The organism is Amycolatopsis sp. NPDC051716 (assembly GCF_040681595.1).
In the GTDB taxonomy this organism is placed as follows: domain Bacteria; phylum Actinomycetota; class Actinomycetes; order Mycobacteriales; family Pseudonocardiaceae; genus Amycolatopsis.
The window spans coordinates 1-55,742 of the sequence record NZ_JBFAZA010000014.1 but is presented as its reverse complement, the minus strand read 5'-3'; the positions used below and the strand labels follow the sequence as shown (position 1 = coordinate 55,742).

General features: G+C 71.5%; 52 protein-coding genes. 23 read left to right on the top strand and 29 right to left on the bottom strand.

The genetic code is table 11. The annotated features are described in order from the left end of the window. Window positions 1-18: 18 nt before the first annotated feature. Window positions 19-1,080, top strand: coding sequence for an MBL fold metallo-hydrolase (locus tag AB0M30_RS20625; RefSeq protein ID WP_364585756.1), 1,062 nt, complete (start codon window positions 19-21; stop codon window positions 1,078-1,080). Between the two features lie 172 nt (window positions 1,081-1,252). Next, window positions 1,253-1,507, top strand: a complete 255-nt coding sequence (locus tag AB0M30_RS20620) for a Smr/MutS family protein (protein ID WP_013224398.1) — start codon at window positions 1,253-1,255, stop codon at window positions 1,505-1,507. 2 nt (window positions 1,508-1,509) lie between these two features. Here the strand turns inward: AB0M30_RS20620 and AB0M30_RS20615 are convergent, their stop codons facing one another. From AB0M30_RS20615 to AB0M30_RS20590, 6 genes are all read right to left on the bottom strand, one after another. Beyond that, the gene (locus tag AB0M30_RS20615) at window positions 1,510-2,109 is read right to left on the bottom strand and encodes a hypothetical protein (RefSeq protein WP_364585754.1); all 600 of its coding nucleotides are present in this window, start codon (window positions 2,107-2,109) and stop codon (window positions 1,510-1,512) included. 142 nt (window positions 2,110-2,251) lie between these two features. Next, window positions 2,252-2,791, bottom strand: a complete 540-nt coding sequence (gene hsaB / locus AB0M30_RS20610) for a 3-hydroxy-9,10-secoandrosta-1,3,5(10)-triene-9,17-dione monooxygenase reductase subunit (RefSeq protein WP_364585753.1) — start codon at window positions 2,789-2,791, stop codon at window positions 2,252-2,254. Then, window positions 2,788-3,699 (bottom strand): iron-dependent extradiol dioxygenase HsaC, encoded by a 912-nt coding sequence (gene hsaC, locus AB0M30_RS20605; RefSeq protein ID WP_364585751.1) that lies wholly within the window; start codon window positions 3,697-3,699, stop codon window positions 2,788-2,790. The genes hsaB and hsaC overlap by 4 nt, the downstream gene beginning before the upstream one ends. Further along, window positions 3,699-4,544, bottom strand: a complete 846-nt coding sequence (gene hsaD / locus AB0M30_RS20600; protein ID WP_364585749.1) for a 4,5:9,10-diseco-3-hydroxy-5,9,17-trioxoandrosta-1(10),2-diene-4-oate hydrolase — start codon at window positions 4,542-4,544, stop codon at window positions 3,699-3,701. Before hsaD ends, hsaC begins: the two co-directional genes overlap by 1 nt. Then, window positions 4,544-5,707: a 3-hydroxy-9,10-secoandrosta-1,3,5(10)-triene-9,17-dione monooxygenase oxygenase subunit gene (gene hsaA / locus AB0M30_RS20595; RefSeq protein ID WP_364585747.1), complete on the bottom strand. Its 1,164-nt coding sequence runs from the start codon at window positions 5,705-5,707 to the stop codon at window positions 4,544-4,546. The genes hsaD and hsaA overlap by 1 nt, the downstream gene beginning before the upstream one ends. 36 nt (window positions 5,708-5,743) lie before the next feature. Then, window positions 5,744-7,345 carry an FAD-binding protein gene (locus AB0M30_RS20590; protein ID WP_364585745.1) on the bottom strand — a complete coding sequence of 534 codons (1,602 nt, stop codon included), beginning with the start codon at window positions 7,343-7,345 and terminating at the stop codon, window positions 5,744-5,746. Window positions 7,346-7,468: 123 nt separating this feature from the next. Between AB0M30_RS20590 and kstD the strand changes: the two genes are divergently transcribed. The 6 genes from kstD to AB0M30_RS20560 are packed head-to-tail and all read left to right on the top strand — an operon-like array spanning window position 7,469 to window position 12,926. Then, window positions 7,469-9,133, top strand: coding sequence for a 3-oxosteroid 1-dehydrogenase (gene kstD, locus AB0M30_RS20585; RefSeq protein ID WP_364585743.1), 1,665 nt, complete (start codon window positions 7,469-7,471; stop codon window positions 9,131-9,133). After that, the gene (locus AB0M30_RS20580) at window positions 9,130-10,266 is read left to right on the top strand and encodes a Rieske 2Fe-2S domain-containing protein (RefSeq protein ID WP_103342932.1); all 1,137 of its coding nucleotides are present in this window, start codon (window positions 9,130-9,132) and stop codon (window positions 10,264-10,266) included. The genes kstD and AB0M30_RS20580 overlap by 4 nt, the downstream gene beginning before the upstream one ends. Then, window positions 10,263-10,520: a hypothetical protein gene (locus tag AB0M30_RS20575; RefSeq protein WP_364585741.1), complete on the top strand. Its 258-nt coding sequence runs from the start codon at window positions 10,263-10,265 to the stop codon at window positions 10,518-10,520. Before AB0M30_RS20580 ends, AB0M30_RS20575 begins: the two co-directional genes overlap by 4 nt. Beyond that, a complete protein-coding gene (locus AB0M30_RS20570) occupies window positions 10,513-11,556 on the top strand; it encodes a ferredoxin--NADP reductase (RefSeq protein WP_364585739.1) in 1,044 nt (347 codons plus the stop codon). Before AB0M30_RS20575 ends, AB0M30_RS20570 begins: the two co-directional genes overlap by 8 nt. Before the next feature lie 10 nt (window positions 11,557-11,566). After that, window positions 11,567-12,418, top strand: a complete 852-nt coding sequence (locus AB0M30_RS20565; protein WP_364585737.1) for a MaoC/PaaZ C-terminal domain-containing protein — start codon at window positions 11,567-11,569, stop codon at window positions 12,416-12,418. 49 nt (window positions 12,419-12,467) lie between these two features. After that, window positions 12,468-12,926, top strand: a complete 459-nt coding sequence (locus AB0M30_RS20560) for a riboflavin kinase (RefSeq protein ID WP_364585735.1) — start codon at window positions 12,468-12,470, stop codon at window positions 12,924-12,926. A gap of 55 nt (window positions 12,927-12,981) precedes the next feature. Here the strand turns inward: AB0M30_RS20560 and AB0M30_RS20555 are convergent, their stop codons facing one another. The 6 genes from AB0M30_RS20555 to AB0M30_RS20530 form a co-directional block, all read right to left on the bottom strand. After that, window positions 12,982-13,530, bottom strand: a complete 549-nt coding sequence (locus AB0M30_RS20555) for a DUF5134 domain-containing protein (protein ID WP_364586006.1) — start codon at window positions 13,528-13,530, stop codon at window positions 12,982-12,984. 87 nt (window positions 13,531-13,617) lie between these two features. Further along, on the bottom strand, window positions 13,618-14,787 hold the full coding sequence (locus AB0M30_RS20550; protein WP_364585733.1) for a lipid-transfer protein: 1,170 nt from the start codon (window positions 14,785-14,787) through the stop codon (window positions 13,618-13,620). Next, window positions 14,784-15,173 carry a MaoC family dehydratase gene (locus AB0M30_RS20545; protein WP_364585731.1) on the bottom strand — a complete coding sequence of 130 codons (390 nt, stop codon included), beginning with the start codon at window positions 15,171-15,173 and terminating at the stop codon, window positions 14,784-14,786. Before AB0M30_RS20545 ends, AB0M30_RS20550 begins: the two co-directional genes overlap by 4 nt. After that, window positions 15,170-16,078 carry an OB-fold domain-containing protein gene (locus AB0M30_RS20540; protein ID WP_364585729.1) on the bottom strand — a complete coding sequence of 303 codons (909 nt, stop codon included), beginning with the start codon at window positions 16,076-16,078 and terminating at the stop codon, window positions 15,170-15,172. Before AB0M30_RS20540 ends, AB0M30_RS20545 begins: the two co-directional genes overlap by 4 nt. Continuing rightward, window positions 16,075-17,229, bottom strand: coding sequence for an acyl-CoA dehydrogenase family protein (locus tag AB0M30_RS20535; protein ID WP_364585727.1), 1,155 nt, complete (start codon window positions 17,227-17,229; stop codon window positions 16,075-16,077). Before AB0M30_RS20535 ends, AB0M30_RS20540 begins: the two co-directional genes overlap by 4 nt. A gap of 4 nt (window positions 17,230-17,233) precedes the next feature. After that, on the bottom strand, window positions 17,234-18,322 hold the full coding sequence (locus AB0M30_RS20530; RefSeq protein ID WP_364585725.1) for an acyl-CoA dehydrogenase family protein: 1,089 nt from the start codon (window positions 18,320-18,322) through the stop codon (window positions 17,234-17,236). Window positions 18,323-18,410: 88 nt separating this feature from the next. Here AB0M30_RS20530 and AB0M30_RS20525 point away from each other — a divergent pair, with 88 nt between their 5' ends. Together AB0M30_RS20525 and AB0M30_RS20520 are read left to right on the top strand one after the other, a co-directional pair. Next, complete coding sequence (locus AB0M30_RS20525) at window positions 18,411-19,262, top strand: alpha/beta hydrolase (RefSeq protein WP_364585723.1); 852 nt, start codon at window positions 18,411-18,413, stop codon at window positions 19,260-19,262. After that, entirely contained in the window at window positions 19,262-19,759 is a 498-nt protein-coding gene (locus AB0M30_RS20520; protein WP_364585721.1) for a nitroreductase family deazaflavin-dependent oxidoreductase, read from the top strand. The genes AB0M30_RS20525 and AB0M30_RS20520 overlap by 1 nt, the downstream gene beginning before the upstream one ends. Here AB0M30_RS20520 and AB0M30_RS20515 read toward each other — a convergent pair. Continuing rightward, window positions 19,743-21,128, bottom strand: coding sequence for a wax ester/triacylglycerol synthase family O-acyltransferase (locus tag AB0M30_RS20515; RefSeq protein WP_364585719.1), 1,386 nt, complete (start codon window positions 21,126-21,128; stop codon window positions 19,743-19,745). The two genes, AB0M30_RS20520 and AB0M30_RS20515, sit on opposite strands and share 17 nt — an antisense overlap. 64 nt (window positions 21,129-21,192) lie before the next feature. Here AB0M30_RS20515 and AB0M30_RS20510 point away from each other — a divergent pair, with 64 nt between their 5' ends. From AB0M30_RS20510 to AB0M30_RS20500, 3 genes are all read left to right on the top strand, one after another. Further along, window positions 21,193-22,428 (top strand): alpha/beta hydrolase, encoded by a 1,236-nt coding sequence (locus AB0M30_RS20510; protein WP_364585717.1) that lies wholly within the window; start codon window positions 21,193-21,195, stop codon window positions 22,426-22,428. Window positions 22,429-22,701: 273 nt separating this feature from the next. Continuing rightward, window positions 22,702-23,400 carry a hypothetical protein gene (locus tag AB0M30_RS20505; protein ID WP_364585715.1) on the top strand — a complete coding sequence of 233 codons (699 nt, stop codon included), beginning with the start codon at window positions 22,702-22,704 and terminating at the stop codon, window positions 23,398-23,400. After that, entirely contained in the window at window positions 23,400-24,479 is a 1,080-nt protein-coding gene (locus tag AB0M30_RS20500; RefSeq protein WP_364585713.1) for a radical SAM protein, read from the top strand. Before AB0M30_RS20505 ends, AB0M30_RS20500 begins: the two co-directional genes overlap by 1 nt. Window positions 24,480-24,496: 17 nt before the next feature. On the opposite strand, the gene AB0M30_RS20495 is transcribed toward AB0M30_RS20500, so the two are convergent. The 3 genes from AB0M30_RS20495 to AB0M30_RS20485 all read right to left on the bottom strand — a co-directional run bounded on the left by AB0M30_RS20495 (window position 24,497) and on the right by AB0M30_RS20485 (window position 31,131). Then, a complete protein-coding gene (locus AB0M30_RS20495; protein WP_364585711.1) occupies window positions 24,497-25,657 on the bottom strand; it encodes an SWIM zinc finger family protein in 1,161 nt (386 codons plus the stop codon). Beyond that, entirely contained in the window at window positions 25,657-28,890 is a 3,234-nt protein-coding gene (locus AB0M30_RS20490; protein ID WP_364585710.1) for an SNF2-related protein, read from the bottom strand. The genes AB0M30_RS20495 and AB0M30_RS20490 overlap by 1 nt, the downstream gene beginning before the upstream one ends. 186 nt (window positions 28,891-29,076) lie before the next feature. Beyond that, a complete protein-coding gene (locus AB0M30_RS20485) occupies window positions 29,077-31,131 on the bottom strand; it encodes an acyl-CoA dehydrogenase family protein (RefSeq protein WP_364585708.1) in 2,055 nt (684 codons plus the stop codon). Between the two features lie 142 nt (window positions 31,132-31,273). On the opposite strand from AB0M30_RS20485, the gene kstR reads away from it, so the two are divergent. Continuing rightward, window positions 31,274-31,900, top strand: coding sequence for a cholesterol catabolism transcriptional regulator KstR (gene kstR, locus AB0M30_RS20480; protein ID WP_308670047.1), 627 nt, complete (start codon window positions 31,274-31,276; stop codon window positions 31,898-31,900). 8 nt (window positions 31,901-31,908) lie between these two features. Here the strand turns inward: kstR and AB0M30_RS20475 are convergent, their stop codons facing one another. Further along, entirely contained in the window at window positions 31,909-32,739 is an 831-nt protein-coding gene (locus AB0M30_RS20475; protein ID WP_364585706.1) for an LLM class F420-dependent oxidoreductase, read from the bottom strand. A 77-nt stretch (window positions 32,740-32,816) separates the two neighbouring features. On the opposite strand from AB0M30_RS20475, the gene AB0M30_RS20470 reads away from it, so the two are divergent. Next, window positions 32,817-33,506 (top strand): class I SAM-dependent methyltransferase, encoded by a 690-nt coding sequence (locus AB0M30_RS20470; RefSeq protein WP_364585704.1) that lies wholly within the window; start codon window positions 32,817-32,819, stop codon window positions 33,504-33,506. Beyond that, window positions 33,503-34,297 carry a hypothetical protein gene (locus AB0M30_RS20465; RefSeq protein WP_364585702.1) on the top strand — a complete coding sequence of 265 codons (795 nt, stop codon included), beginning with the start codon at window positions 33,503-33,505 and terminating at the stop codon, window positions 34,295-34,297. The genes AB0M30_RS20470 and AB0M30_RS20465 overlap by 4 nt, the downstream gene beginning before the upstream one ends. Here the strand turns inward: AB0M30_RS20465 and AB0M30_RS20460 are convergent. Together AB0M30_RS20460 and icmF are read right to left on the bottom strand one after the other, a co-directional pair. Beyond that, on the bottom strand, window positions 34,284-35,516 hold the full coding sequence (locus AB0M30_RS20460) for a hypothetical protein (RefSeq protein WP_364585700.1): 1,233 nt from the start codon (window positions 35,514-35,516) through the stop codon (window positions 34,284-34,286). The genes AB0M30_RS20465 and AB0M30_RS20460 overlap by 14 nt on opposite strands. Before the next feature lie 81 nt (window positions 35,517-35,597). Next, a complete protein-coding gene (icmF, locus tag AB0M30_RS20455; RefSeq protein ID WP_364585698.1) occupies window positions 35,598-38,861 on the bottom strand; it encodes a fused isobutyryl-CoA mutase/GTPase IcmF in 3,264 nt (1,087 codons plus the stop codon). Between the two features lie 138 nt (window positions 38,862-38,999). Here icmF and AB0M30_RS20450 point away from each other — a divergent pair, with 138 nt between their 5' ends. The 3 genes from AB0M30_RS20450 to AB0M30_RS20440 are packed head-to-tail and all read left to right on the top strand — an operon-like array spanning window position 39,000 to window position 40,418. Then, window positions 39,000-39,335, top strand: a complete 336-nt coding sequence (locus tag AB0M30_RS20450; protein WP_103342913.1) for a metalloregulator ArsR/SmtB family transcription factor — start codon at window positions 39,000-39,002, stop codon at window positions 39,333-39,335. Next, complete coding sequence (locus tag AB0M30_RS20445; RefSeq protein WP_364585696.1) at window positions 39,328-39,771, top strand: SRPBCC domain-containing protein; 444 nt, start codon at window positions 39,328-39,330, stop codon at window positions 39,769-39,771. The genes AB0M30_RS20450 and AB0M30_RS20445 overlap by 8 nt, the downstream gene beginning before the upstream one ends. Continuing rightward, window positions 39,768-40,418 carry a DUF899 domain-containing protein gene (locus tag AB0M30_RS20440; protein ID WP_364585694.1) on the top strand — a complete coding sequence of 217 codons (651 nt, stop codon included), beginning with the start codon at window positions 39,768-39,770 and terminating at the stop codon, window positions 40,416-40,418. Before AB0M30_RS20445 ends, AB0M30_RS20440 begins: the two co-directional genes overlap by 4 nt. A gap of 275 nt (window positions 40,419-40,693) precedes the next feature. On the opposite strand, the gene AB0M30_RS20435 is transcribed toward AB0M30_RS20440, so the two are convergent. Genes AB0M30_RS20435 through AB0M30_RS20420 form a run of 4 tightly spaced genes read right to left on the bottom strand, consistent with a single transcriptional unit; the run spans window position 40,694 to window position 46,652 of the window. Next, complete coding sequence (locus tag AB0M30_RS20435; protein WP_013224365.1) at window positions 40,694-41,257, bottom strand: ATP/GTP-binding protein; 564 nt, start codon at window positions 41,255-41,257, stop codon at window positions 40,694-40,696. Between the two features lie 28 nt (window positions 41,258-41,285). Continuing rightward, the gene (locus AB0M30_RS20430) at window positions 41,286-42,002 is read right to left on the bottom strand and encodes a DUF742 domain-containing protein (RefSeq protein ID WP_233226201.1); all 717 of its coding nucleotides are present in this window, start codon (window positions 42,000-42,002) and stop codon (window positions 41,286-41,288) included. 7 nt (window positions 42,003-42,009) lie between these two features. Continuing rightward, a complete protein-coding gene (locus AB0M30_RS20425) occupies window positions 42,010-42,462 on the bottom strand; it encodes a roadblock/LC7 domain-containing protein (RefSeq protein ID WP_004561253.1) in 453 nt (150 codons plus the stop codon). Beyond that, on the bottom strand, window positions 42,459-46,652 hold the full coding sequence (locus AB0M30_RS20420) for a nitrate- and nitrite sensing domain-containing protein (RefSeq protein WP_364586005.1): 4,194 nt from the start codon (window positions 46,650-46,652) through the stop codon (window positions 42,459-42,461). Before AB0M30_RS20420 ends, AB0M30_RS20425 begins: the two co-directional genes overlap by 4 nt. A 1,036-nt stretch (window positions 46,653-47,688) precedes the next feature. On the opposite strand from AB0M30_RS20420, the gene AB0M30_RS20415 reads away from it, so the two are divergent. Continuing rightward, the gene (locus AB0M30_RS20415) at window positions 47,689-48,126 is read left to right on the top strand and encodes a DUF485 domain-containing protein (protein WP_364585692.1); all 438 of its coding nucleotides are present in this window, start codon (window positions 47,689-47,691) and stop codon (window positions 48,124-48,126) included. Continuing rightward, the gene (locus tag AB0M30_RS20410; RefSeq protein ID WP_364585690.1) at window positions 48,123-49,715 is read left to right on the top strand and encodes a cation acetate symporter; all 1,593 of its coding nucleotides are present in this window, start codon (window positions 48,123-48,125) and stop codon (window positions 49,713-49,715) included. The genes AB0M30_RS20415 and AB0M30_RS20410 overlap by 4 nt, the downstream gene beginning before the upstream one ends. An 18-nt stretch (window positions 49,716-49,733) precedes the next feature. Here AB0M30_RS20410 and AB0M30_RS20405 read toward each other — a convergent pair whose 3' ends face one another. Next, window positions 49,734-50,297 (bottom strand): TetR/AcrR family transcriptional regulator, encoded by a 564-nt coding sequence (locus AB0M30_RS20405; RefSeq protein ID WP_364585688.1) that lies wholly within the window; start codon window positions 50,295-50,297, stop codon window positions 49,734-49,736. A gap of 135 nt (window positions 50,298-50,432) precedes the next feature. On the opposite strand from AB0M30_RS20405, the gene AB0M30_RS20400 reads away from it, so the two are divergent. Further along, complete coding sequence (locus AB0M30_RS20400) at window positions 50,433-51,866, top strand: MFS transporter (protein ID WP_364585686.1); 1,434 nt, start codon at window positions 50,433-50,435, stop codon at window positions 51,864-51,866. Here AB0M30_RS20400 and AB0M30_RS20395 read toward each other — a convergent pair. The 5 genes from AB0M30_RS20395 to AB0M30_RS20375 all read right to left on the bottom strand — a co-directional run bounded on the left by AB0M30_RS20395 (window position 51,844) and on the right by AB0M30_RS20375 (window position 54,722). After that, a complete protein-coding gene (locus AB0M30_RS20395) occupies window positions 51,844-52,185 on the bottom strand; it encodes a DUF3817 domain-containing protein (RefSeq protein WP_013224358.1) in 342 nt (113 codons plus the stop codon). The genes AB0M30_RS20400 and AB0M30_RS20395 overlap by 23 nt on opposite strands. Window positions 52,186-52,195: 10 nt before the next feature. Continuing rightward, a complete protein-coding gene (locus AB0M30_RS20390; RefSeq protein WP_364586003.1) occupies window positions 52,196-52,570 on the bottom strand; it encodes a hypothetical protein in 375 nt (124 codons plus the stop codon). Between the two features lie 109 nt (window positions 52,571-52,679). Continuing rightward, window positions 52,680-53,588, bottom strand: a complete 909-nt coding sequence (locus AB0M30_RS20385; protein ID WP_364585684.1) for a lytic murein transglycosylase — start codon at window positions 53,586-53,588, stop codon at window positions 52,680-52,682. Between the two features lie 123 nt (window positions 53,589-53,711). After that, window positions 53,712-54,194 carry a hypothetical protein gene (locus AB0M30_RS20380; protein WP_013224355.1) on the bottom strand — a complete coding sequence of 161 codons (483 nt, stop codon included), beginning with the start codon at window positions 54,192-54,194 and terminating at the stop codon, window positions 53,712-53,714. Between the two features lie 360 nt (window positions 54,195-54,554). Next, a complete protein-coding gene (locus AB0M30_RS20375; protein WP_014466828.1) occupies window positions 54,555-54,722 on the bottom strand; it encodes a hypothetical protein in 168 nt (55 codons plus the stop codon). Window positions 54,723-54,823: 101 nt separating this feature from the next. Between AB0M30_RS20375 and AB0M30_RS20370 the strand changes: the two genes are divergently transcribed. Further along, window positions 54,824-55,597 carry a crotonase/enoyl-CoA hydratase family protein gene (locus AB0M30_RS20370; RefSeq protein WP_364585682.1) on the top strand — a complete coding sequence of 258 codons (774 nt, stop codon included), beginning with the start codon at window positions 54,824-54,826 and terminating at the stop codon, window positions 55,595-55,597. The last annotated feature ends 145 nt before the right edge of the window (window positions 55,598-55,742 follow it).

Here is a 55,742-nt window from a genome sequence, read left to right as displayed (position 1 = left end):
CATGAGGAAGACCGGATTATGAGGAAGACGGTCGCGGCCCTGCGAGACCTGCCGGCGGCGTTCGGCGCGAAGGCCACCGGCGCCCGGGCCGAGCGGGTCCGCTCGTCGCCGCAGTTCGACGGCAAGGTGTTCCGCAACGCGGCGCCGCGGCACCCGATGACCGCGGGTTCGATGCGGGCCATGTTCCGCGAGATGTTCTTCGGCGAGCACCGTGAGCTGCGCAAACCGGCCGGCGCGGTGCCGCTGGTCGCGGCGGCGCCGGTCGAGTCGGCCGACGGCCTGCACCTGACCTGGTACGGCCACGCGTCCACGCTGGTCGAGCTCGACGGCGCCCGCGTGCTGCTCGACCCGGTGTGGAGCGACCGGGTCTCCCCCGCGGCGTTCGCCGGCCCGCGGCGGCTGCACGAGCCGCCGGTGCCGCTGTCGGCCCTCGGCCGGATCGACGCGGTCGTGATCTCGCACGACCACTACGACCACCTGGACCTGGCGACGGTCCGCGCGCTGGTCGCGTCCTCCGAAGCGCCTTTCCTCGTGCCCCTCGGCGTCGGGGCGCACCTGGAGCGCTGGCACGTCCCGGCCGGCCGGATCATCGAGCTCGACTGGCACGAAGAGGCGACGGTGGCGGGCGTCCGGTTCGTGGCGACGCCGGCCCAGCACTTCTCGGGCCGCGGCATTACGAACGACGACACGCTGTGGACGTCGTGGGCGCTGCTGGGCCCGGAGCACCGGGTGTTCTACACCGGGGACACGGGGTACTTCGACGGGTTCGCGGCGATCGGCGCGGAACTCGGCCCGTTCGACGCGGCCTTGATCCAGATCGGCGCGTACGCCCCGCTCTGGCCGGACATCCACATGACCCCGGAGGAGGGCGTCGCGGCGGGCCTCGACGTCCGGGCGAAGCTGCTGGTCCCGGTGCACTGGGCGACGTTCCAGCTGGCGATGCACCCGTGGGGCGAGCCGGCCGACCGCGTGTGGAGCGAGGCCAAGGAGGCCGACCTCCCGCTGGCGATCCCCCGCCCGGGCGAGCGCATCGACGCCACCGAGCCCCCCGAGGTCGACGGCTGGTGGCAAGCGTTGTGACCCGGCAGCCGACACGCGTGATCGGGGCGTCGACACGCGTGATCAGGAGGTCGACACGCGTGATCGGGGCGCCGAGACGGGCCGCCGCCGTGTCGACCCGTCAATCACGCGTGTCGGCTCGTGGATCACGCGTGCCGGCTGTTTCCGCACGGCGTCGAGCCCGGGAGGGCGTGTGAAGCTGAAGCTGGATCTGCACGACGTCTACAACCGCGGCGGCGAGATCGACCGTGCCCTGCGCGCGATCATCGACGAGGCTGTCGCCAAGAAGGCGCCGCTCGTCGAGATCATCCCCGGCAAGGGGTCGGGGCAGCTGAAGAAGCACGTCCTGCGGTTCCTCGAGCGCAAGGACGTCAAGGCGCTCTACCACCGGGTCGAAAAGGACAAGGACAACTTCGGCCGGGTGTTCGTGCACTTCCGCTGGAAGTGACCTCAGAACCGGGTGTCGTGGCGGGCTTCGGACCAGGCCCGGTCCCAGGCCGCCGCGTGGAAGCGGGCCAGGACGAACCGGACGGTGCCGTACAACCCGGCCAGGGCGCCGGTGATCGCGGCCCACAGCAGGATCGCGGCGAACACCCCGTCGGCCGCCGAGGTCGACGCGGACAGGGGCTCGCCGGTCAGCTCGCCGTGCTGGTCCAGCCACACCGGGACGCGGGTGCCCGCCGGGCTGCCCGGGTCGGCGAGGACGTCGCCGGTGTGGCGGGTGCCGCGGGCGTCGAACCAGGCCGCCGGGACCGTCGTCTGGGCGGCCGGGGCGCCGGCGCCGTCCGTGCCGTAGGACTGGCCGGATGCCGCGGCGAGGGAGACGGCCGTGGCCGGGTGGCGGGTCGTGCGCTCCTGCGCCGCGCGGGCGGTCTGCGCCGCGTACGTGTCGGAACCCAGCGCCGCCGCGAACGGGATCGCGAGCAACGCACCGGCGACGGCGAGGAGCAGCAGCAGGGCCTCCACGCGGTCGCCCGCCCGGGCCAGGGGGTTGCGGCCCGGCAGCAACCGGCGCCGGAACCGGGCGATCCGTCCGCTGGGGCCACGCATGCGCGCCTCACTCCTCCCGGGAAGGTGTCTTCTCGGTAACAGTGTGCGCGCCGGTGCTGGACTTTCTCTCGTGAATGGGATGCGGCCCACCTGTGAATCCGTGCACAACCACCCGGTAGCGCTAACCCACGGCGATCGACGATCACAGCCAGTCGTCGGGGCGGGGCCAGGGCATCAGGGCCTCGAGCGCGTCCCGGGCCGGTTCGGTGACGGCGTAGCGGCCGCGGTGGAACAGCAGCGGACGGGCGTCCGAGGGGGCGCCCAGTGCGGTCACCCGGCCGATCACGACGTAGTGGTCGCCGGCCTCGTGCACGGCTTCCAACGTGCAGTCGATCCAGGTCAGCGCGCCGTGGAGCAGGGGTGCGCCGGACGGCGCGGGCGTCCAGCCGACGCGGGCGAACTTGTCCTCGCCACGCGCGCCGAACACCGCGCTGACCTCCTGCTGGTCCTCGGCCAGGACGTTGACCGCGAACCGGCCCGCCGCGGCCAGCACCGGCCACGTCCGTGACGTCCGGGCCGGGCAGAACAGCACCAGCGGCGGGTCGAGCGACAGCGCGGCGAACGACTGGCAGGCGAACCCGGCGAGGGTGTCGCCGTCGCGGCCGGTGACGACCGTGACGCCCGTGCAGAAGTGCCCGAGCACGCTGCGGAACTCGGTCTGGTCGACCGCCACGGACGTCATGCGCCCGGTGGCCGCGCGCCGACCGAGAAGTCGTGGCCCCACAGCGAAACCGCGGTGCTCTCGCGCGCGATCCAGTTGTCGTCGTCGACCTGCCGGCCTTCGCAGCCGAACTCGACGTCGAAGCCGCCCGGGGTCTTCATGTAGAACGACAGCATCAGGTCGTTGACGTGCCGGCCGAGCGTGGCCGACATCGGCACCTTCCGCCGGATCGCGCGGTCGAGGCACAGGCCGACGTCGTCGGTGTTTTCGACCTCGACCATCAGGTGCACGATCCCGGACGGCGTCGGCATCGGCAGGAACGCCAGGCTGTGGTGGCGCGGGTTGCAGCCGAAGAACCGCAGCCACGCGGGCGGCCCGTCCGCCGGGCGCCCGACCAGTTGCGGCGGCAGCCGCATCGAGTCGCGCAGCCGGAAGCCGAGGACGTCCCGGTAGAACCGCAGCGACGCCTCATCATCCTTTGTGGACAGGACGACGTGGCCGAGGCCCTGCTCGCCGGTGACGAACTTGTGACCGTACGGGCTGACCACGCGCCGGTGCTGCAGCGCGACGCCGTGGAACACCTCCTGGGTGTTGCCGGACGGGTCCTCGAAGCTGATCAGCTCGTCGACGCGGCGGTCGGCCAGCTCGTCCGGGGTGCCTTCCTTGTACGGCACCGACGCACTGTCCAACCGGGACCGCAGCTCGGCCAGCTCACCGGCGTGCGCGACCTCCCAGCCGGTGACGGCCAGCCGGTCCGCGTCACCGGGTGAGACGACCAGCCGCGCGGGGAAGTCGTCCATGCGTAGGTAGAGCGCGTCGGGGTTGGTGCCACTGCCTTCCACCATGCCGAGCACCTTGAGCCCGTACTCGCGCCAGGCCGCCATGTCGGTGGCTTCGATGCGGAGGTAGCCCAGTGACCGGATGCCCATCAGGAACTCCCGAGGAAGTCGAGGGCCAGCCGGTTGAACTCGTCGAACTTCTCCAGCTGGGCCCAGTGCCCGCAGCCGCCGAACACGTGCAGCTGCGCGCGCGGAATCGTCTTGAGCGCCACCAGCGCCCCGTCCAGGGGGTTGACGCGGTCTTCGCGTCCCCAGATCAAGAGCACGCGCTGGCGCAGGCGGTGGGCTTCGCGCCAGAGCAGGCCCTCTTCGTAGGTGTCCGGCTGCGCGAACGACATCCCCATCGCCCGCATCGCGGCGAGCGACTCCGGGGTGTTCGCGGCGGCGAACCGGTCGTCGATCAGCTCGTCGGTGATCAGCGCCTGGTCGTGGACCATGATCCGCAGGAAGGCTTCCATGCGTTCGCGCGACGGCTTGGCCCCGAACCGACCGAGGTTCTTGACGCCTTCGGTCGGATCGGGCGCGAACAGGTTGACGCTCAGCCCGCCCGGCCCCATCAGGACCAGCCGTCCGGCCCGCTTCCCGTGGTTCAGCGCGAACCGCACCGCCGCGCCGCCGCCCAGCGAATTGCCGACGAAGTGAGCGCGCTCTATGCCGAGCGCGTCCATCAGCCCGGCGACGGCGTCCGCGCTGTGCCGGAAGTACTGCGGGTGCTCGGTGGGCTTGTCCGACCGCCCGAAGCCGGGCTGGTCGACGGCGATCGTGCGGTAGTGCTTGGCGAACTCCGGCAGGTTGCGCCCGAAGTTGCTCCACGCCGACGCGCCGGGCCCGCCGCCGTGCAGCAGGATCACGGTCTCGGCGTGCTCGGCGCCGGCCTCGTGGTAGTGCAGGTTCAGCGAGCCCGCCTGGACGTACTTGCCCTCGGGAGCGGCCATCAGTACATCGCGTTCTCGACGGGGAGCCCGAAGACCCCGGTGCCGTACATGACGTACGCGCGCTCGGCGTCGTTGGCCGCGTGGACGCGGCCCGCGTGCGCGTCGCGCCAGAAGCGCTGGATCGGCGTCCCGCGCTGGATCGCGCGGCCGCCGGAGTTCTCGAAGAGCCGGTCGATCGCCGCGATCGCGCGTTCGGTGCCGCGCACCTGGTCGCGCCGGACGCGCAGCCGCAGGTCCGACGGCAGCCGTTCCTCGCGCTTGGCCAGCTCGTACAGGTCTTCGATGTTGCGGGTCAGCTGCAGCCAGGCGGCGTCGATCTCACTGGCCGCCTCGGCGATCCGCACCTTGGCGAACGGGTCCTCTTTGGACTGCTCGCCGGCGTACGCGGCCCGCACGCGCTTGCGCTGGTGCTCGACGTGCGCGTCGTAGGCACCTTGGGCCATGCCGATGATCGGCGCGGTGATCGTGGTCGGGTGCACCGAACCGTACGGGAGGCGGTACAGCGGCCCGGGGTTGACGGCCTGGCCCGGCACCTTGCACTTCGACGTCGCGATGAAGCTCAGCGCCCGGTGCCGCGGCACGAAGACGTCCTCGACGACGATGTCGTTCGAACCGGTGCCGCGCAGGCCGATCGTGTCCCAGACGTCCACAATGGAGTAGTCGGCGATCGGCAGCAGGTAGGTGCAGAAGTCGACCGGCTTGCCGTCCTTGAACGCCGGTCCCCCGAGCAGCACCCACGTGCAGTGGTCACAGCCGGAGGAGAAGCTCCACCGGCCCGAGAGCCGGTAGCCGCCTTCGACGACTTCGGCCTTGCCCATCGGCGCGTACGACGAGGAGATCCGCACGTCCTGGTCCTCGCCCCAGACCTCCTGCTGCGCCTGCGCGTCGAACAGGGCCACGTGCCACGGGTGGACGCCGAGGATGGAGGCGACCCAGCCGGTGGACCCGCACGCGCTCGCGATCAGCTTGACCGCGGTGTAGAAGCTCACCGGGTCGGCTTCGAAGCCCCCGTGGAGCGCCGGCTGCAGCAGCTTGAAGAACCCGGTCTCCTGCAGGGCCTTGACGGACTCCTCGGGGACGCGGCGCGCGTCCTCGGTGTCCTGGGCCCGTTCCCGCAGGACCGGCAGGAGGTCCCGGACCCCGGCGATCACCTGCTCGCTCATGCGCAAGTTCCTCTCTCTGGTTGCTCACTCCAGAGACTAGAACACGTTCTCGTTTTTGTCGAGAACGCCCTGCGCCAAGGCACTGTTGATCCCCGCTCTGCGGCCGGAAAACACGCAGTCGGCCAGCGAGAGACCGCTCACGTAGGACCTGGAACAGAGTCCCACGGCGGTGCGGCCGGCGGCGTACAGCCCCGGGATCGGCGGCCCGGTCGTGCTCCGCACCGCGCCGGTGTCCTCGTCGACGACGAGCCCGCCGAGGGTGAGCATCGGCGTGGGGTACCCGAGGTTCGGCCGCACCGAAATGTCGATGAGCGAGTACGGCGGGTTGTCCAGGCGCCGCACGAACTCGACGGGCTTGCCCACCGGATCCCGGTCGCCGTGGTAGGCCTCGACGCTCGCGCGCAGCCCCTGCGGGTCGACGCCGGCCTTGCGCGCCACCTCCTCGACCGTCTCCCCCACGACCCGGCCGCGCCGCAGCAGGTACCGCAGCTGGAGCCATTGGAACCACTGGCTCTGCTTGCGGCCGTCCCGGCGCGCCTCGGCCACGATCGGCGCGTCGACGAGCAGCCAGCCCTTGCTCTCGTGGTCCTCGATGAGCTTTTCCCCGACCGCCGCGCCATAGCGGGACTCGTCGATGACCCGCCGGCCCGCGGCGTCGACGATGATCCCGCCGAAGAACGCGCTGGGCGGGGTGACGAACCGCCAGGCGGAGATCCGGCCCAGTTCGCCGGTCGCTCCGCCGGCTTCGACGCCCATCCGGATGCCCGAGCCGTCGTCGGCGGACGTGCCGAGCGCCAGCCCGCCGCGGTACTTCGGCGCGTGCTCGCGCACCATCTCGCGGTCGGCGATGAAGCCACCGGCGGCGAGCACGACCCCGCGCCGGGCGGAAATCCGCAGCTCACGGCCATGGGACCGCTCGAACCGCTCGACCCGGCGGTGCAGCGACTTGCGCAGCGACGGCACGTAGATCCCGGGCTTCGCCGCGTACTGCGCCAAGCGCCGGTGCCGCGCCCGCACCGACGCGGGGGCGTCGCTCAGGGTGTCGGCGACGAGGCCGGTGACGCGGCCCGCGTCGTCGCGGATCAAGGTCCGGGCGGTCGTCTGCGTCAGCACCCGGATGCCACGGGCGCGCACGGCCGCCTTGAGCCGCGCCATCAGCATCTTCCCCGAGGTCCCGGGCCCCTTGACGCGGTGACCGCGCGGAGCCGGCTTCGCCGCGTCGCGGAACCCGCCGGCCGCCTCGCTGCCGGAGTAGTAGAGGTAGTGCGCGTCGCTCGGGTACGACGTCTTGTGGGGGCACAGGCTGCCTTCGAACGGCACGCCGTTGCCCTCCAGCCAGGTGATCATCTCGCGGCTGCCCTCACAGAACCGCCGCAGCGTCCGCTCCGAGACGACGTCCCCGGTTTCCAGCCGCAGGTAGGCGTACATCGCGTCGGCGGAATCGTCGACGCCCGCGTCGAGCTGCTGGCCGGTGCCGCCACCGGCGTAGACGACGCCGCCGCTGACCGCGCTGGCTCCTCCGCCGGCGAAGCGCTCGACGATGACGACGTCGGCGCCCGCGTCGGCCGCTTCGAGGGCGGCACAGGCGCCGGCCGCCCCGAACCCGACGATGACCACGTCCGCGACAAGTGCGTCCATGACCCCTACCCTAGAACTGAAACACGTTCTCGTCTATCGTGGCCGAAAGCGGCTCTCAACTGGAGACTCGTCCTGTGGAACACGTTACAAGTGTTCCCCGGAACGCCCGACAAGTGAGGTGGCATGACGGAGCAGTTCGACGTCGTCGTGGTCGGCAGTGGCGCCGCCGGGATGACCGCCGCGCTGGCTGCGGCCCACAACGGCTTGAGCGTCGTCGTCCTGGAAAAGGCGGCCTGCTTCGGCGGCTCGACCGCGCGCTCCGGCGGCGGCGTCTGGCTCCCCGGCAACCACGCGCTGCGCGCCGCCGGGATCGACGAACCACCCGAGCGGGCGCGCGAATACCTGGCCTCGATCGTCGGTGACGTCGTCCCGGCCGTCCGGCGCGACACGTTCCTCGCGCACGGCCCCGAGGTGCTGCGGTTCGTCTGCGACCACACGCCGCTGAAGTTCCGCTGGGTCCGCGACTACAGCGACTACCACCCCGAAGCCCCCGGCGGCCGCCCCGGCGGCCGGTCGGTGGAGCCGATGGCCTTCGACGGCAAGCTGCTCGGCGCCGAACTGGCCCACCTCGAACCGCCCTACAGCGCTCCTCCGCTCGGCGTGCCGATCACCCAGGCCGACTACCGCTGGCTGAGCCTCCTCGCGAGGCATCCGCGCGGAGCCGTCCGGCTGCTGTCGCTGGGCCGGCAGTGGCTCGTCGGAAAGCTCCGCGGGCGGCAGCTGCTGAGCATGGGGCAAGCGCTTGCGGCCGGCCTGCGGGTGGGCCTGGCCGAGGCCGGCGTCGAGGTCCGGCTCAACACGCCCTTGGTGGACCTGCAGGTCGAAGGCGACCGCGTCACCGGCGTCGTCACGTCGCAGGGGGTTGTCGAAGCCCGGCGCGGGGTGATCCTCGCCAGCGGCGGGTTCGAGCGGAACCTCGAGATGCGCGAGAAGTACCAGCGCGCACCGATCGGCGTCGACTGGACCGTCGGCGCGGCCGCCAACACCGGCGACGGCATCACCGCCGGCCTCAAGCTGGGCGCGGCACTCGACCTGATGGACGACGCCTGGTGGGGACCGACGCTGCCGCTCACCGGCGGGCCGTGGTTCGCGCTGGCCGAGCGGTCACGGCCGCGCAGCATCATGGTCGACGCGCGCGGCGAGCGGTTCGTCAACGAGTCGGCGCCGTACGTCGAGGCCGTGCACGCGATGTACGGCGAAGGCGACGGGCCGGGCGAGCACATCCCGACCTGGCTCGTGTTCGACCAGCGCTACAAGGACCGGTACATGTTCACCGGCATCGGGCCGCGCCAGCCGCTGCCCGGCCGCTGGTTCAAGGCCGGCATCGCGGCGAAGTCGTCGTCGCTGGCCGGGCTGGCGGCGAAAATCGACGTCCCGGCTCAATCATTGGAAGCGACGGTCGAGCGGTTCAACGGCTTCGCGCGCCAAGGCGTCGACGAGGACTTCCACCGCGGAGTCAGCAAGTACGACCACTACTACGGCGACCCGCGCAACAAACCCAACCCCAGCCTCGGCCCCCTGGACAAAGCGCCGTTCTACGCGGTGAAGATCGTCCCGGGCGACCTGGGCACCAAGGGCGGGCTGCGCACCGACGCACACGCGCAGGTGCTGCGCGAGGACGGCTCCGCCGTGCCGGGGCTGTTCGCCGCGGGGAACGCCGCCGCGGCCGTGATGGGCCGGACGTACGCCGGGCCGGGCGCGACCATCGGGCCCGCCATGGTGTTCGGCTACCTTGCGGCGACGCGGCTGGCGCACGAAGATCGAGGGACCACGGGAGGGCAGCGATGACGCAGGATTCGGTACGCACCATCTACGCCGGTGAGCCGCCGACCCGGTTCGCCCGCGGCTGGCACTGCCTGGGCCTGGCGCGGAACTTCCGCGACGGGAAGCCGCACGCCATCACCGCGTTCGGCACGAAGCTCGTGGTGTGGGCGGACTCGGCCGGGCAGCTGCACGTGCTCGACGGCTACTGCCGGCACATGGGGGGCGACCTCACCCAGGGCAGCGTCAAGGGCGACGAGGTGGCCTGCCCGTTCCACGACTGGCGCTGGAACGGCAAGGGCAAGTGCGTCTCGATCCCCTACGCCAAGCGGGTTCCGCTGCGCGCGCGGACGCGGTCGTGGACGACGGAGGAGCGCAACGGGCAGCTGCTCGTGTGGCACGACCCGGAGGGCAACCCGCCGGCCGACGAGCTGGCGATCCCGCGGATCGAGGCCGCCGACAGCGCCGAGTGGAGCAACTGGACCTGGGACGAGATCTTCATCGAGGGCTCCAACTGCCGGGAGATCATCGACAACGTCGTGGACATGGCGCACTTCTTCTACATCCACTACGCCTACCCGACGTACTTCAAGAACGTGTTCGAAGGCCACATCGCCACGCAGTACCTCAACACCAAGGGCCGCCCCGACATGGGCATGGCGTCGAACTACGGCGGCGAGGAAAACCTGCTGCGGTCGGAGGCTTCGTACTTCGGGCCGTCGTACATGATCAACAAGCTGGTGAATTCGTTCCAGGGTTACGAGATCGAGAGCGTGCTCATCAACTGCCACTACCCCGTCACGCCGACGTCGTTCGTGCTGCAGTACGGGATGAAGGTGCGGAAGCCGCCGGGCATCTCGGACGAGCACGCGGACAAGATCGCGGCCAAGCTGGCCCGCGGGATCGGCGCCGGGTTCCTGCAGGACGTCGAGATCTGGAAGCACAAGACGCAGATCGACAACCCGCTGCTGTGCGAAGAGGACGGTCCGGTCTACCAGCTTCGCCGGTGGTACCAGCAGTTCTACGTCGACGCCGCCGACGTCACCGAGGACATGACCGGGCGGTTCGAGTTCGAAGTGGACACCACGAAGGCGAATGAGGCGTGGTCGGCGGAGGTCGCGGAGAACCTGGCGCGGCAGAAGACCGAGGCGGAAGTGTGACGACCGCCGAGCAGACCGAGTTCCTGTCGGGCGGGCTGCGGCCGCACGAGTGCCGCAGCTGCGGCACGCGCGTGCTGGTGAAGAAGAACAGCATCCAGCACACGAGCATCCAGTGGACGTCCCGGCCCGCCGACACCTGCCCGGTGTTCGCGGGCACCGACGGCCCGTCGGCGCTGCTCGACACGTGCCCGAAGCTGGCCGGCAGCATCTCCGACGCGGTGCGCGAAGGCACGCTGGCGGTGGCCGATGGCTGAGCGGGTCTACACGCTGACCGTCGCCGACGTCGTCGTCGAAACGCCGGACGCGCGGTCGGTGGTCTTCGAGATCCCGCCCGAACACGCGTCGGCTTTCGCATACCGGGCCGGGCAGTTCCTGACGTTGAAGATCCCCAGCGACCGGACCGGTTCGGTGGCGCGGTGCTACTCGCTGTCGAGCGCGCCGCACGAGAACCGCGTGCAGGTGACGGTCAAGCGGACCGACGGCGGGTACGGCTCGAGCTGGGTCTGCTCGTCGTTGAAGCCGGGAATGCGGATCGACGTCCTGGCGCCGGCGGGCGTGTTCAGCCCCGCGTCGGTGGACGAGGACTTCCTGCTGTTCGCCGGCGGCAGCGGCATCACGCCGGTGATGGCGATTCTCAAGACGGCTTTGGAGACCGGGTCCGGCCGGGTGGTGCTGGTCTACGCGAACCGCGACGAGAATTCGGTGATCTTCGCGGGCGAGCTGGCGTCGCTGGCCAAGCGCTACGGCGACCGGCTGGTCGTCGTCCACTGGCTGGAGAGCGTGCAGGGGCTGCCGGACGTCTCGCAGTTGCGCGGGCTGGCGTCGGCGTACACCTCGCACGAAGCTTTCCTGTGCGGCCCGGCGCCGTTCATGGCCGCCGTGCGGGAGGCGCTCGGGCAGCTCGGGGTGCCGCGGGACCGGGTGCACGTCGAGAAGTTCACGTCGCTGACCGGGAACCCGTTCGAGGACGTCGCCGAGGAGCCCGAGCCGGAAGCGGAGCCGGAGTCGGACGAGGCGCCCGCGTCGCTGACGGTCGAACTGGACGGCGAGACCCGGTCCATGGCGTGGCCGCGGCGGCGGAAGCTCCTGGACCACCTGCTGGGCGCGGGCCTCGACGCGCCGTACTCGTGCCGCGAGGGACAATGCAGTGCGTGCGCGTGCCGGGTCGTGTCGGGCGAGGTGAAGATGCTGCACAACGAGGTCCTCGACGCCGAGGACATGGCGGACGGCATCGTGCTGGCCTGCCAGTCCCTGCCGGTCACCGACGAGGTCTCGATCAGCTACGAATAGGAGCTCCCGCGTGCCCATCGATCCCGCGATCGCGATCGGCGCCGAGATCGGCGAGGTGAACTTCGCCTGGACGTCGTCGGACGTGCTGCTCTACCACCTGGCGCTGGGCGCGGGCCCGGACGAGCTGCGGTACACCTACGAGCAGGACCTGGTGGTGCTGCCGACGTTCGCGACGGTCGCGGCCAACCTGCGCGTGTTCGACCCGCCGGCGGTGTCGTTCCCCGGGGTGGAGATCGACCTGGCGAAGGTGCTGCACGGCAAGCAGGAGATCACCCTGCACCGGCCGATCCCGGCGTCGGGAAAGGCGGTGGCCCGCTCGCGGATCGCGGACGTGTACGACAAGGGCAAGGCCGCGGTGGTGATCCAGGAGGTGGCGGTCACGTCGTCCTCGGGGGATCCACTGTGGACGGCCCGGTCGAGCATCTTCGCCCGCGGCGAGGGCGGGTTCGGCGGCTCGCGGGGGCCGTCGGATCGCCTCGAGTGGCCTACTCGTTCGCCGGATTTCGTTCTCGAGACGCCGACGTTGCCGCAGCAGGCGCTGCTGTACCGGCTGTGCGGCGATCGGAACCCCCTGCACGCGGACCCGGCGTTCGCCCGGGCGGCGGGGTTCGACCGGCCGATCCTGCACGGGCTGTGCACGTACGGGATCGTGGCGCGGGTGCTGGTGAACGAGTTCCTGGACGGCGACCCGGCGCGGGTGGCGTCGTTCGCGACGAAGTTCGCCGGGGTGGTGTTCCCGGGCGAGACCCTGCGGATCCGGGTGTGGCGCGCGGATGACGGACGGCTGCTGGTGACGACGTCGGCGGTGGAACGCGACGACGCGCCGGTGCTGGCGGACACGGTGCTGGTGTCCACTTCCTGAGCGGTGCTGCCGGGCCCGCTACCGTGGTGGGGTGACCTCGGGAGGACGAATGCCGGAATACTTCGTGGTGCGGGGAACGGTCGAATCGGGCGACAAGCGCGGCCGCGAGCTGGGCTTCCCCACGGCCAACATCGCCCTGCGCGACCAGGACGGCTCCCTGGGCGACGGCGTGTGGGCGGGCTGGATCGGCCGAGCGGACGGCACCCGCCTCCCGGCGGCGATCTCGGTCGGCCGCCGCCCGACGTACTACGGAGCGGACGGGTACCGCCTGCTCGAGGCCCACGTCCTGGAGTTTTCGGGCGACCTGTACGGCGAGACGCTGGTGGTGTGGCTGGGGTCCCACCTGCGAGAGCAGGAGAAGTACGCCTCGGCGGAGGACCTGATCACGGCGTTGAAGAACGACATCGCGGCGGCCACCCAGTGGACGGCCGAGCACCCGGCAGCTTCGCTCCCGGAGGCCGGCGAGAGCCCGCTCGGCGAGGTCCGGCGAGCCGAGCGTCGCGAATGACTCATTCGGGACCTCGGATGTCCCGAATGAGTCATTCGCGACGTCCCGGCTGTGCTTACAAAGCCGAGGCCAGCAGCATGTAGCCCATCCCGGCGCCCATGACCGTCCGGCACACCGTCCGCGACGCCTGGCCCGGATCCGCCCCCGCGAACGCCGATCCGCGGACCACCAGCACGCCGGACCACGCCGCGTCGGCCACGAAGTATCCCGCCGCCACCACCGCGATCAGCGGCACCGCCAGCCGGGCGTCCATTGTGGCCATGGTCAGCCAGGGCCCGTGGTCCCCGCCGCCGTGGGGCATCGCCGTCACCATGTACAGCATCGCCGCCGCCGACAGCGCGTGGTGGGCGCAGGTGCGGGTGCGCCACCAGGCCACCGCGAACCAGCCCGTCGTCAGGACCAGCACCGCCTGCCAGCCCGCCGCCGGGATCGGGCCGCCCACCGGGGAGAACATCGCCACCATCGCCACCAGCAGCAGCAGTTCCGCCAGGTCGCCGTGGCGGACGCGGTGGCCCAGGCGCGCGTAGTCGAGGCGGGCCAGCCGCAGCACGCAGGGCAGCGTCAGCGCCGCGAACACCGCCGTGAGCGCCCAGTCGACGGCCATCGCCAGTTCGGCCTCACTCTCCGTCGCAGGTGGTGTCTCCACCGTGACACCCACGCCGGTCGGGCACCAGCCGTCATTGAGGTGACCTCAGTCACCCGTCAGGATGAGTCCGCTGGTCGGCACGCCCGTCCCCGCCGTGACCAGCACGCGGGCCGCGCCTTCGACCTGGTTGGCCGCCGTGCCGCGGAGCTGGCGGACGCCCTCCGCGATGCCGTTCATGCCGTGGATGTACGCCTCGCCGAGCTGGCCGCCGTGCGGGTTGAGCGGCAACGCGCCGTCGAGCTCCAGCGCGCCGCCGGCGATGAAGTCCTTCGCCTCGCCCCGGCCGCAGAACCCCAGTTCCTCCAGCTGCATCAGCACATACGGCGTGAAGTGGTCGTACAGCACGGCAACGTCCACATCGGATGGTGCCAGCCCCGACTGGCCCCACAGCTGCCGCCCCACCACGCCCATCTCCGGCAGCGCGGCCAGGTCGTCGCGGTAGTAGCTGGTCATCACGTACTGGTCGGGCCCGCTCCCCTGCGCCGCCGCCGCGATCACCACGGGCGGCCGCGCGAGATCGCGAGCCCGCGAAACACTGGTGACGACCAGCGCGACCCCGCCGTCGCTCTCCTGGCAGCAGTCGAGCAGGTGCAGCGGCTCGGCCACCCAGCGTGACGCCTGATGCTCCTCGAGGGTGATGGGCCGGCCGTGGAACCACGCGTTCGGGTTGGTCGCCGCGTGCTTGCGGTCGATGACCGCCACGCGGCCGAAGTCCTCGCTCGTCGCGCCGTAGTCGTGCAGATAACGCCGGGCCACCATGGCCACCGTCGCCGCCGGGGTGGCGATGCCCATCGGGTAGTGGAACGCGTTGTCCACCCCCGAGGAGTTGACCTGGCCGGCCGCCGCGGACGACACCTGGCCGAAACGGTGCCCGGACCGCTCGTTGAACGCCCGGTAGGCGACGACGACGTCCGCGACGCCGGTCGCCACCGCCATCGCGGCCTGCTGCACGGTCGCCGCCGCGGCGCCGCCGCCGTAGTGGATCCGGCTGAAGAACTTCAGTTCGGGGATGCCCAGCTCGCGCGCGACGGCGATCTCCGCGTTGCCGTCCATGGTGAACGACACCAGACCATCCACATCGGACGGCTTCAGCCCCGCGTCGGCGAGGGCGTGGGAGATGCATTCGGCCGCCAGCCGCAGCTCGCTGCGCCCGGAGTCCTTGGAAAACTCCGTCGCGCCGATCCCGGCGATGGCCGCCTTCCCGGAGAGCGTCACGGCAACGTCACCTCCACCGTCCCGGCGACGTGTTCCCCGAGACTGTCCACACCGGACACCGACACGACGACGTCGTTGCCCGCACGGGAGACCACCCGGCCGGTGAACGTCAGCGTGTCGTAGGCGTAGCAGGGCACGCCGAGCCGGATCTTGATCGACCGGATCAGCGCCTCGGGCCCGGCCCATTCCGAGACGAACCGCTGGACCAGACCGGTGTCGGTGAGGATGTTGAGGAAGATGTCCTTCGAGCCGCGGGCCACGGCCGAGTCGCGGTCGTGGTGGACGTCCTGGAAGTCACGGGTGGCCAGCGCCGTGCTGACGACGAACGTCGGCGTCGCCTCGATCGTCAGCGGCGGGAGCTCGGTCCCTTCGGCGACGACGGTCATCGGGCCACCTTCCACGCGGGCAGGGTCAGGTCGTCGTCCACCTTGACGAACGCCGCGACGACCGGCAGTCCGATGTGGACCTCGTCCGGGGACGCGTCCAGGAGCTCGGCCATTACGCGGACTCCCTCTTCCAGTTCCACCAGGGCCACGACGAACGGGAGTTCCTTGCCCGGCACCGGCGGGTGGTGGTGCACGACGAAGGAGTACACGGTCCCCCGGCCACTCGCGACGACGTAGTCGGGCTTGGTGTCCAGCGAGCCGTCGGGCGGCATCGGCCCCGGCGGGTGCCGCAGCGTTTCGCCCCAGCGCTGGATCCGCAGCTCCCCCTCGCGAAGGCCGTCCCAGAAGAACTCCGTGTCCCGGCTGATCACCGGCCGCAGCACCGGCGCCGGCGCCGGCTTCGGGGCGGGCGGGCGGAACTTCAGGACCCGGAACACCATCTCGGCGACGGCTTCGGAGCCGACGGACCAGGTCGTCCGGGTGGTGACGAACCAGCCTTCGCCCAGCGCGGTCTTCTTCGGTCCGACGACGTTTTCGAGCCGGGTCGTCGCCGCCACGTGTTCACCCGGCCGCAGGTACCGGTGGTAGGTCTGCTCGGAGTTCGTGGCCACCACGGAGGTGAACCCGGCCTCGTCGAGCACGGCCATCATCGCGCCGAGCGGGTCGTCGCCGGCCCGGCTGCCGTGCAGGCCGTTCATCGTCCACACCTGGGCCATCGCGGGCGGCGCGACCAGTCCCTTGTGGACGCTCGCGGCAGCGTACTCCGGGTCGGTGTAGACCGGGTTGCGGTCGCCGATCGCCTCGACCCAGTTGTTCACCATGGCCTGGTTGACGGGGTCCCGGGCGAGCCGCGGCGAGGACTCCCCTTGCGCGGCGATCGCCGCGGCGGCTTCTTCGATGGTCATCGTGGCACCCTCGGCAGGCCCAGGCCGATCGAGGCGATCAGCTCCCGTTGGATTTCGCTGACGCCGCCACCGAAGGTCAGCACGATGTTGCGCTTGGCGGTGAGGTCGAGCCAGTCCGCCAGCTCGGCGGTGTCCGGATCGGCCAGGTCGCCGTGGCGCGCGACGACTTCCTCGAGGTTCCGGCCGATCCGCTGGATGGCCTCCGAGCTGAACACCTTGGTCGCCGACGCGTCGGCCACACTGACCGGCGCACTCGCCGCGGACACCGCGACCTGCCAGTTCAGCAGTTCGTTCACCCGGGTCACGGCCATGGCCTCGGCGAGCACGGCCCGCACGTCGGCGAGGTCCAGCAGGCCGTGCGCGCACGCCCACGCGTGCACGCGGTCGTACAGGCCGCCGATCCGCCCGGCCGGCCCGAGCATGACGCGCTCGTGGTTGAGCTGCGTCGTGATCAGCCGCCAGCCCGCGTTTTCCTGCCCGACCAAGCGGTTCACCGGCACGCGGACGTCCGAATAGTACGTCGCGTTGACGTGGTGGGCGCCGTCGCAGGTGATGATCGGCGTCCACGAGTAGCCGGGATCGCTCGTGTCGACGATGAGGATCGAGATGCCCTTGTGCTTCGGCGCGTCCGGCGCGGTCCGCACGGCGAGCCAGACGTAGTCGGCGTCGTGCCCGCCGGTGGTGAAGATCTTCTGGCCGTTGACGACGTATTCGTCGCCGTCGCGCACCGCCGTCGTGCGCAGCGACGCGAGGTCGGTGCCCGCTTCCGGTTCGCTGTAGCCGATCGCGAAGTGGATCTCCCCGGCCAGGATCTTCGGCAGGAAGAAGGACTTCTGCTCGTCCGTGCCGAACTCCTGCAGCGTCGGCCCGACCGTCTGGAGCGTGACCGAGGGCAGCTGGACGTCGGCGCGCGCGGCCTCGTCGACGAACAGGTGCTGTTCGATCCCGCCGAAGCCCTGGCCGCCGTATTCGACCGGCCAGCCGACGCCGAGCCGGCCGTCGCGGCCCATCCGGCGGACGATCTCGCGGAAGACCGGCCCGTGCCGCTCGCGCCGCATCGCCTGGCGTTCCTCGGCGCTGATCAACCCGGCGAAGTACTCGCGCAGTTCGGTGCGCAGCTGTCGTTGCGCCGTGGTCAGTTCGACGTGCATCCGCTCACCCCGCCACTCGTTCGCCGAGCCGGCCGAGCCGGTGCGCGGCCCCGCCCAGCGTCCGGCCGAGATCCTTGACCGCCGACGAATACCGGTGCAGCGGGTAGGTTTCGTCGACACCGACCCCGCCGTGCAGGTGGTGGCAGGTCGCCAGCGCTTCCGGGGCCCGCGAGGCGAACCAGTAGGCGGCGACGTCCAGGTCGGCGTCGGCGTCGAGGCCCGAAGCCAGCCGCCACACCGCGGACGTCACGGCGAGGTGCACGGTCCGGGCGGCCACGTAGACGTCGGCGATCTGGCCCGCCACGGCCTGGAAGGCGGAGAGGGGCCGGCCGAACTGGGTCCGCTCGCCGACGTGCTTGACGGTCAGCGCCAGCGCGCCGGCCAGGAGGCCGTCGCCGAGGGCCAGCGCGCCGGCCAGCGCGAACCGGTGCAGCGCCGCCACGGCACCGCGGTCGAACAGGAGGTCCGTTTCCTCGACCGCGACGTCGTCGAGCCGGACGGTGTACTCCGGTGTCCCGGACGAGGTGGGCGTCGGGACGAGCGTGACGCCCTCGGCGTGCGGGTCGACGAGGTAGACGGCGCTGCCGTGCGCGGTGGTCACCGGGGTGAGGATCCGGGTGGCTTCGGCGGCGTACGGGACAGCGGTCTTCACGCCGCTGAGCAGCCACCTCCCGTCGCCGGCCCGCACGGTCGCGGCGGGCTCCGCGACCAGCGGAGCGGAGGGCTCGTTCAGGGCGGCGGTGAGCAGTGCCTCCCCGGCCGCGACCGGCGGCAGCAACTCCGCGCGCTGGGCCGGGGTGCCGAGCGACTCGATCGGCAGGACACCCAGGGCGAGCGCGGCGTACGCGGGCACCGGCGCGGCGGCCCGGCCGACCTCGGCCAGGACCTGGGCGACCTCGGCAACGCCCAGGCCATCGCCTTCCAGTTCCGGTGGCAGGGCCAAGGCGAGCAGGCCCGCCGAAGCGAGGGCGCGCCAGGGGCCGCCCTCCACCGCCCGCTGCGGGGGATCGCCTCCCGCGCTCCGGAAATCACCGAGCACTTTCGCGGCGAGGGCGGCGATCTCGGTCTGCGTATCGTCAAGGGCGAAGTCCACGCCTGTCCTCCGGATCGGGCGCAATATTGAAACCTGTTCTAGTCTTAACCGGAAAGGGCGGGCACGGCAACCCCCGGGGGTGGGCGGAATGGCGGGGAGACGGCGGCGGATCACCGTGCCGCCGACCGCGGACGTGCCCGAGCCGGTCTCCCTGGAGCTGCCCGGCCGCGGCCGCACCGTGGTCACCGACGTCGGGCCGCGGGACGCGCCCCCGCTCTTCCTGCTGCATTCGGTGGCCTGCACGGGCCTGCTGACCTGGTATCCGGCGCTCACGCGGCTGGCGCGGCAGCACCGCGTCGTCGTGTTCGACCAGCGGTGGCACGGCCGGGGCATCCGCTCGCGGGAGTTCCGGCTCGCCGACTGCGCGGACGACGTCACCGCCGTCGCGGACGCGCTCGGCGTCGGCCGGTTCGCCCTCGCGGGGTACTCGATGGGCGGGCTGGTGGCGCAGCTCGTGGCCCGCGCCGAACCAGAACGTGTTACCGGGCTGGTGCTGTGCTCGACGGCGGGTCACTTCGGCCGCGGGCTGCGGCAGCGCGTCGCCCTCGAGGTCTTCGGCCGCACGCTGCGGCGGCTGCGCGAGCACGTGCCGCCGCCGGCCGTGCCCGCCGCGCTCCCCCGCGAGCGCCTCGCCGACCACCGGTGGGGGCTGCGGGAGTTCCGGTCGACAACGCCGTGGGCGATCGCGGTCGCCGTCGACGAGATCGGCCGGTTCGACTCGACGCCGTGGCTGCACACGCTGCGGCTGCCGGCCGCGGTCGTCGTGACCGCCCGCGACCGGTTCATCGCCCCCGCCCACCAGCGGTCCCTGGCCCGCCGGATCCCCGGCGCGGCCACCTACGAGGTCGCGGCCGGGCACGCGGCCTGCGTGCTCGCCGCCGACCGCTGGGTGCCCGCCCTGCTCGCCGCGGTCCACTCCCTCCGAGGAAGGAACTCCTGATGGGACGCTTCAGCCTGCCCGACCGGAAGCCCGGCGGCCTCGACTCGCCGGTGACGGCGAAGGTGATGAAGTACGCGGCGAAGGCGCAGGTGGCCGTCTTCCGGCTGACCGGCGGCCGGGTCGGCGGCACGTGGCGGATCGGGGCGGGGTTCCGCAAGCCCGTGCCGACGCTGCTGCTGGACCACCGCGGCCGCAAGTCCGGACGCCGGTTCACCACCCCGCTGCTCTACCTGCGCTCCGGCGACGACGTCGTCATCGTCGGCTCGCAGGGCGGGCTGCCGCGGCACCCGCAGTGGTACCGCAACCTGCTGGCCCACCCCGAAACCCGCATCGACCTCAAGGGCCGTCGCGGCGTCCCGGTCACGGCCCGGGTCGCCGGGCCTCCGGAACGCGCCGAGCTGTGGCCGCGGCTGGTCGAGCTGTACGCGGATTTCGCCAAGTACCAGGCCTGGACCGAGCGGGAGATCCCGGTCGTGGTGCTCAGCCCGCGGCTTTGAGCAGTTCGGCGAGCGCGTCCGGGAGCGCGTCGGCGAGCGGCCACAGGTCCTTGACCAGCTCCCGCGCGCCGAGCAGGCCGACGTGCAGCTTCCCGGCGTTGGACAGCACCGTGACGTTCAGCCCGGCGCCGTGGAAGACCGGGCCGAGCGGGTAGAAGCCGGTGATCCGCGCGCCCAGGAAGTACAGCGGCATCGGCGGCCCGGGCACGTTGGAGACGACCAGGTTGTGCACCACCGGGTGCTTTTCGGCCAGGCGCAGCGCCGAATAGGCGCGCACAGCGAGCCCGAACGCCGTCGCGGCCGAGAACTGCGCCCAGTCCTGCAGCATGTCGGCGTCGATGTCGTGGTGGTGGTCCTTCGAGCGCCGGTTGGCCTCGGCGAGGAAGAACACGCGCGCGGCCGGGTCGGGCAGGTGCGTCGGCAGGGAGGCGAAGAACGCCGAGACCTTGTTGCTGCCGTGCTCGCGTTCGGTCCGGTCGTGCACCGAAACCGGCACGGTCGCCACCAGCGGATCCTCCGGCAGCTCCCCGCGCGCGACGAGGAACTCCCGCAGCGCCCCGGCGACGAGCGCGAGCACGACGTCGTTCACCGTCACCCCGAAGGCGTTCTTGACGTCCTTGACGCCGGCGAGGTCGAGCTGGGCGAAGGCGACGCTGCGGTGCCCGGTGATCGTGCCGTTCAGCGACGTCCTCGGCGCGGTGAACGGGACCGGCATTCCCTTGCCGCGCAACGCCCGGCCGACCCACCGCGGCACCAGCCCGACGAGGTCGGGCAGCAGCCGCGCGACCTCGGCGGGCCGCTTCACGACGCTCTCGACCCCGGAGCGGAGCAGGTCCAGCGGCGAGGGCATCGCGGCGTTCCGGTGCTCTTCGATCTCCGGCATCGGGCCGTCCGGTTCGAGCCCGGCGAGGTAGGTGATCAGGCTGGCGCCGCTGACGCCGTCGACGCTCGCGTGGTGCATCTTGAGCAGCACGGCGAGCCGGCCGTCGGCCAGGCCTTCGATGACGTACAGCTGCCACAGCGGGTGCGCGCGGTCGAGCTGCTGCCCGGCGATGTGGGCACAGAGCGCGGCCAGCTCGGCGCGGTCGCCGGGGGCCGGGACGCCGATGCGGTGCACGTGGTGGTCGAGGTCGAAGTCCTCGTCTTCGACCCAGACCGGGTGACTGAGGTTCCAGAGTGGATTGTGCAGTTTGCGGCGGAACGCCGGGATCATCCGGACGCGCTCGTCGAGGCGTTCCTGGAGCTTCGCGAAGCTGTAGCCGCCGGGGACGGTCGAGCCGTCGAGGACGAGCAGCCCGCAGACGTGCAGGACCTGCGACGACGTCTCGAGGTAGAGGAAACTCGCGTCGAGGCCGCTCAGTCTCTGCATGGCGCCAGGGTAAGCCACGTCCGGTGAGCGGCGCGTCACCCTACTCGCCGTTACCATCGCGGTGGTGCAGCCGAATTTCCTGATCCGTCGCGCGGTCCAGCTCGGTCTCACCGCCAACGCCCTCCGCCCGCTGCGGGCCCGGTCCACGACGATCCCGGCGTTCTTCGCCGGGTGGCTGACCGGCGAGCTGGCGCCCCAGTTCCTGGCGCTGACGGCGGCGGATTCCCTGCTCCACGTGGCCCGCCACGGCACCGGCGACCGGTCGACGAAGGCGGGCCTGGCGATGGCGGCCGCGTCCGCCGCCGGGCTGGCCGCGCTGATCCGCACCGGGCACGGCGCCCGCGAGGAGATCGAGAACGCGCTGACGTCGGCGCTGGGCGAGGACTACGCGTCGGAGCTGGGCCGCTCGGACCTGGGCCTGCCGTGGGGTGAGCTGGCCATGCCGTTCCGGATGGGCGCCCCCGACGTCCGCATCGACCGCAACATCGCGTACGCCCCGGGCGGCAAACGGTTCCTGCTGGACGTGTACCGCCCTGCCACCCCGGTTTCGGGCGCGCCGGTGCTGCTGCAGGTCCACGGCGGCGCGTGGGTGATCGGCAACAAGGAGGAGCAGGGCCGGCCGCTGATGCGCTACCTGGCGCGCCGGGGCTGGGTGTGCGTCGCGATCAACTACCCGCTGTCACCGGCACACCGCTGGCCGGCGCACATCGTCGCGGCGAAGCAGGCGCTGGCGTGGATCCGCTCATCGATCACTTCGTACGGCGGCGACCCGAGCTTCGTGGCGGTGACGGGCGGCTCGGCGGGCGGCCACCTGTCGGCGCTGCTGGCGTTGTCGCAGAACGACCCGGCGCTGCAGCCGGGTTTCGAAGACGCGGACACGAGCATCCAGGCATGCGTCCCCCACTACGGGGTGTACGACTTCGCGGCGACGTCCGGCGCACCGGCGAGCAAGTACCGGCTGGAGAGCCTGATCGCCCGCCGCGTGTTCGCGCCGGACCGCGACCCGGTGGCGCACTTGGACGACTACATCGCGGCATCCCCGCTGGACCGGATCACCTCGGACGCACCGCCGTTCTTCGTGATCCACGGCCGGGACGATTCGCTGGTCCCGGTGCGGGAGGCACGCGAGTTCGTTTCGCGGCTGCGCGAGAAGTCGCGGCAGCCGGTGGCGTATGCGGAGCTGGCGGGGGCACAGCACGCGTTCGACGTGTTCACGTCGGTACGTTCGGCACACGTGGTCCGCGGCGTCGCGCGGTTCCTGGACCACACGTACAACGGCTGGAAGGCCGAGCACCGGTAAGCACCTGCGCTCGGTTCAAAGCCACGCTCAACGGGTGGACTCAAGATTCTGATGCGCATAAACATCAGTGTCGAAATATAACTCACCACCATACTGCTGGGTCATTTACTCGACGATGCGGGATGCAGACACCCCGGACAGCCCCTGTTCACGGTCCAGCGAAGTCGGGCAAGGTTGGATGCGACCACTCGCCACCGAAGAAACGATGGGAAGCATCGCACATCACAGGCAGAATTCCTAGATCAACCATCATCGACCGCAGAGGGTTCAACCATGGGAACCAACTCGCTTTTGATCTTGCATGCACCTGAGATCCAGGGACGGATGCGAGCCCTGATCGAGCGGGTGGATTCCGACGAGAGCCTGCGTCAACTCTACCTCAACGATCCGGCCACAGTCATCCAGAAAACGGTGTTTCCCGACCAAGAGAACATTCCCAAAGCGGAGATCAACCGAGCCAACCGACTGCTGTACGCACTGCTCAGCAACGAACGATTCGTTGAGTGGTCAAGATCCTACGAGGAAGATCTCGTCACGCGCGCCGTTCAGGCCACCAGTATCGAAGATCCAGAGAATGCGCTCCGCGCATACCTCGCGATATTAGATCGCACCGCACTGCATCAAGATCTTGCTTCTGCGGTGGCCCAATTTGCCGACCCCGAACTCATTGCGGCCATTACGTGGCGCCCGGAACTCCCACGCGTCGGCAATGCCCGCTTGCCCATCAGCGCCGACGTGGCAGTAGAGATCGAGACATTTGTTTACGCCGTTGCAGCTGTTGCAGTTTTTGCCGTCGCCGTGGCCGCTGTCTTCATCGGTGCCGTCGAGCCCGCAGGCGAGGTGGTCAGCAGAATCGACGTGATGGCCGTGGCGAATCAGCTCGGCGAATCGCTGACCCAGCGCGCCGGGGAGATTCGAGAGTCAGGCGTCCTAATGCAGTTCTCTCAGCGCAACGTCGGATACACACGCTGATGGCTATCGACCTGCCGATGCGGCGCCCGAGGACCTTGTCGCTGATGCCGACATACCGGTGCACGGCCGCCTGCAAGTCATGCGGCACACTCTCGAGCCCTCGCGCCAGGGATCGCCTCTCCTTGCAGCAAGTACTTTCCGCAATCACCGAGGCGCATCACGAAGGAATCGAGCTGGTTGTCTTCACCGGCGGCGAAGCCACCCTCGAACCCGAACTGCTCTTCGGCGGGCTCTCCCGCGCGGTCGAACTGCGAATGGCCACACGCCTGGTCACGAATGCCCACTGGGCATCGTCCGAACGCGATGCCGAAGAATACATCGGCAAACTCACAACAGCAGGCCTCGGAGAGATCAACTTCAGCACCGGCGATCAGCACGCGCGATTCGTGCCAGTGTCAAACGTCCTGCGCGCCGTTCGATGGTCACTGAATGCCGGCCTTACACCCGCGGTGATGATCGAGACCACAGCTTCCCGAACCGTGACACGAGAAAAACTTGAGCATGATGCGTATCAAGCCGAAACAAGAAAGAGGTATCCAGGTCGGATCATCCGATTCAACGAGAGTCCCTGGATGCCTCTCAACCCGAGAAAGCAGGAGCACTACCCCGACGGCCTGGCAGTCGATAGTTCAAATATTTCCCGAGTGCGCGGCTGCGACTCCGTACTACAGACTGTGACCGTGCAGGCAGACGGGAACATCGGCGCATGTTGCGGGTTGGGCATGCGACTCGTGCCCGAGCTCAATATAGGACAGCTCGATGAGACTCCTCTGGCCAAGGCAATCGATAGCGCCGAACAAGATCTCTTGAAACGATGGATCAAGCTGGAAGGGCCCGAGCGGGTTTTGGCATGGGCTGCCACCAAGGATTCCAACATCGAATGGGAGGGAAGATACGCCCATCGCTGCCAGGCATGCTTGCGCCTGTACAAGGACCCGGCCGTGCGAGAAGTCATTCGAGAGCATTACACTGAGAAAATTCCCGATATCCTATTCGGCGAGTATCTTCTCTACGACTACCGCCTGCATGAACCGCCGGCAGATGGAAGTATCAAGCAGACTCCTGACCAGGCTTCCTGAGCCCGCAGGTTTGCCGGTCAATAGGCGAGGTCCACCGGGCTTGCCGAGGGTGGGCCGTCGAGGCGCCACTCCGCTCCTTCGCGGACGAAGCGGTACCAGCGTGCGTCGCGGCCGTAGCGCAGTTGCAGCTCTCCGTGGGTCACTCGGTTGCGCCAGATCTTCGGCTTGCCCTGCAGGCCCGCGTCGGCCAGGAGCGACTCGGCTTCCGTGAGGGGGCCTGGACCGGGTTGCCAGGTCTCGCGCAAGGCCGCCAAGCCGCCGCGGCCTGCTTCGCGCCAAGCCTCCGCCCAACGGACCAGGTCTCGGGGAGACACCCCCGCCGTCGTGGCCAGGGCGGCGATCTCCGCGCCGGACCGTCCCGCCGCGCGGCGGGCGAGGTCTTCGTCGAACGTCAGCTCCGCCGCCGTCGGGCCGCCGGTCAGGAGGTCGCGGGCGAGGGCGGCCGCGTCCGCCGCGAGGGCGGCCAGCGCCGCCGCCGTCCAGCCCGTGCCCGGCGGTGGGTCGAGGTCCAGGACCGCCGGTGGTCCGGGGACCCGCGGTGGTGGGGGCAGCGCCGGGATCGCGCCCGGTCGTCGCGCGTAGGCGGCGCGCGGGGTCAGTCCTTCATCGACGCGCTTCGGGAGCTTCGGTTTCTCGCCGCGCGCCGGCGAGCGGCGGGCGCGGAGCTCGGCCAGCACGTCGGCCCGCGGGCGCCCGCGCAGCAGGAAGAGCGTGAACGGGTCGCGGTCCACCTCGTCGGCGACCAGGTAGTACACCGCGGCGACGTGCTTGCACGGGTTCGCCGAGTCCGGGCACGAGCACCGCGGCCGCAGGTCGCCCGGGCCGGGCAGCAGGTCGACGCCCGCTTCGCGCGCCTGCTCGGTGAGCGCGCCCGGCAGCTCGCCGTCGAGCAGCGCCGCCGCGTGGCCGAGCTGGGTGCCGACCACGCCGAGCAGTGTGTCCCACTCGCCGTCGGTGAAGGTGCGCATCGTGATCGTCACCTTGTACGGCTCCGGCCGGCTGCCGCGCACCCGGGCGCTCACCGCGCCGGCCCCGGCGTGCAACTCGCTGACCGTGCCCTTCCGCGCGTACGTCCGCCCGCGGGGCAGCCGGTTCGGGTCGAGCTTCGCGCGCTGCTCCAGCGCCTCGACCCAGGCCCGGCCCCACCACGTCGTGCCGAAGTTCCGCCTCGGTGGCATCACCCGCCCCCGAGCCGGACCAGGTCGGCGAGCTCGTCGTCGGACAGTTCGGTGATCCAGTCCTCCCCCGCCCCGACGATCGACTCGGCGAGGCCCCGCTTCTTTTCGAGGACCTGCGCGATCCGCTCCTCGAGGGTGCCTTCGGCGATCAGCCGGTGCACCTGGACCGGCCTGTCCTGCCCGATCCGGTACGCGCGGTCGGTGGCCTGGTCCTCCACCGCCGGGTTCCACCAGCGGTCGTAGTGGATCACGTGGGTGGCCCGGGTCAGGTTGAGCCCGACGCCGCCCGCCTTGAGCGAGAGCAGGAAAACCGGGATCTCGCCGGCCTGGAACCGGTCGACCATGTCTTGGCGCTTCGCCGGCGAACTGGCGCCGGAGAGCAGTTCGGTGGGCAGCCCGCGGTCCTTGAGCCGCCGCTCGAGCAGGCGGCAGAGCTGAACGTACTGGCTGAACACCAGGACGCTTTCGCCCTCGTCGAGGATCACGTCCAGGAGTTCTTCGAACGCCGCGAGCTTGCCGGAGCGGCCGGTGAGCGCGCCGTGCGGTTCCTTGAGGAACTGCGCCGGGTGGTTGCAGATCTGCTTGAGCTCGGTGAGCAGCTGCAGCACCTGCCCGCGCCGCTTGATGCCCTGCGTTTCCCGGATTTCGGCGAGGTTTTCCCGCACGACCGCCTCGTAGAGCGTGGTCTGCTCGGCGGTCAGCGGGACGAACCGGTCGGTCTCGGTCTTGGGCGGCAGTTCCGGGGCGATGTCCGGGTCGGACTTGCGCCGCCGCAGCAGGAACGGCCGGACGGTGGTGGCCAGCCGCTCGGTGACCGCCTTGTCGCGGTCGCGTTCGATCGGCCGCGCGACGGTGCGGCGGAAGCGGTCGAGCGGACCGAGCAGGCCGGGTGTCGTCCAGTCCACAATGGACCACAGCTCGGTGAGCCGGTTTTCGACCGGGGTGCCGGTGAGGGCGACCTTGGCTTGCGCGGGCACCTTGCGCAGCTCCTTGGCCGTGGCGGAGAGTGGGTTCTTGACGTGCTGGGCCTCGTCGGCCGCGATCAGCCCCCAGTCCACTTCGGACAGGGTTTCGCGATCGCGGCGGAGGACGCCGTACGTGGCCAGGACGACCTCGTCGGGCGCGAGGTCGTCGAGGTGGCGGCCGCCGCCGTGGAACCGGCGGACGGGGATTTCGGGGGCGAAGCGGGCGAACTCGCGCTCCCAGTTGCCGAGGAGCGAGGTGGGACAGAGGACGAGGGTGGGGCCACCACCGCGCCGGGGCGCGGGTTCGGCGAGCTCGGCACCGGCGGACGGCACCTCGCCACCGGCCGCCAGCGGCTCGCCGCCATCGGCCGGCGGATACCGATCGCCGCCGGCCTCCACCGCACCGCCCGCCGACGAAGTTTTCGCGCTCGGCGGCAGCGCAGCGTCCACCGGCCGAAGCCCACCGCCGCCAGGCGCCAATCCACCATCCACCGGCGCATGCCGACCCCCGCCAGGCGTCACCGCACCGCCCGCCGCAGCAAGCCCACCGCTGCCAAGAGCCACCGCACCGTCCGCCGACGAAGACTCCGCGCCCGACGGCAGCGCACCATTCGCCGCCGCAAGCTCGCCCCCGCCAAGCGCCAACCCACCTGCGGGCACCGCCGATCGAGGCGGCTCCTTGGCCTCGCCGCCGACGTGCGCCTCACCGGTTTGCGGCTCGGCCGCCGGTCGCGTGCGCTCCTCGGGCTGTGCCGAGCCCGGCGGCAGGGCACCGGACCTCGCCAGCTCGCGCCGGTGCAGGTGGAGGGCGATCAGCTGGATCGTCTTCCCCAGCCCCATGTCGTCGGCCAGGCAGGCGCCCAGCCCCAGCCCCGTCATCGTCGCCAGCCAGGACAGCCCCGCCTGCTGGTACGGGCGCAGCGTCGCGTGCAACCCGGGCGGTGGCGCCACCAGGGCGTCCGCCCGGTCGCGGATGCGCGAAGCCAGCCCGCCCAGCGCCGGCGGTGCCGCGAACTCGACGCGTTCGCCGTCGAGTTCCAGCTCGCCCGTCAACGCCGCGGCCAGGGCCTCGCCCGCGTCCAGCCTGCGGGTGCGGCCCCGCACCCGGGCCAGGAGCTGCGGGTCGACCCGGACCCATTGACCGCGCAGGCGGACCAGCGGCCGCTTGGCTTCCGCGAGCGCCGCGACCTCGGCCTCGGTGAGCTGCTCGCCGCCCAGGCTCAGCTGCCAGCGGAACTCCAGCAGCGAACGCAGGGCGAACTCCGCCTCCGTGACGCTCGCCGGCGCCTGCGTCGCGCTCGCCTTCGCCTTCACCTCCGCCGCGAACAGCCCCTTCGACCAGAGCACCTCGATGCCGGCGCCGCCGAGGTCGCGGGCGCCGTCGGTGAGCAGCTCGACGACCTCTTCATCGGACAGCTCCAGCGAAGCGGGCGTCGCCTGGGTGAGCACCCGGCCCAGCGGCGCCCAGGCCCGCGCGCCGCGGCGCAGGCCCAGCAGCAGCTGCGTCTCGACCTGGTCGCCGAGGCGGTTCAGGACCGCGTCCGGGGCGTCCCACAGCGTTGCCGCCTCCACCACCAGGCTCGGCTCGGCCATACTGCGCACCGCCAGCACCCCGGCGAACGAGTCGTCGTCGAGGCCCTCGACCCGCAGGAGCACCTGGATCCCGCGGGGCTCGCGGGCCTCCAGCTCCGCCAGCCAGGCCGCGCCGTCCGGGCCGAGCAGGGCCGGTTCACGGGCCGCGAACGCCGGATCGCCCGCGCCCACGGGAGCTGCCGGGCTGCGCACCAGCAGGTCGGCCGTCGCGTCCCAGAGCGCGCGGACCAGGGAATCCGGCGAGTGCAGGCGGATGCGTTTCAGCCCGGTCAGTGGCAGGGCATACGCCTCCGGTGGCAGTGCGCCGGCCAGCCCCCGCAACAGTTCTTCGTCGGCGGCGTCCAGCGGGCCGATCCGCCAGGCCGCCGCCCCGCCCGGCGAAGCGGCCGGGCGCAGCCGCCCCCGGGCGACGAGGTTCACCCCGGCGTTGACCGCCGCCGACCACGCCGCGACCGCCGGGCTGGCCTCCTCTCCCACCGACAGCAGCCGGGGCAGCGCCCGCTCCAGGGGGATCAGCTCGGCGTCGACCTTCGTCCGCGCGAACTTGGCTCCCCGGGGCAGCACGAGCTCGATCGTGGTCCCGCCGGCCACGTCGTCGCCCCACAGGGCCAGCACCCCGTCCCGCGGGGGATCCGCGGGGAGGTAGGTGGCCTGGGTGTCTGCGCTGAACTCCACGACCGCAACGCTAGAACACGGCACCGACAGTTTTGCCCTCGGCGGCACGAACGGGCCGTTCGCACCGTTGCACAACGCAACCCACCCGTGCGCCGCGGGGCATCACGCGTGCTTCAAGAGGCATCACGCGTGATCCTGGGGGCATCACGCGTGATTGGAGGGGCGACACGCGTGATGGGCGGGGCATCAGCCGCGGGGCAGGCCCAGCAGGCGTTCGGCCGTGAGGGAACGCAGGACCTGCGTCGTGCCGCCCGCGATCGAAAGGCAGCGGGTCAGCAGGAATTCGTGCTGCGGCGAGCCGTCGGCGAGCAGCGCGCCCGAGCCGGCCAGCTCCAGCGCGAACTCCGCCACCTCCTGCCGGTGCTGCACACCGAGCAGCTTCCGGACGCTCGACTCCGCACCCGGGTCCTGGCCTTCCAGCCGGCGCAGGGCCGCCCGCAGGTCCAGCACCGACCCGGCGACCCCGTCGGCCACCAGGGAACCGAGCCGGTCCAGAGCGACGTCGTCCAGAGCCGATTCGTCCACTGTGGACACCAGGGTCTGCACGCTCTCGCCGACCGCCGACCCGCTGCCGATGGCGACCCGCTCGTTGGCCAGCGTCGTGCGCGCCAGCCGCCAGCCGCCGCCCGGCGGGCCGACGACGTCGGCGTCCGGCACGAACACGTCGTCGAGGAACACCTCGTTGAACACCGCCTCGCCGGTGATCTCGCGCAGCGGCCGCGTCGTGATGCCGTCGGCGCGCATGTCGACCAGGAAGTACGTGATGCCCTTGTGCTTGGGCGCGTCCGGGTCGGTGCGGGCGAGGCAGATGCCCCAGTCGGCTTCGCGGGCCAGCGACGTCCACACCTTCTGCCCGGACAGCCGCCAGCCGCCCTCGACGCGCCGGGCCGCCGTCCGCAGCGCCGCCAGGTCGGACCCGGCGCCGGGTTCGCTGAACAGCTGGCACCAGGTGAGCTCGCCGCGCAGGGTGGGCCGGGCGAACCGCTCCCGCTGCTCGTCGCTGCCGTGCTCGAGGATCGTCGGCACCGCCCACGCGCCGATCACCAGGTCCGGACGGCGGACACCGGCGGCCGCCAGCACGAAGTCGATCCGCAGCTGCTCCGCGGCATCGGCACCCCGGCCGTAGGGCGCCGGCCAGTGCGGTGTCAGCAAGCCCGCGTCGGCCAGCGCGACGCGTTGCGAAGCCGAGGGCAGCGCGGCGATCCGCGCGACCTCGTCCCGCAGCGCGGGATCGTCACCGACGTCGACGCCCAGCGTCCGCTCGGTCCCGGAAAGCGCCAGCGACGCCGCCCGCCGCCGCCACGAACCGCCGAGCCACTGCCGCAGGGCCACCGCCCGGCGCAGGTACAGGTGGGCGTCGTGCTCCCAGGTGAACCCGATCCCGCCGAGCACCTGGACGCAGTCCTCGGCGTTGGCGACGGCCGCGTCGAGGGCGACGACGGCCGCGCTCGCCACCGAAAGCGGGTGCTGACCGGAAGCCGCGTCCCAGGCCAGCGCTTCGGCGGCTTCGGCGCGGCACAGCATCTCGGCGCACAGGTGCTTGATCGCCTGGAACGCCCCGATGGGCTTGCCGAACTGCTCCCTGACCTTGGCGTACTCGACGGCGACGGTCAGGCACCGCCGCGCCACGCCCGCCGCCTCGGCGGCCGCCAGGGTCGCCGCCGGCGCAGCGACCGGCGGCAGGGTGAGGACATCGCCACGGACCCCCGAGAACCGGATCCGCGCCAGCGGGCGCGAGAAGTCGAACGCGGCCAGGGGCTCGACGCTCACCCCGGGCGTGCCGGGAGCGAGCAGGACGTGGCCACCGCCGGCCGGCACGAGCAGCCAGGTCCCGGCGTCCGCGCCGGGCACCGGCCCGGTGACGCCGTCGTCGAGCGACGGCGCGTCCAGCAGGACCGCGACCGTGGCCTCCCCCTCGGCCAGCGCGAGGAGCAGTTCCTTCGCCTGGGGGACGTCGGCGAGCAGCAGCCCGGCGAGCGCGGTGCTCAGCACCGGTCCGGGAACGAGTTCTTCCGCCGCCGCGGCGAGCCCGGCGGCGAGGTCGGCGACACTGCCGCCGGCCCCGCCGGCCGCCGCGGGCAGCGCGACACCGAACAGGCCGAGCGCGGCGAAACCGGCCGGGATTCCCGCGCCGGAACCGGTTTCCGCGGCGCGCACCGCCTCGCGGGGGTGGTGCGCCGCGGACCAGGCGTGGATCGCCTGGGCCAGCGCGGCCTGTTCCTCGGTGAGCGCGACCGGCATGGGGCCTCCTCGCGGTTTCGGCGACACTACTCGCGAGTGTAGAACGTGTTACAGTTTTTCGGCCAGTGGGTCAGCTGTCGCGAGGTTCGCCAGGACAGGTAATCTACGTCGTGAACTGGAACAAGTTCCGAAGGACGGGGGAATGCCGATGCCAGGCAAAACCAAGGCCCGCGGCAACGGCCTGAGCGCGATCGGCGCCGACGAGCTCGGCTCGGCCGCCCAGCGCGACCGCCGCCGCCGGATCATCGACGCCACCCTCGCCCTCGCGTCGAAGGGCGGCTACGACGCCGTCCAGATGCGCGCCGTCGCCGAGAAGGCCGACGTCGCCCTCGGCACGCTGTACCGGTACTTCCCCTCGAAGATCCACCTGCTCGTCTCCGGGCTGGCCCGCGAGTTCGAGCGCGCGCAGGAGAAGCTCGAGCGCCAGGCCATCCCGGGCGACACGCCCGCCGAGCGGCTGATGTTCGTGCTCGGCCGCAACACGCGCCTGATGCAGCGCGACCCGCACCTGACCGAGGCCATGGTCCGCGCGTTCATGTTCGCCGACACCTCCGCCGCCGCCGAGGTCGAGCAGGTCGGGCGCCTGATGGAGAACATGTTCGCCAAGGCGATGGGCATCGCCGAGCCGGCCGAGGCCGATCGGGACATCTTCCACGTGGTCGCCGACGTCTGGATGGCGAACCTGGTCGCGTGGGTGACCCGCCGCGCCTCGGCGGCCGACGTCGCCAACCGCCTCGAACTGTCGGTGCACCTGCTGCTCGACAAGTAGCCGCCGCCTCAGCGGTGCGCGGCGGCCACCTCGGCCAGCTCGTCGAGGGCCTTGAGCGTCTCCGCTTCCGGCAGCGTGTCCAGCAGGAACGTGTACCGCTCGACGCCGGCCTCGCGGAAGCCGTCGATCACCTTCGGCGTCGTCGGCCCGCCGAACACCGCGAACTGCACGTCTTCGCGGCCCTGGTCCGCCAGCCATTGACGCACGCGCTGCGCCTCCTGGTACTTCGTGTGGCCCCGGAGCAGCCAGCCGTCGCCGTACTTGGCCAGGCGGTTCAGAGCGGCTTCGCTCTCGCCGCCGATGTAGATCGGGACGTGCGGCTTCCGCACCGGCTTCGGCCAGCTGAAGATCGGGTCGAGGTCGATGTGCTCGCCGTGGAACTCGGCCTCGTCCTTGGTCCAGATCTCCTTGAGCGCGGCCAGCTGCTCGTCGATCAGCGCGCCGCGCGTCTTCGGGTCGGTGCCGTGGTTGCGCATCTCTTCCCGGTTCCAGCCGACGCCGACGCCGAACAGCGCGCGGCCGTCGGAGATCACGTCCAGCGACGCGACCTCCTTGGCCGTGTGGATCAGGTCGCGCTGGATCAGCAGGGCGATCCCGGTGCCGAGCAGCAGCTCCGACGTCGCGGTGGCCGCGGCGGCGAGCGCCACGAACGGGTCGAGCGTGCGGTAGTAGACGCGCGGCAGGTCGCCGCCGCCCGGGTACGGGCTTTCCCGGCTCACCGGGATGTGCGAGTGCTCGGCGAGGAACAGCGAGTCGAAGCCGCGCTCTTCCAGCGCCGCACCCAGCACGTCCGGCCGGATGCCCTCGTCGGTCACGAACGTCGAAATTCCGAATTTCATGGCTCAAGGACTACCACCGGGTTGACCGGAGGTGCAGGATGGAGTGATCTCATCACACGTTGAATAAGGGGGCAGTCATGGACGTACAGGACATCGACTTCGAAGAGCTGTACCAGGGCACCACCCCGATCGGCCGCAAGATGCCGTGGGACCTCGGCGCGCCGCAGCCCGCGGTCGTCGCGCTGGCCGACGCCGGGGAGTTCACCGGCGAGGTGCTCGACATCGGGTGCGGCCTCGGCGACAACTCGGCGTTCCTCGCTTCCCGCGGCGTGCACGTCACCGGCCTGGACGGGGCACCGTCGGCGGTCGAGCAGGCGCGCACCCGCGCGCCGGGCGTCACCTTCGCGGTGGCCGACGCGACGAAGCTCGAAGGCTACGAAGGCCGCTTCGACACGGTCCTCGACAGCGCGCTCTACCACTGCCTGACCGAGGACGACCGCCGCGCGTACCTGGCGGCGCTGACCCGCGCGACCCGCCCGGGCGCGACGCTGCACCTGTTCTGCTTCTCGGAGGACGTCCCGGACGGCTTCCCGGCGCCCTACCTGATCAGCGAGGCGAACCTGCGCGAGACGGTCGGCAAGGACTGGACGATCGAGCGCCTCGAGCCGGCCGTCTACACGACGTCGATGACGGCGGAAGAGCTGCGGCGGAGCGTCCAGGTGGTGCTCGGCGAGGAGCCGGGCAGCCTGACCGGGCTGGACACCGACGCGGACGGCCGGGTCCTCGTCCCGGTCTGGCAGCTGAAGGCGGTACGTTCGACCCCGTGATCGTGGAGTCGGCGGTGGTTCCGCGGACCTCCGCCGCGCCCTGCGCCGACCGGCTGATCCTCGGTGAGCACGTGCTGGGGGTCGCCGACGGCGCGACCGGCAAGCCCTGGGACAGCGGACCGGACGGTGCCGCGCTCGCCGAAGCGGTCGCCGGGCACCTGGCCGCCACCGCGGCCGGCACCGGCGCCCGCGTGGCGACGGACAGCGCGACCGCCCTCGTCCGGTCGCTGCTGGCCGCGGCCGGAGCGGGCCCCGGCGAGGGCTCTGCGGTGACGTTCTGCGTCCTGCACCGGCCCCGGCGCGAGATCTGGCGGGTCGGCGAAGGCCGGGTCCTGCTGGACGGGGCGCCGGTACCGCCGCGTCCGACCGGCGAGCGGGTGGTGGCCGAGGCCCGCGCGCTGGTGCTGCGCCGCCACCTCGCCGACGGCGTCCCGGAAGCGACGCTCCTCGCCGAGGACCCGGGACGCGCCGCGGTGCAGGAGCTGCTGCGCGCGCTCGGCGGGCTGCGCAACCGGCCCGTCGCGCGCTGTGGCTACGGCGCTGTCGACGGACAGGACGTCCCGGACGACTTCGTCGAAGTGATCCCGGTGCCGGCCGAGGTCCGGGAGATCACCCTCGCCACGGACGGGTATCCGGAAGCGGCGCCGACGCTCGCGGAAGCCGAGCGCCTGCTCGCCGAACGGCTGGCGCGCGACCCGCTGATGATCGAGGACCCGCCGGAGACGAAGGGACTGCGCCCGGGCGCGGATTCGTTCGACGACCGGGCCTACCTGCGGCTCAGCCCAGTTTGAGCCACGCCGCCGCGCCCGCCGGATCCCGGTCGAGCCACTGCCGGATCAGCTGGATGTTCACGGCCAGCGGGAAGGACAGCTGGCCGCGGTACCGGCGCTCGATCTCGTCGAGCGCCACGAGCAGTCCCGGAACGCCGTCGTAGGGGTCGAAGTCGACGGTCCGGTGGTCGAAGGTGAAGAGCTTGTCCTTGCGGGTGATCCGGGTGGTCACCCGGCCGAGCGACGCGATCCCGTAGAACTGCGGCTTGCCGCCGAGCGAAGTGACCCGGCTGTACCCGACGACCTTGATGTCGTCCGGCTGGTGCTGCTCGGCGGCGGAAAGCCCCATCTCCTCGACCATCTCGCGCCACATGGCGTGCTTGACGAACGCGAGCAGATCGGAGCTTCGCGGCCGGGAGCGGCGCCGGAGCGTGCGCCGGCGCCGGCGAGCGTCGAGATCGAGCCAATCGGCCGAGCCGCTGCCGGACCCGGCGAGCAGGTCCTTCGACAGCTCGTTCCGGCTCGTCTGCCGCTGCAGGAGGAGCTTGCCGCCGGCGACGGCGAGCACGTCGACGCCGATGTGGTTCGAGCAGTTGCTCCACTCGAGTCTGGGCAGCTCGGTGTGGCCCGCCGCCGGCCCGTCCGGGAACTCGATGAGCTCGTGCACCGAGTCCTTCTCCCGGAACTCACAGGTGGCGAGCCGGTTCGTCACCAGGAACGCCGAATAGCTGGTCCGCTGCACCTGCACCCGCTCGGTGCCGGCGAAGAGGTCCGAACCCAGCCGGACCTTGTCCTCGTCGAAGGCGAGCGTCGACACCTTGAGCGCGCGCACTTCTTCGTGCTTGCCCGTCGGCCGCCACATCTCGGGCTTCGCGTCGAAGGCGATCCGCGCGTCCGCCGCGAGTTCGGCGTCCAGCTCCGGATCGTGGACGGCTTCACCGCCGTCCGCGGCGAACTTCGCCCAGCGGTCGTAGGGGCTTTTGTAAGGCAGCAGCATGGGTTCAGCCCGGAACACCGGTTTCGCGGCCTTGACCTCTTTGAAGTGGTCGAAGACCTTCATGGCGATGTCCACGAGTTCCTTGCCCGTGGCGGTGATCGCGAGGGCCAGGACGAGCCAGTACGCGGCTTTCCCGGACACCAGCAGCTGGGCGAGCAGGAGCCCGGCGCTGATGCTGAACGCCCACGGCCGGCGGGTGAAGACGATCCACGCTCGCCAGAGACCGATCCGCAGCACGGTCACCGGCACCTCCGCATCGACTGGTCAGGAAGACAGTCGAGGCGGAGGCGGGGGGCGTTACCGAATTTCCCAAGGCCGTGGCCGCTAGACGTTGCGGCGGTACTGCCCGCCGACCTCGAAGAAGGCTTCCGTGATCTGACCGAGCGAGCACACCCGCGCGGCGTCCATCAGCACGCCGAACAGGTTGCCGCCGCGGGTGGCCGCCTCGCGGAGGGCCTTCAACGCCTGCTGGGCTTCCTCGTGGTGGCGGTGCTGGAAGTCCGCGAGCCGGTCCAGCTGGGACTTCTTCTCGTCCTCCGTCGCGCGGGCCAGCTCGACCTCGACGTTCTCCTCACCGGCGTGCGGGTTGCGGAACGTGTTGACGCCGATGATCGGCAGCGAGCCGTCGTGCTTCTTGCGCTCGTAGAGGATCGACTCGTCCTGGATCTTGCCGCGCTGGTAGCCCGTCTCCATCGCGCCGAGGACGCCGCCGCGCTCGCTGATCCGGTCGAACTCGGCCAGCACCGCCTCCTCGACCAGGTCGGTCAGCTCGTCGATGACGAAGGAACCCTGCAGCGGGTTCTCGTTCTTCGACAGGCCCCACTCCTTGTTGATGATCATCTGGATGGCCATCGCGCGGCGCACCGACGACTCCGACGGCGTCGTGATGGCCTCGTCGAACGCGTTGGTGTGCAAGGAGTTCGCGTTGTCGTACAGCGCACACAGCGCCTGCAGCGTGGTGCGGATGTCGTTGAAGCTCATCTCCTGCGCGTGCAGCGACCGCCCGGACGTCTGCACGTGGTACTTCAGCTTCTGCGACCGCTCGTTCGCGCCGTAGCGCTCGCGCATCGCCACCGCCCAGATCCGCCGGGCCACCCGGCCGAGCACCGAGTACTCGGCGTCCATGCCGTTGGAGAAGAAGAACGACAGGTTCGGCGCGAAGTCGTCGATGTCCATGCCGCGGGCCAGGTACGACTCGACGTAGGTGAAGCCGTTGGACAGCGTGAACGCCAGCTGCGAGATCGGGTTCGCCCCGGCCTCGGCGATGTGGTAGCCGGAGATCGACACCGAGTAGAAGTTGCGCACACCGTGCTCGATGAACCACTCCTGGATGTCGGCCATCATCCGGAGGCTGAACTCGGTCGAGAAGATGCAGGTGTTCTGGCCCTGGTCCTCCTTGAGGATGTCGGCCTGCACCGTGCCGCGGACGTTGCGCAGCACCCACTCGTGCAGCTCGGCGGCTTCGGTGTCGGACGGCTCGCGGCCGTGCTCGTCGCGGAACTCCGTCAGCTTCTGGTCGATCGCCGTGTTGAGGAAGAAGGCCAGGATGGTCGGGGCCGGACCGTTGATGGTCATCGACACCGACGTGTTCGGCGCGGTCAGGTCGAAGCCGTCGTAGAGGACCTTCATGTCCTCGAGCGTCGCGATGGACACGCCCGACGTGCCGACCTTGCCGTAGATGTCGGGGCGGGTGTCGGGGTCGTGGCCGTAGAGCGTCACCGAGTCGAAGGCCGTGGAGAGCCGCTTGGCCTCCGAGTCCGCCGAAAGCAGCTTGAACCGGCGGTTGGTGCGGAACGCGTCGCCCTCGCCGGCGAACATCCGCGCCGGGTCCTCGCCGTCGCGCTTGAACGGGAAGACACCCGCGGTGTACGGGAAGTAACCCGGCAGGTTCTCGCGGCGCAGGAACGACAGCAGCTCACCGGACTCGGTGTAGCGGGGCAGGGCGACGCGCGGGATCCGGTTGCCCGACAGCGTGTCGCGCCACAGCTGCGTGCGCAGCTCCTTGTCGCGGATCTTCACGACGAGCTCGTCCTGCCGGTAGTCCTCGGCGAGTGAATGGAACCGTTCTAGGAGCTTTGTCGACTCGCCGTCCACATCGGACTCGGCGGCGGCGAGCAGGCCGTCCAGCGCATCGGTCGAGGCGTCCACCTTGGACAGTTCGGCGCGCGCCAGCGCCAGCGCCTCGCGCTTGCGGATCGCGGCGACCTGCGCTTGCGTCTTCGCGTGGTAGCCGCGCAGGGTCTCGGAAATCTCGGCCAGGTACCGGGACCGGTTGCCCGGGATGATCGTCGACGCGTCCGTCGAGACCTTGCCTTCGACCTGCGGCAGCGTCCCCGTGGACACGCCGAGGCCCCGCTCGGCGAGCATCCCCCGCAGGTGCTGGTACAGCGCGGTGACGCCGTCGTCGTTGAACTTCGCCGCGCTCGTGCCGTACACCGGCATGTCCTCCGGCCCCGACGAGAAGGCCTCGCGGTTGCGCACCAGCTGGCGCGCGACGTCGCGGCGGGCGTCCTCGGCGCCGCGGCGCTCGAACTTGTTGATCGCGACGACGTCGGCGAAGTCGAGCATGTCGATCTTCTCCAGCTGCGACGCGGCGCCGAACTCCGGCGTCATCACGTACAGCGACTCGTCCACGAAGTCGACGATCCCGGCGTCGCCTTGGCCGATGCCCGGCGTTTCGACGATCACCAGGTCGAAGCCGGCGGCCTTGCAGGCCAGGATCGACTCGCTCAGCCCGGCCGGGATCTCCCCCGACGTCGTGCGCGTGGCCAGCGACCGGAAGTAGACCGGCGCTGTGCCAGTGCCTCTAGGGCCGGCGGGCCCGTTGTCGAGGCAATTCATCCGGATGCGGTCGCCGAGCAGCGCGCCGCCGCCCTTGCGCCGCGACGGGTCGACGGCGAGCACCGCGATCCGCAGCTTGTCCTCCTGGTCGAGGCGGAACCGGCGGATCAGCTCGTCGGTGAGCGACGACTTGCCCGAGCCACCGGTGCCGGTGATGCCGAGCACCGGTACCTCGCGCTTGCCCGCGGCCTCGGTGATGCCGCCCAGCAGGTCGTCGGGCAGCTGCCCGGCCTGCAGCTGCGTGATCACGCGCGAGAGCGAGGCGACGTCGCCGGAGAGCACCTTGTCCAGCGAAGGGGCTTCGGCCGCGAGGTCGACGTCGCAAGCCTTGATCATGAAGTTGATCATGCCCGGCAGGCCCATCTCGTAGCCGTCCTCGGGCGAGAAGATGCGGGCGACGCCGCGCGAGTGCAGCAGCTCGATCTCCTCGCGCACGATCACCCCGCCCCCGCCGCCGAAGACCTTGATGTGGCCGGCGCCGCGCTCGCGCAGCAGCTCGACGAGGTAGGAGAAGTACTCGACGTGCCCGCCCTGGTACGCCGAGATGGCAACCCCCTGGACGTCCTCGGCGATGGCCGCGGTGGCGACCTCGTCGACCGACCGGTTGTGCCCGAGGTGGACGACCTCCGCGCCCTGCGACTGCAGGATCCGCCGCATGATGTTGATCGACGCGTCGTGGCCGTCGAAGAGGCTCGACGCCGTGACGAACCGGACGGGGTGCGCGGGGCGGTACAGCTCACTGCTCATCCCTCCAAAATACTTTGACTTCCTACTATTGGAAACCCGAGGTCCGGTGACGCGGCTCTCAGCGCACCCCGGGAGAACCTTGACACCGGCCTGCTCGGCGCTATATTTAACGAGTTCGTTAATTAACAGGATGGTGAAATGACCGACACGTTGAGCCGGACGTTCTCGGCCCTCGCCGACCCGACGCGGCGCGCCATCCTCGCGCGCCTGTCGGCGGGAGAAGCGACGGTGAACGAGCTCGCCGAACCGCTCCCGATGACCCTGCCCGCGGTGTCACGGCACCTGAAGGTGCTGGAGGAGGCCGGGCTGATCACCCGCGGCCGCACCCGCCAGTGGCGGCCCTGCCGGCTGGAGGCCAAGCCCCTGGAAGGCGTCGCCGACTGGGTCGCGACCTACCGCCGGTTCTGGGACGGCGGGTTCGACCGCCTCGAAGAGCACCTGCGGACCCTGACCGGCGGGCCCGGCGATGCCTGACCTCACCATCACCCGCGTGTTCGACGCGCCCCGCGAACTGGTCTTCACCGCGTGGACCGAGCCGGACCGGCTGGCGAGCTGGCTGGGGCCGCACGGCTACACCGGCTCCGCCGTCACCCTCGCCACCCGGCCCGGCGGCGCCTGGCGGGCGTGCATCCGCTCCCCCGAGGGCGACGAGCACTGGATGCACGGCGTCTACCGCGAGATCACCGCCCCCGAACGGCTCGTGTTCACCTTCGCCTGGGACACCGAAGGCGCCCTGCGCACCGAGACCCTCGTGACGATCGGCTTCGCCGACCTCGGCGGCAAGACCGAGATGACCTTCGTCCAGACCGGGTTCCCGACCGTCGCCGATCGCGACGGCCACGACGAGGGCTGGACCTCCAGCTTCGAGGACCTGACCGGCTTCATCCAAGGAAAGAAGGACGCCCGATGACCGCCACCCTGCCTCCGATCGCCTCGCCCGAAGAGTGGCAGGCCGCGCGAGACGCGCTGCTCGTCAAGGAGAAGGAGCTCATGAAGGCGGCCGACCACCTGGCCGCCGAACGCCGCCGGCTGCCCATGGTGCCCTTCCCGAAGGCCTACGAGTTCGACTCGGCCGGCGGCAAGAAGAGCCTGCTCGACCTGTTCGACGGCCGCCGCCAGCTGATCGTCTACCACTTCATGCTGCACCCGGGCGACGAGGCGGGCTGCCCCGGCTGTTCCCTGGTCGTCGACAACCTGCCGCACCTGGCGCACCTGCACGCCCGGGACGTCACGCTCACCGTCGTCGCGCCCGCCACCCTCGCCGAGATCGACCGGTACCGGACGCGCATGGGCTGGGACGTGCCGTGGGTGTCCGCGCACGGCAGCGCCTTCACCGGGGACTGCGGCGTCGGGACGGGCTTCGGCGTCAGCGTCTTCCTCCGCGACGGCGACGACGTGTACCGGACCTACTTCACCTCCGGCCGGGGCGGCGAGACCTTCATGGCGTCGCACCGGTACCTCGACATCACGCCGCTGGGGCGCCAGGAGGCGTGGGAGGAGGAGAGCCGCGGCGACGACGCTCCCAGCTCGTGGTGGCGCCGGCACGACGAGTACTGAACGTTCGTTCGCCCGCCGTGTCCGGTCCGCGTCCGCGGCTCCGACGACGGCTGCGTTCTCGCGGACGCTGGAGAAGGCGGACTGGAACACCCGCGTCGTCGGCGGTGACCTGGGCGCGACCCGGTCGTCCTCGGCGGCGGCGAGCCCGTTCGCCGAGGGCACCGCGCGGCTCGGCCTGGCGCTGGTGGAGACGCGCACCTTCGACGGCCAGGTCGTGCTGCCGCGCTTCCGCCGCGCGTGAAGCGGGCCCGGGCGCGGCCCGGGCCCCGACGGCGTCAGCGGGCGTTGGCCGCCCGCAGCGCGATCCACTGCCGCATGGCGTACTCGACCAGCGTGATCAGCGTCTGCTTGGTCGACTCGCGATCCCGCGCGTCACAGCGGACGATCGGGATGTTCGGGTCGATCGACAGCGCCTCGCGGACGTCGTTGATGTCGTGCTCCAGCACGCCGTCGAACGTGTTGACGCCGACGATGTACGGCAGGCCCCGGTCTTCGAAGAAGTCGATCGGGGCGAACGAGTCGGCCAGCCGCCGCGTGTCGGCCAGCACCACCGCGCCGATGGCGCCGCGGACGAGGTCGTCCCACATGAACCAGAACCGCTGCTGCCCGGGCGTGCCGAACAGGTAGAGGATCAGGTCCGCGTCCAGCGACACCCGGCCGAAGTCCATCGCCACCGTGGTCGTCGACTTGTTCGGGGTGTGGTCGAGGTTGTCGACGCCGACGCTGGCGTCGGTCATCATCGCCTCGGTGGTCAGCGGCACGATCTCCGAGACCGACCCGACGAAGGTCGTCTTCCCCGCACCGAAGCCGCCAGCCACCACGATCTTGGCGGATGTCATGGTCGGGGGCGCGGTGTCCCGCGGTGCCTTAAAGCCGACGGAGTCCACTCAAAACCCTTTCCATCAACACCAGATGTGCCTCGGCGCCGTCATTGCCCGTAATCGTCTTGTGCACCGTGACCAGCCCCGCGTCGGCCGCGTCGCTGATCAGCACCCGGGCCACCCCCAGAGGAACCCGCAGCGCCGAAACGATCTCGGCGACCGAACGGGGGGTCCGGCACTCTTCCATGATCGAGATGCACTCGATCTGCTCCGCGGCCACTTCGGGGAAGCCACCGGTGGCAGCGTAGTCCTTCGCGGAGATCAGTGTCTCCAGCTCCAGGGCGTAGTTCGCCCGGGTGCGGCCTCCGGTCAGCGCGTAGGGCCGGACGATCGCCGTCAGCTCCTCGGGCGCGGGCGGCTGCTCGAACACCGCGGGCATCACGAATTCGCCGCTGGGCGGGCCCGGGTCGAACAAACCGCCTGGTCTGGGGCTGTCCCCGTCGGTACTGCCGGGTGGAGAGACTAAAGAGGTCACACGATCTCCTTGGTCGGCCGACGGCGCGGGCGCCGGCGGATCCGCGGCCGCGTGCGCACCGGCGGCCGGGGGTTGCGGGGACTCCTTGCTCTTCTTGCGCTTCCGGCGGGCACGGCCGGAATCCAGCGTGAACCCGTTGAGGACGTCGGCGAACGTGCCGTCGTCCCCACGCCCGGCGGGGCTGCGCCCCGCGGGTGGTTCGCCGTCGAATCCGGACCCCGTGCTCATCGCGCCATCATCCCACCGGTTCGCCGATCAGCGACCCCCCGGAGCCCTGAAGCTGAGCGCGCAGCTCCGGGGTGAGGATCTGACCGACCCGGTCGACGAGCATCGTCATCTCGTAGGCGACCTGCCCGATGTCGCAGTTGGGGGCGGCGAGCACGGCCAGGCAGGAGCCGTCGCTGATCGACATCAGCACCATGATCCCCAGCTCCATCTCGACGACGGTCTCGTTGACCGCGCCGGCTTCGAAGCAGCGGGCCGCGCCCTGGGTGAGGCTGACCAGCCCGGAGGCGACCGCGGCGAGCTGGTCGGCCCGGTCGAGCGGAAGCCGGTTCGACGCGGTCAGCAGCAAGCCGTCCGCCGAGACGACCACGGCGTGGGCCACCCCGGGCACCCGCTCCGCGAAGTCGTTCACCAGCCAGCCGAACTGGTTCTGCGTCGGCTGAGCGCTACTCGGCGAGGTCATTCACCCTCCAAGGTCTCGTGGTTGGTCTCGGCCGCCTGTGCGGTGCGGTGGCGTCCGCGCTCGATGCCCTGCTGGAAACTCCGCAGGCGGCCGCGCACGTCGTGTGCGTCCCGTTGTGGTCGGGGGGCCGAGGCCCCGGTGGACGGTCCGGCGCTGCCCGGAAGCAGCTGCTCCCCGCGACGGCGCCGGGGCAATCCTGCCGAAGTGAACGTGGGCGGTGTCGACTGGGACACCGCTTGCACCGCGCGCCAGCCGTCGTCGGTGCCGAAATTCCACTCGGCGGTGGCCTCGACGGCGGTCTCTTCGTGGCGCGGAGCAGGCGTCTCCGGGGCTTTCCGGCTGGGCAGCGACGACGGCGGCACGGCGGGACGGCCGTTGGCGACCGGCAGCTGCCCGGAGTCCCGGAAGACGGCCGGGTCAGGCCCCGGCCGAGGCCGGCTCGGCTGCGGCAGGGGCACGGACCGCTGCGGCAGCTTGGCGGCCCCTCGGCTGGGCTGCGGGAGCTGCGGACGGGCGCTCTGGTCCGGCGCGGGGGCGGCCGGTCGCGAGTCCTCGGCGGGCGGTTGGGGGGTCGGCTGGGTGCCGTCCGCGAAGATGTCGCCCTGCAGCTTCGGCTGTGCCGGGGTGTCGGACTGCTCGGGTGCGTCGGGGTGCTCGGGGGCCTCCGGCTGCGCACCGGCTGGGGGCGCCGGGACTTGTGCGGCCGCGGCGGCCGGTGCGTCGCCCGGCTGCTGCTCAGCTCCGGGCTGCTGTCCGGGCTGCCCGAACATCTCCGGCGCGGCCTCGGTGGACTCCGCACCCTGCCCGGCATCCGGCGACCCAGCCTGCCGAGCCGCACCCGGCTGCCCGAACATCTCCGGCACAGCCTGCGCCGAACCCGCACCCGGCCCGGCACCCGGCTGAGCCACGCCCGGCTGCGTGAACATCTCCGGCGCGGCCGGTGCCGAATCAGCACCCTGCCCGGCACCCGGCGACCCAGCCCGCTGAGCCGCACCCGGCTGCCCGAACATCTCCGGCACGGCCTGCGCCGAACCCGCACCCGGCCCGGCACCCGGCTGAGCGACGCCCGGCTGCCGGAACATCTCCGGCGCGGCCGGTGCGGAATCCGCACCCGGCCCGGCCGGTCCTTCCGAACCGGCCCGCTGAGCCGCGCCCGGCCCGAACATCTCCGGCGAACCCGCGTCCGGCCCGGCAGCACCCGGCGAACCAGCCTGCTGAGCCGCGCTCCCCTGCCCGGCCGCTTCCGGCGTGCCTTGCGCCGGGCCGGAACTCTGCCCGGCCGTCTGCTGAGCCGCCGCCTGCTGAGCCGCCGCTGCGTCCTGAGCCGTCCCCAATCCCTGCACCGCCGGTGCAGCCGGGGCCGGCTGGGTCGCGCGCTGCTGGCCCCTTTGCGGCCGCTGGGCCGCGGCCTGGCGGCGGCCACGGGTCACGCCCTGCTGGAAGCTGCTCAGCCGCCCCCGCACGTCGGCCGGGTCGCGGACCGGGAGGTCCGGGCCCGCCGGGGCCGGCTTCGGGGTCGCCGCCGGGCCTGAGGGGGTGGCGCTGCCCGGGAGCAACTGCTCGCCGCGGCGGCGGCGCGGGAGGCCCGCCTCGGTGAAGGCCGTCGGCTCGGCCTTCGTCCGCTCCTGGACCGTGCGGAAGTTCTCGTCGCTCGGGAAGTCCCAGCTGCGGCGCTCCTCCGGCGCCGCCTCCGCCGAAGCGGCCGGTTCGTCCTCGGGCGACGGCTTGTCCTCGCGGAACCACGCCGACAGCATCTCGTCGAAGATCGGCGTCGTCTCCGAGCGGTCCGGCGCCGGGGCCGGCGGGGGCGGCTCGGAACCCGCCGTCGCCTCCTGCCACCAGTCGCTGAGCGTCGTCTCGTTGGCCGTGAACAGGTCCTTGCCCGCCGGGAGGTCGTCGCCGCGCGGCGGCTGCCCCTGCGGCAGCGGCAGCACCGCGGGCACCTGCGGCAGGGCCGGGCGCTGCGGCGGGACGTCGTCGTCCTTCTCGATGGGGGCGAACAGCGCCGTACCGGAAATCTCCAGGTCCGACGGCGGGCGCACGCCGGACAGGCCGGCGAGGTCGCTCGCCGACGGCCAGCGCTCCTCCCCCATCGCCGGCTGCGGCGGCACCACCGGGCGCGGGCGGGCGTGGCCGTTGACCGGGCGGCGCGGCAGCCGGTTGCCCGCCGCCGGGCTCGCCGGGTGCTGCTGCAGCGCGCCGATCGGGCCGGTGGCCGGGCCGTCGGTCACCGGCATCACCAGCTCCGCCGGGACGACGACGGTGGCGCGGACGCCGACGATGTCCTTGCCGCCGTGCAGCGACACCCCGATCCGGTGCCGGCTGGCCAGCCGGCCGACGACGAACAGGCCCATCCGCCGCGACGTCACCAGGTCGACCGACCCGGCCTCGGTCAGCCGGGTGTTGGCCTCGATGACCTCACACTCGTTCATCCCGATGCCCTTGTCCAGGATGTCGATGTGGAGCGAGCCGTCCTCGCCCAGCCGGGACGCCACGGTCACCGTGGTCTCCGGCGCGGAGAACGCCGCGGCGTTGTCCAGCAGCTCGGCGACCAGGCGCATCAGGTCGCTCGCCGCGTAGCCGACGATCCGGGCCGGGGGCGGCGGCTGCACCTGGACCCGCTGGTACTGCTCGATCTCCGACACCGCGGCGCGGAGCATGTCGGTGGTGCCGACCGGCTTCCCGGACCGGCGGCCCGGCTCGGCGCCGGAGAGCACCATCAGGTTCTCGTTGTTGCGCCGCATGCGGGTGGCGAGGTGGTCGAGCTGGAACAGCGTCGCCAGCTGGTCGGCGTCCTCTTCATCCCGCTCGAGCTGCTCGATCAGCTGCAGCTGCCGCTGCACCAGGCTCTGGCTGCGCCGCGAGAGGTTGACGAAGACACTGCCGTAGCCGGTCCGCATCGCGGCCTGCTCGGTGGCCAGCCGCAGCGCCTGGTGGTGCACCTTGTCGAAGGCGCGCGCCACCTCGCCGACCTCGTCGTCGGTGTGCACCGGGACCGGCCGGACGTCGGTGCCCTGCGCGCGGCCCTCCTGGATGTTGCGGACCGCCTCCGGCAGCGCGGTCTCGGCGACGTCGAGGGCGCTGCGGCGCAGCACCTTCAGCGAGCGCAGCAGCTGGCGGGTGATGAGGAAGACGACCGCGACGGCCAGCACCATCGCGGCGAACAGCAGCACCGCGAGCAGGCCGGCCCCGCTGCTGGACTCGTCGACCAGGTCCGCCGCCGTCCGCGCCGCCGACGCGCCGAGCCGGTCGGCGACCGAGCCGATCTGCGTGCGCATCGCCGCGGAGGCGGCGGTCCAGTCCGCGGCCGGCAGCGCGCGGAACGCGTTGTCCACCGCGCCGCTCTGCGCGTTCAGCACCGTCTCGACCATCCGGGCCCGGCTCTGCGCCTGCGCGCCTTCGGCGATCGCCGCGAAGTCGCGCTGCAGCGTGTCGCCCGCGGCGGAGCGGAAGTCGACGAGCCGGTCGGCGAGCCGCAGCTCGGCGGCGCGCAGGGTGGCCAGCTCGCTCGGCGTCAGGCCCGCGCGGCCGACGCCGTAGGAGACCAGGGCCTGGCTGAGCGACACCTGCTCGCCGGCGACCAGCAGTTCGTGCAGCCCGGCGGGCAGGCCGCCGAGGGTGCCGTCGCCGGCGCCCGCGGTGGCCGCCGTGTCGAGGCTGATGAGCGACCCGGTGAGGGCGGAGTACGCCGTGATGGCCTGGCCGGGGTCGAGCTGACCGCCGTCGACCTGACGGCGCAGGAAAGCGAGGTTGCCGACCTGCGCGGAGGCCGTGCCGGCGGCACCGGACACGCCGGGTTCGGCTTGGGCGGCGCGCGCCTGCTCCGCGGTGAAGGGGCCGGTGGCGGCGTCGGTGGCCTTGCGCGCCGCGGCCAGCTCGGGGGTGCCGCCGACGGTGCCCGCGGTCAGCATCGCCGAGGTGACCGTGCGTTCCTGCTGGAGGGCGGTGGTGAGCGAGCGCACGCCGCCGCCGAGCGCGACGAGCCGGTCGAGCCGCTGGTACTCGTCCGAGCGGCCGACCTGCGCGGCGATCGTCGCGATGCCCAGCACCAGCGCGAGGACGATCGGCACGACCGTGACGGCCGAAAGCTTGACGGGCAGGCTCCAGTCGCGCCACTGCACGAGGGCGCGCCACACGGCCTTTCCCTTGGACCGCCGGGGCGCTCGGCCGAGCAACTCCCCGACGGGCACCTGACCTTCTCCTGCAACGGTCACGTGAGTGACTCCCTGTCCGGCGTCATGGATCCGCGTCGGCGGCGCGGCGTCCCGGCTCGCGACGGGCCGCCGGACGGCCGTGCCGTCCCCGCCCTGCCGCTTCCCCGGCGCCCTCGCTCGTCCCCGGCCGCCCCGCCGTCCGCGCGCCCGTCGCCGGGCAGGCACCGCCTCGTCGCCTCGCGCCCGGGACCCTGCTGCCCGGGACTATGCACGTGCACGTCGCAACTTGCGTTGTGCACGGTGATCGAGATCAACTTTATCGGTGCCAATCGATCGCTGCGGTGAGCTGGGCCAAAGAATCGTACCCCCGATGCCGTGCCGGTCAATTGTGTTCCCCACTCGGGCGCTGACCTGCGAAAAGCGCTTTCGCGACCGGACACCGGCCAGGACATTTCGCCTCACCGCCCCCGAAGAGGGAATTCCGGTTACCGGACGCGGGGGCCCGTCGCATCCGGCCATCACCCGATTAGCCCAGGCAGGCTAGCAGTATCCCTCGGTCGATCTACACTGCGTACCACCAACGGGTGGGTCAAGTCTCAAGATGTGCCCGATGTTGTGGCGTTCCGCGTTCCCCGGCCCCGACCCGGTGATTTCTTTCGAAACCCGCCGCTGACCAGTGGCTCTTCGCCGCCCTCCCGGCCGCCGGGCCACCCGCGCGCCGGATCAAGTCCGGGAAACGACTACTTTCCGTGACCGGGTCGGCGAGCCGACCGGCGCCGTTCCCCCGTTCGCCGCAGCGCCCTCCCATCAATGCAACGTCCCGTCACAATTGTTTTCGGCATTACGGACGTTCTCCGCAGCGCGTTGTCACCCGCGTTGTGGCCGGTCACCCATTCGACACCGGGGCGGGAATACGAATACCGGCTCGCGGACCGACCGGACGGTCCGGCCGCCTTCGGCAGCCGCCGGATGGCGTAGTTACGATGTGCCCTCGCAGTCCGCAAGGGCGGCCCGGCTCCCTGTCCGCAGGCACCCGGGCCCGCCGCCACGGAGGCACTCTGCCGGAGGCACCATGTACGACGTAGCGCGGCCGACGCCGGCCAACGCCCTCGAGGAGACGAGCCGGATCCCGGTCCTGCCCGCGGGGCCCGGCCCGGCCGGGGTCCCACCCCACCGGCCCGCCGCCCCCTCGGGCCCCGACTACACCGCGATCCAGGCCAGCCCCGAGTTCGTCGCGCTGCGCCGCCGGTTCCGCGGCTTCGTCTTCCCGCTGAGCTTCGCCTTCTTCGCCTGGTACATGACGTACGTGCTGCTGGCCGCGTACGCGCACGACTTCATGAGCCGCAAGGTGTTCGGCCAGGTCAACGTCGCCATCCTGCTCGGCCTGGGCCAGTTCGCCAGCACCGCGCTGATCACCTGGCTCTACCTGCGGTACGCGCGCCGCCGGCTCGATCCACGCGTCGCCGCCCTGCGGGCGCGGGCGGGCCTGGCGGAAGACCAGCGCCGATGACCGCGCTCGCCGCGGCCGGGCAGCCCGCCAGCGACCCCGTCGTCAACACCGTCGTGTTCGCCCTGTTCGTGGCGATCACCCTGTACGTGGTCTACCGGGCCGGCAGCCGGACCTCCTCGACGTCGGACTACTACGCCGCGGGCAGCGCCTTCACCGGCCGCCAGAACGGCATCGCCCTCTCCGGGGACTTCCTCTCGGCGGCGTCGTTCCTCGGCATCGCGGGCGCGATCGCCGTCCACGGTTACGACGGCTTCCTCTACTCGATCGGCTTCCTGGTCGCCTGGCTGGTGGACCTGCTGCTGATCGCCGAGCTGCTGCGCAACACCGGCCGGTTCACGATGGGCGACGTCGTCAGCTTCCGGATGAACCAGCGCCCGGTGCGGGCCGCGGCGGCGACGTCGACCCTGGTGATCTCGCTGTTCTACATGCTGGCGCAGATGGCGGGCGCGGGCGGGCTGGTCGCCCTGCTGCTCAACATCCACACCCGGCTCGGGCAGGCGCTGGTGATCGGCGTGGTCGGGCTGGTCATGGTGCTGTACGTGCTGGTCGGCGGGATGAAGGGCACCACGTGGGTGCAGATCATCAAGGCCGGCGTGCTGATGCTGGCCGTGGTGCTGATCGCGGTGTTCCTGTTCGGCAAGTTCGGCTTCAGCTTCTCGAACCTGCTCTCGGCCGCGACCGAGAAGAGCCCGCTGGGCGAGCACCTCCTGGAACCCGGCGGCTCCTACGGCAAGGACAACACCACCAAGCTCGACTTCGTGTCGCTCGCGCTGGCCCTGGTGCTCGGCCTGTCGTCGCTGCCCCACCTGCTGATGCGCTTCTACACGGTGCCGAACTCCTTCGAGGCGCGCCGCTCGGTCGTCTGGGCCACCGTGTGCATGCTGATCTTCTACGTGTGCACGCTGGTGATCGGCTTCGGCGCGGCCGCGCTGGTCGGCGCGGACGAGATCAAGACCGCGCCGGGCGGGGAGAACTCGGCGGCGCCGCTGCTGGCGCTGCACATCGGCGGGACGCTGCTGCTGGGCGTGATCGCCGCGGTGGCGTTCGCGACGATCCTCGCGGTGGTGGCCGGCCTGACGATCACCGCGTCGGCCTCGTTCGCCCACGACGTCTACGCGAACATCTTCAAGCGCGGCAAGGCCGAGCCGGCGGACGAGGTCCGGGTGGCGCGGATGACCGCGATCGTGGTGGGCGCGCTGGCGATCGTCGGCGGCGTGCTGGCGAACGGGCAGAACGTCGCGTTCCTGGTGGCGCTGGCGTTCGCGGTGGCGGCGTCGGCGAACCTGTCGACGCTGCTGTACTCGTTGTTCTGGAAGCGGTTCAACACCACCGGCACGCTTTGGGGCATGTATGGCGGCCTGATCGCGTGCCTGCTGCTGGTGCTGTTCTCGCCGGTGGTCTCGGGCGCTCCGGACTCGGTCTTCCGGAGCATCGACTTCGCCTGGTTCCCGCTGAAGAACCCGGGCCTGGTGTCGATCCCGTTCTCGTTCCTGTGCGGGTTCGTCGGAACGCTGGTGGGCCGGCCGAAGGCGGACGCGGAAAAGCAGGCGGAGATGGAGGTCCGCTCGATGACCGGCATCGGGAGCTGATCCCCCGGCCGGCCCGCGTCACGCGCGCAGGCCGTCCAGGATCACGTTCAGCACGCGCCGGCCGTCGTCCGGGCTGCAGTTGCGCACGGCCATCCCGGCGCCGTGGCCCAGCCGGAGGACGTCCGCCCCGACGACGTCCGGGCGGACCAGGCCGGCCTCCTGCGCCGCTTCGACGAGCACGCCGGTCGCTTCGCGAAGCCGCTTCTGGCAGTACAGGAAGGTCTCCGAGCCGGAATCGATGGACTCCTTGAGGATCGTCGCCAGCTTGTGCCGCTCGACGACCCAGGTGACCTGGGCGAGCAGCCACGCTTCCAGGGCCTCCCACGGCGGCAGCTCGTCGTGCAGCACGAACGCGCGGTCGGCGAGCACCGTGATCTCGTCGCGGTAGACCGCTTCGAACAGCTTTTCCCGGGTCGGGAAGTGCCGGTAGAGGGTGCCCGCGCCGACGCCGGCCTTCTTGGCGACGTCGTCCAGCGGCACGTCGGCGCCATGGGCGGTGAAGAGGTCCTTCGCCGTCGCGACGATGCGCTCGTAGTTGCGCCGCGCGTCCGCGCGCATCGGACGCTCACCCGCCTCGGGCATCCCGGCCTCCTCGCCACTTAACCGGAGAGATTCTCCGAATTCACTTGCGCATCCGGAGACACTCTCCATATTATCGGATCACAGCCAAGCGGAGAACATCTCCGCTTCATCTCTTACTCCTTGGGGGAGTATCCCTTGTCGCACCAGACACTCGACCGTGCGCCCGCACCGGTCCGGGGCCGGCGCAGCGGGCTGGTCCTCGCGATCATCCTGACCTGCCAGCTCATGCTCGTCCTCGACGCGACGGTGATGAACGTCGCACTCCCGCGCATCCAGTCCGACCTGGGGTTTTCCGCCACCGGCCTGTCCTGGGTGATGACGGCCTACAGCCTCGTCTTCGGCGGCCTGCTGCTGCTCGGCGGCCGGGCGGGCGACCTGTTCGGACGGCGGCGCATGTTCGTCGCGGGCACCGCGCTGTTCACCCTCGCCTCGCTGGCCGGCGGCCTCGCCGACTCGGCCGCGCTCCTCATCACCGCTCGCGTCCTGCAGGGGGTCGGCGCCGCGATGGCGGGTCCGAGCACCCTGGCGCTGGTCACGACGACGTTCACCGAGGCCAAGGCCCGCGTCCGCGCGCTGGCGCTGTTCTCCGCGATGTCGAGCGGCGGCTTCGCGATCGGCCTGATCGTCGGCGGCCTGCTCACCGAGTGGATTTCGTGGCGCGCCGCGCTGTTCATCAACGTCCCGTTCGGCGTGGCGATCGCCCTGCTCGCCCCGCGGTTCGTGCCCGAACCCGAACGCCGCCGGGCGCACCTGGACCTGCCCGGGGCGATCACCGGCACCCTCGGCGTCGGCGCGCTCGTGTTCGCCTTCACCCACGCCGCGTCCGACGGCTGGGGCAACCCGGTGACGCTCGGCTCGCTCGCCGGCGGCCTGACGCTGCTCGCCGGCTTCGTCGCCATCGAAGCCCGCACCGCGACACCGCTGGTCCCGCTGCGGCTGTTCGCCGACCGCAACCGCAGCGCGGCCTACGTCAACTTCTTCCTCGGGCCGATGGCGATGATGTCGATGTTCTTCTTCCTGACCCAGTTCATGCAGGACATCCGGCACTTCGCGGCGCTGGCGACCGGGTTCGCGTTCCTGCCGATGGCGGTGCTGATCTTCACGATGAGCCGGCTCGTGCCGCGGCTGCTCCCCCGCTACGGCCCGAAGCCCCTGGCCGTCACCGGCTCGCTCCTGATGGTCACCGGCGTCGGCTGGCTCACGCTGCTCACCACGAACAGCACGTACTTCCCGGCGTTGCTCGGGCCGCTGCTGCTGATGGGCCTCGGCGGCGGGCTGTCGTTCGCCCCGCTGAACGTGATCGTGATGGCCACCGTGCCGAACGAAGACGCGGGCGCGGCGGGCGGCGTGCTGCAGACGATGCAGCAGGTCGGCAGCACGCTCGGGCTGGCCGTCCTGGTCACGGTGTTCGGCTCGGTCACCCGCTCGGCGGGCACGACGGGCGCGCAGCTGACGGTCGACGGCATGACGGCGGCGTTCTCGACCGCCGCGGTGTTCGCCGCCTGCACGGTGCTGGTGGCGCTGACCTTCCGCCGTCAGCTCCCGGCTACAGCTTCTGCCCGGCCTTGACCTTGTGCGTCACCCGGCGCTCGACGAGGAACGAGACGAACGGGACGCAGCCGGCCAGCAGCACCAGCACGGTGCCCTTGATCGACCAGCGGGCCTTGATCGCCAGGTCGATGGTGAGCACCAGGTAGATCATGTAGAGCACGCCGTGGATGGGCGAGTAGATCGCCGACGGCGTCGGGTTGCCGAAGGCGTACCGCAGCACCATCACGAAGCACAGGCCCAGCAGGCCGACACCGGTGACGTAGGCGGCGGTGCGGAACCGCACCAGGGGGCCGGCGAGCGGCACGGCGGTCCGGGCGCCTTCGGTGCTGGTGGTCATCGGGTCGTCCTCACTCTGCGGCCTGCTGATCGCGGGCGTTCAGCTCGCGCAGGTAACGGTTGTAGGCGGCCAGCTCCTCGTCCTCGTCGGTGATCGCCTCGGCGACGTCCGGACGGGGGCGTGGAGCGGGCACCGCGGGTTTGTCTTCCGGCTCGACGCGCTGCTCGGCCGCTTCGGTTCCAGCTTCGGCTTCGGCTTCGGCCTTCTGCCGGAGCTTGCTGATCCGCCAGAACATGAAGGCCGGGAAGAGCCCGAACAGCGGCCACTGCAGGACGTAGCCGAGGTTCTGGAAGGTGCCGTTCGCGGAGGTGAAGCGGTCCCACTGCCACCAGGCGAGCCCGCAGCAGACGAGCAGGCTCACCAGGCAGGTCGCGACGATCGCGATCCGCCGTCCCCACGGGGAGGCCGCCGGTGGCGGGGAAGCTGGCACGCTCCGACGCTAGCACTGGCGAGCTGAGGGACGACGCGCGGTCGCGGCCGAGGTGGCCAGGCTCTCAGCCCTGCTTGCGCACCGACTGGGCGGCCTTCGCATACCCGTCCGCGAGCCCGAACACCTTCTGCGCGTACTCCGTCGAGTTGTTGTAGGACAGGATCCCCGCCCACCACCCGCTCGGACCGGCCATGTCCCGGCCGCCCGCGCACAGGTACCGCGCCGCCGCCAAGGCCGCGTCGTCGATCTGCTGGGGGTCGCCGAGGCCGTCGCCGTTGCCGTCGGAGGCCCACTTGCGCCAGGTGCCCGGGATGAACTGCATCGGGCCGACCGCCCGGTCCACCCCGGCGTCGCCGTCGTAGCGGCCGCCGTCCGTGTCGCCGATCGCCTGGACTCCGGCCGATCCGTCGAGCGGGACGCCGGTGATCGGTTTGGAGGGGCGGCCGTCGGCGCCGAGGACGGCGCCCGCGTACTGGCCGTGGTTGGACTCGATGCGGCCGATGCCCGCGAGGGTGGCCCACGAGATCTTGCAGCCCGGCTGGTCCGCGCGCAGCGCCAATTCCGCGTTGCCGTAGGCCTGCAGGGCCCGCGCCGGGACCCCGGTGGCCGCCGCGACCTGGGCCGCCCACTGGGACAGCGTCGCCGGCCCCGTGCTGTGGGCCTGCTGGGGAGACGTCTGCTGCTCCGCCCCGCCCGCCACCGCGCCGCCGGCCGGGGCGACCGAGCCCGGGCGGACGTCGGCCGCCTTGACCTGCAAGGCGGGGATTTCGGTGGTGGTCGGGCTCGCCTCCGGCGTCGCGGCGCGGGTGACGAGCCAGATCCCGCCGCCGGCCACCGCCAGCACGGCGAGGACCACGAGCAGTCGGGTGAGCACGGCGACGCCCGGAGAGCGCGGTGCCGGTGCGGCGGGGACGGCTTCCTCGGCACTCGGGCCGATCGGGTCGTCCTCGGTCTTTCCGGTCCTGGTGCGCACGAAACTCCGGTCCTCCAGCGTGGTGTCGACGAACTGTCAACGAGCCCGCGCAGGTTAGCGTTACGCGGGTCGTCTCGATCGTCTCATCACACCGGGTCACCCAGCCGAGTGGAAAACGTCTCGTCAGGCGGATTTCTGCTGCCGCGCGAGCCGCGCCACGCACCAGGCCGGGGCGCTGCCGCGGCGCAGGTGCTGCAGGACGGTCATCGGCCCGAGCCGGCGGCTCAGGTCGGACGGCGCCAGCCCGGCCGCCCGGTAGTCGAGAGCCCGCTGGTCGAGCGGGCTGATGCCGGCGTCCCACCACTCCTCGGCTTCGGCGACGCCGCCGACCATCTGCCACCAGCCCGCGGCGGCGGTGAGGAGCTCTTCGGGCACCTCCGGCAGCCGGCTGCGCATCGCGGCGAGGTAGCCGGGATCGGCCGACTCGACGGGGACGAACCGCGACTGTCCGGTCCGGGCTCGCTGGCCGGGAATGCCCGGGGCTTGCGCGGGAGCGTCGGCCAGCCACGCGGAAGCGATGCGGTCGACCTCCTGCTCCTCGGGAGTCCTCTCGCGCTCGGCGGCCCACTGCCGGATCAACGCGTCCACTCCGGGATCTCCGGTCATCCCTGCCTCCTATGTAGGTCCCCGACGGACAGGCCTGACGCCTGTCCCACGCGGTGGTGCCGCACGCACCAACCTGCACCTTGCTGAGTGGAAACTGCCTGCGTACCGGGGTTCTCCGGGGGGATGGCGAACCACCCGATCACGCAATGTGAGCACCGTAGGGCCGGGGTGGTCGTCTTCGCCAGACCCCGGGTGCCACGAATTCGACGACCTGCGCGTTTTCGGCCGCAATCCACCCGGATGGTCGAGTGTCGGAGTCCGAAATCCGGGATCGGTGACGCAGGGTGATTTACCGTCCGTTAACACGCACGGTAGCCACCGGCACCGCCCGTGGCGGCGCCGGTACGCAGAAGCACCAGGTCAGGAGAAGAGGGCGCGGAAGAACGTGACGATCGCTTCGGCGCCGTCCTTGAGCCAGCCGAGCACGCGGTGCACGAAGTCGGCGGACTGGGTGGGCTGGGTGATCAGGAGGAAGAGCACGAGCGCGACCACGCCCACGATGAGAATCTTCTTGACGCCGCCCGACATGCGCTTCCTCCCCGGCTCGCCGTCCCCGTCCTGGGAGTGGCCACCCCAATACTGTAGGGAAGGCGTGCGTGGAAGACACCTCGATCAACCCAGGAGCGGCCATGTCCCGGAACGTGCTGGTGCAGCGGGACGGCGCGGTGACGACGATCACCATCGATCGCCCGGCCGCGCGCAACGCCGTCGACGCGCCCACGGCGGCGGAGCTGGCCGACGCCTTCCGCGCGTTCGACGCCGACCCGGACGCGGCCGTCGCGGTGCTGACCGGAGCCGGCGGCGCGTTCTGCGCGGGGGCCGATCTGAAGGCGATCGGCACCGACCGGATGAACCGCACTCGCCCGGACGGGGACGGCCCGATGGGGCCCACCCGGATGGCCCTCGGCAAGCCGGTGATCGCGGCGGTCCACGGGCCGGCCGTCGCGGGCGGGCTCGAGCTGGCGCTGTGGTGCGACCTGCGCGTCGCGGACGCGACGGCGGTGTTCGGCGTGTTCTGCCGCCGCTGGGGCGTCCCGCTGATCGACGGCGGGACGGTGCGGCTGCCGCGCCTGATCGGCCAGTCGCGCGCGATGGACCTGATCCTCACCGGCCGGCCGGTCGACGCCACCGAGGCCGTCGAGATCGGCTTGGCCAACCGGCTGGTGCCGGCCGGCGAGGCGGTGACGGCGGCTCAGGAGCTGGCCCGGCAGCTGGCGGCGTTCCCCCAGGCCTGCCTGCGCGGCGACCGCCGCTCCGCGCTGGCCCAGTGGGGCGAGTCCGAAGAGGACGCCCTGGCGGCCGAGTTCGCCGCAGCGATGGGCACGGGCGTCCTGGCGGCGGAGGCGGTCGAGGGCGCCGCCCGCTTCACCGGCGGCGAAGGCCGCCACGGCACCTTCACGTGAGGCATCACCCGTGATCGGGAGGTCAACTCGCGTGATTGAGGAGTCGACTCGTGGAGTTGCCCCGGTGGGGCGGACACGGGGTTGTTAGGCAGCCGGGGCCTGACGATAGTTGGTTCGGGTTTCGGCTGGGGTGTTCTGGCCGATG

Bases quoted from the DNA above. Each gene is read 5' to 3' on its own strand.
- AB0M30_RS20625 (WP_364585756.1), top strand. From the start codon at position 19: ATGAGGAAGACGGTCGCGGCCCTGCGAGACCTGCCGGCGGCGTTCGGC.
- AB0M30_RS20615 (WP_364585754.1), bottom strand. From the start codon at position 2,109: ATGCGTGGCCCCAGCGGACGGATCGCCCGGTTCCGGCGCCGGTTGCTG.
- hsaB (WP_364585753.1), bottom strand. From the start codon at position 2,791: ATGACGTCCGTGGCGGTCGACCAGACCGAGTTCCGCAGCGTGCTCGGG.
- hsaC (WP_364585751.1), bottom strand. From the start codon at position 3,699: ATGGGCATCCGGTCACTGGGCTACCTCCGCATCGAAGCCACCGACATG.
- hsaD (WP_364585749.1), bottom strand. From the start codon at position 4,544: ATGGCCGCTCCCGAGGGCAAGTACGTCCAGGCGGGCTCGCTGAACCTG.
- hsaA (WP_364585747.1), bottom strand. From the start codon at position 5,707: ATGAGCGAGCAGGTGATCGCCGGGGTCCGGGACCTCCTGCCGGTCCTG.
- AB0M30_RS20590 (WP_364585745.1), bottom strand. From the start codon at position 7,345: ATGGACGCACTTGTCGCGGACGTGGTCATCGTCGGGTTCGGGGCGGCC.
- kstD (WP_364585743.1), top strand. From the start codon at position 7,469: ATGACGGAGCAGTTCGACGTCGTCGTGGTCGGCAGTGGCGCCGCCGGG.
- AB0M30_RS20580 (WP_103342932.1), top strand. From the start codon at position 9,130: ATGACGCAGGATTCGGTACGCACCATCTACGCCGGTGAGCCGCCGACC.
- AB0M30_RS20570 (WP_364585739.1), top strand. From the start codon at position 10,513: ATGGCTGAGCGGGTCTACACGCTGACCGTCGCCGACGTCGTCGTCGAA.
- AB0M30_RS20560 (WP_364585735.1), top strand. From the start codon at position 12,468: ATGCCGGAATACTTCGTGGTGCGGGGAACGGTCGAATCGGGCGACAAG.
- AB0M30_RS20555 (WP_364586006.1), bottom strand. From the start codon at position 13,530: ATGGCCGTCGACTGGGCGCTCACGGCGGTGTTCGCGGCGCTGACGCTG.
- AB0M30_RS20545 (WP_364585731.1), bottom strand. From the start codon at position 15,173: ATGACCGTCGTCGCCGAAGGGACCGAGCTCCCGCCGCTGACGATCGAG.
- AB0M30_RS20540 (WP_364585729.1), bottom strand. From the start codon at position 16,078: ATGACCATCGAAGAAGCCGCCGCGGCGATCGCCGCGCAAGGGGAGTCC.
- AB0M30_RS20535 (WP_364585727.1), bottom strand. From the start codon at position 17,229: ATGCACGTCGAACTGACCACGGCGCAACGACAGCTGCGCACCGAACTG.
- AB0M30_RS20525 (WP_364585723.1), top strand. From the start codon at position 18,411: ATGGCGGGGAGACGGCGGCGGATCACCGTGCCGCCGACCGCGGACGTG.
- AB0M30_RS20520 (WP_364585721.1), top strand. From the start codon at position 19,262: ATGGGACGCTTCAGCCTGCCCGACCGGAAGCCCGGCGGCCTCGACTCG.
- AB0M30_RS20515 (WP_364585719.1), bottom strand. From the start codon at position 21,128: ATGCAGAGACTGAGCGGCCTCGACGCGAGTTTCCTCTACCTCGAGACG.
- AB0M30_RS20505 (WP_364585715.1), top strand. From the start codon at position 22,702: ATGGGAACCAACTCGCTTTTGATCTTGCATGCACCTGAGATCCAGGGA.
- AB0M30_RS20500 (WP_364585713.1), top strand. From the start codon at position 23,400: ATGGCTATCGACCTGCCGATGCGGCGCCCGAGGACCTTGTCGCTGATG.
- AB0M30_RS20495 (WP_364585711.1), bottom strand. From the start codon at position 25,657: ATGCCACCGAGGCGGAACTTCGGCACGACGTGGTGGGGCCGGGCCTGG.
- AB0M30_RS20485 (WP_364585708.1), bottom strand. From the start codon at position 31,131: ATGCCGGTCGCGCTCACCGAGGAACAGGCCGCGCTGGCCCAGGCGATC.
- kstR (WP_308670047.1), top strand. From the start codon at position 31,274: ATGCCGATGCCAGGCAAAACCAAGGCCCGCGGCAACGGCCTGAGCGCG.
- AB0M30_RS20475 (WP_364585706.1), bottom strand. From the start codon at position 32,739: ATGAAATTCGGAATTTCGACGTTCGTGACCGACGAGGGCATCCGGCCG.
- AB0M30_RS20470 (WP_364585704.1), top strand. From the start codon at position 32,817: ATGGACGTACAGGACATCGACTTCGAAGAGCTGTACCAGGGCACCACC.
- icmF (WP_364585698.1), bottom strand. From the start codon at position 38,861: ATGAGCAGTGAGCTGTACCGCCCCGCGCACCCCGTCCGGTTCGTCACG.
- AB0M30_RS20450 (WP_103342913.1), top strand. From the start codon at position 39,000: ATGACCGACACGTTGAGCCGGACGTTCTCGGCCCTCGCCGACCCGACG.
- AB0M30_RS20445 (WP_364585696.1), top strand. From the start codon at position 39,328: ATGCCTGACCTCACCATCACCCGCGTGTTCGACGCGCCCCGCGAACTG.
- AB0M30_RS20440 (WP_364585694.1), top strand. From the start codon at position 39,768: ATGACCGCCACCCTGCCTCCGATCGCCTCGCCCGAAGAGTGGCAGGCC.
- AB0M30_RS20435 (WP_013224365.1), bottom strand. From the start codon at position 41,257: ATGACATCCGCCAAGATCGTGGTGGCTGGCGGCTTCGGTGCGGGGAAG.
- AB0M30_RS20430 (WP_233226201.1), bottom strand. From the start codon at position 42,002: ATGAGCACGGGGTCCGGATTCGACGGCGAACCACCCGCGGGGCGCAGC.
- AB0M30_RS20425 (WP_004561253.1), bottom strand. From the start codon at position 42,462: ATGACCTCGCCGAGTAGCGCTCAGCCGACGCAGAACCAGTTCGGCTGG.
- AB0M30_RS20415 (WP_364585692.1), top strand. From the start codon at position 47,689: ATGTACGACGTAGCGCGGCCGACGCCGGCCAACGCCCTCGAGGAGACG.
- AB0M30_RS20410 (WP_364585690.1), top strand. From the start codon at position 48,123: ATGACCGCGCTCGCCGCGGCCGGGCAGCCCGCCAGCGACCCCGTCGTC.
- AB0M30_RS20405 (WP_364585688.1), bottom strand. From the start codon at position 50,297: ATGCCCGAGGCGGGTGAGCGTCCGATGCGCGCGGACGCGCGGCGCAAC.
- AB0M30_RS20395 (WP_013224358.1), bottom strand. From the start codon at position 52,185: ATGACCACCAGCACCGAAGGCGCCCGGACCGCCGTGCCGCTCGCCGGC.
- AB0M30_RS20380 (WP_013224355.1), bottom strand. From the start codon at position 54,194: ATGACCGGAGATCCCGGAGTGGACGCGTTGATCCGGCAGTGGGCCGCC.
- AB0M30_RS20375 (WP_014466828.1), bottom strand. From the start codon at position 54,722: ATGTCGGGCGGCGTCAAGAAGATTCTCATCGTGGGCGTGGTCGCGCTC.
- AB0M30_RS20370 (WP_364585682.1), top strand. From the start codon at position 54,824: ATGTCCCGGAACGTGCTGGTGCAGCGGGACGGCGCGGTGACGACGATC.